Annotated in this window: 57 protein-coding genes and 1 pseudogene (1 of these 58 running past the window's edge); 20 read left to right on the top strand and 38 right to left on the bottom strand. The window is 48.4% G+C overall.

Translation table 11 applies throughout. The features are described 5' to 3' along the window. The 13 genes from AB1552_09705 to AB1552_09645 all read left to right on the top strand — a co-directional run. A protein-coding gene (locus AB1552_09705) for a PAS domain S-box protein (protein MEW6054045.1) crosses the window boundary here: on the top strand, positions 1 to 1,542 show its 3' portion. 948 nt of this gene lie to the left of the window's left edge; only the last 1,542 of its 2,490 coding nucleotides appear in the window; its start codon lies beyond the left edge, outside the window; it ends in the stop codon at positions 1,540 to 1,542. A gap of 11 nt (positions 1,543 to 1,553) precedes the next feature. Further along, positions 1,554 to 2,870 carry a sigma-54 dependent transcriptional regulator gene (locus AB1552_09700; GenBank protein MEW6054044.1) on the top strand — a complete coding sequence of 439 codons (1,317 nt, stop codon included), beginning with the start codon at positions 1,554 to 1,556 and terminating at the stop codon, positions 2,868 to 2,870. A gap of 259 nt (positions 2,871 to 3,129) precedes the next feature. Then, on the top strand, positions 3,130 to 3,519 hold the full coding sequence (locus AB1552_09695; GenBank protein MEW6054043.1) for a response regulator: 390 nt from the start codon (positions 3,130 to 3,132) through the stop codon (positions 3,517 to 3,519). An 83-nt stretch (positions 3,520 to 3,602) separates the two neighbouring features. Continuing rightward, complete coding sequence (locus AB1552_09690; protein MEW6054042.1) at positions 3,603 to 5,429, top strand: HEAT repeat domain-containing protein; 1,827 nt, start codon at positions 3,603 to 3,605, stop codon at positions 5,427 to 5,429. Position 5,430: 1 nt separating this feature from the next. Further along, the gene (locus AB1552_09685) at positions 5,431 to 5,835 is read left to right on the top strand and encodes a four helix bundle protein (GenBank protein MEW6054041.1); all 405 of its coding nucleotides are present in this window, start codon (positions 5,431 to 5,433) and stop codon (positions 5,833 to 5,835) included. A 373-nt stretch (positions 5,836 to 6,208) separates the two neighbouring features. After that, a complete protein-coding gene (locus tag AB1552_09680) occupies positions 6,209 to 6,751 on the top strand; it encodes an HAD-IIIA family hydrolase (protein MEW6054040.1) in 543 nt (180 codons plus the stop codon). Further along, complete coding sequence (pgsA, locus tag AB1552_09675) at positions 6,732 to 7,265, top strand: CDP-diacylglycerol--glycerol-3-phosphate 3-phosphatidyltransferase (protein MEW6054039.1); 534 nt, start codon at positions 6,732 to 6,734, stop codon at positions 7,263 to 7,265. The genes AB1552_09680 and pgsA overlap by 20 nt, the downstream gene beginning before the upstream one ends. Before the next feature lie 10 nt (positions 7,266 to 7,275). Further along, the gene (gene plsY, locus AB1552_09670) at positions 7,276 to 7,869 is read left to right on the top strand and encodes a glycerol-3-phosphate 1-O-acyltransferase PlsY (GenBank protein ID MEW6054038.1); all 594 of its coding nucleotides are present in this window, start codon (positions 7,276 to 7,278) and stop codon (positions 7,867 to 7,869) included. After that, on the top strand, positions 7,866 to 9,545 hold the full coding sequence (locus AB1552_09665; GenBank protein MEW6054037.1) for a tetratricopeptide repeat protein: 1,680 nt from the start codon (positions 7,866 to 7,868) through the stop codon (positions 9,543 to 9,545). The genes plsY and AB1552_09665 overlap by 4 nt, the downstream gene beginning before the upstream one ends. After that, positions 9,536 to 10,585, top strand: a complete 1,050-nt coding sequence (locus AB1552_09660) for a DUF4388 domain-containing protein (protein MEW6054036.1) — start codon at positions 9,536 to 9,538, stop codon at positions 10,583 to 10,585. The genes AB1552_09665 and AB1552_09660 overlap by 10 nt, the downstream gene beginning before the upstream one ends. 122 nt (positions 10,586 to 10,707) lie before the next feature. Then, the gene (gene queC / locus AB1552_09655) at positions 10,708 to 11,463 is read left to right on the top strand and encodes a 7-cyano-7-deazaguanine synthase QueC (GenBank protein MEW6054035.1); all 756 of its coding nucleotides are present in this window, start codon (positions 10,708 to 10,710) and stop codon (positions 11,461 to 11,463) included. Between the two features lie 4 nt (positions 11,464 to 11,467). After that, complete coding sequence (locus AB1552_09650; protein ID MEW6054034.1) at positions 11,468 to 11,899, top strand: DUF1284 domain-containing protein; 432 nt, start codon at positions 11,468 to 11,470, stop codon at positions 11,897 to 11,899. Further along, a complete protein-coding gene (locus AB1552_09645) occupies positions 11,836 to 12,444 on the top strand; it encodes a UPF0158 family protein (GenBank protein MEW6054033.1) in 609 nt (202 codons plus the stop codon). The genes AB1552_09650 and AB1552_09645 overlap by 64 nt, the downstream gene beginning before the upstream one ends. 496 nt (positions 12,445 to 12,940) lie before the next feature. On the opposite strand, the gene AB1552_09640 is transcribed toward AB1552_09645, so the two are convergent. The 26 genes from AB1552_09640 to AB1552_09515 all read right to left on the bottom strand — a co-directional run bounded on the left by AB1552_09640 (position 12,941) and on the right by AB1552_09515 (position 38,300). Continuing rightward, positions 12,941 to 13,903: a methyltransferase gene (locus tag AB1552_09640; GenBank protein MEW6054032.1), complete on the bottom strand. Its 963-nt coding sequence runs from the start codon at positions 13,901 to 13,903 to the stop codon at positions 12,941 to 12,943. Beyond that, a complete protein-coding gene (locus AB1552_09635) occupies positions 13,900 to 14,181 on the bottom strand; it encodes a hypothetical protein (protein ID MEW6054031.1) in 282 nt (93 codons plus the stop codon). The genes AB1552_09640 and AB1552_09635 overlap by 4 nt, the downstream gene beginning before the upstream one ends. Positions 14,182 to 14,286: 105 nt before the next feature. Next, positions 14,287 to 15,663, bottom strand: a complete 1,377-nt coding sequence (gene rmuC / locus AB1552_09630) for a DNA recombination protein RmuC (GenBank protein MEW6054030.1) — start codon at positions 15,661 to 15,663, stop codon at positions 14,287 to 14,289. A gap of 148 nt (positions 15,664 to 15,811) precedes the next feature. Continuing rightward, the gene (locus AB1552_09625; protein ID MEW6054029.1) at positions 15,812 to 16,372 is read right to left on the bottom strand and encodes a DUF4325 domain-containing protein; all 561 of its coding nucleotides are present in this window, start codon (positions 16,370 to 16,372) and stop codon (positions 15,812 to 15,814) included. Positions 16,373 to 16,430: 58 nt separating this feature from the next. After that, positions 16,431 to 17,165 (bottom strand): hypothetical protein, encoded by a 735-nt coding sequence (locus AB1552_09620; protein ID MEW6054028.1) that lies wholly within the window; start codon positions 17,163 to 17,165, stop codon positions 16,431 to 16,433. Between the two features lie 13 nt (positions 17,166 to 17,178). Then, positions 17,179 to 17,922 (bottom strand): PmeII family type II restriction endonuclease, encoded by a 744-nt coding sequence (locus AB1552_09615; GenBank protein MEW6054027.1) that lies wholly within the window; start codon positions 17,920 to 17,922, stop codon positions 17,179 to 17,181. Further along, positions 17,882 to 18,766: a site-specific DNA-methyltransferase gene (locus AB1552_09610; protein ID MEW6054026.1), complete on the bottom strand. Its 885-nt coding sequence runs from the start codon at positions 18,764 to 18,766 to the stop codon at positions 17,882 to 17,884. Before AB1552_09610 ends, AB1552_09615 begins: the two co-directional genes overlap by 41 nt. 176 nt (positions 18,767 to 18,942) lie before the next feature. Then, positions 18,943 to 19,353, bottom strand: a complete 411-nt coding sequence (locus tag AB1552_09605) for a co-chaperone GroES family protein (protein MEW6054025.1) — start codon at positions 19,351 to 19,353, stop codon at positions 18,943 to 18,945. Between the two features lie 169 nt (positions 19,354 to 19,522). Beyond that, positions 19,523 to 20,368 carry an ATP-binding protein gene (locus AB1552_09600; protein MEW6054024.1) on the bottom strand — a complete coding sequence of 282 codons (846 nt, stop codon included), beginning with the start codon at positions 20,366 to 20,368 and terminating at the stop codon, positions 19,523 to 19,525. Positions 20,369 to 20,454: 86 nt separating this feature from the next. Continuing rightward, the gene (locus AB1552_09595; protein MEW6054023.1) at positions 20,455 to 21,837 is read right to left on the bottom strand and encodes an MBL fold metallo-hydrolase; all 1,383 of its coding nucleotides are present in this window, start codon (positions 21,835 to 21,837) and stop codon (positions 20,455 to 20,457) included. Continuing rightward, positions 21,838 to 22,338 (bottom strand): phosphohistidine phosphatase SixA, encoded by a 501-nt coding sequence (gene sixA, locus AB1552_09590; GenBank protein ID MEW6054022.1) that lies wholly within the window; start codon positions 22,336 to 22,338, stop codon positions 21,838 to 21,840. 14 nt (positions 22,339 to 22,352) lie between these two features. Beyond that, complete coding sequence (locus AB1552_09585; protein ID MEW6054021.1) at positions 22,353 to 23,282, bottom strand: lysylphosphatidylglycerol synthase transmembrane domain-containing protein; 930 nt, start codon at positions 23,280 to 23,282, stop codon at positions 22,353 to 22,355. Continuing rightward, positions 23,263 to 24,210, bottom strand: coding sequence for a glycosyltransferase family 2 protein (locus tag AB1552_09580; protein MEW6054020.1), 948 nt, complete (start codon positions 24,208 to 24,210; stop codon positions 23,263 to 23,265). The genes AB1552_09585 and AB1552_09580 overlap by 20 nt, the downstream gene beginning before the upstream one ends. Beyond that, entirely contained in the window at positions 24,210 to 26,285 is a 2,076-nt protein-coding gene (locus AB1552_09575; GenBank protein MEW6054019.1) for a glycosyltransferase family 39 protein, read from the bottom strand. The genes AB1552_09580 and AB1552_09575 overlap by 1 nt, the downstream gene beginning before the upstream one ends. A gap of 21 nt (positions 26,286 to 26,306) precedes the next feature. Then, positions 26,307 to 27,857, bottom strand: coding sequence for a uroporphyrinogen-III C-methyltransferase (cobA, locus tag AB1552_09570; protein ID MEW6054018.1), 1,551 nt, complete (start codon positions 27,855 to 27,857; stop codon positions 26,307 to 26,309). A 452-nt stretch (positions 27,858 to 28,309) separates the two neighbouring features. After that, on the bottom strand, positions 28,310 to 28,591 hold the full coding sequence (locus tag AB1552_09565; GenBank protein MEW6054017.1) for an HU family DNA-binding protein: 282 nt from the start codon (positions 28,589 to 28,591) through the stop codon (positions 28,310 to 28,312). Positions 28,592 to 28,606: 15 nt separating this feature from the next. After that, positions 28,607 to 29,455 (bottom strand): signal peptide peptidase SppA, encoded by an 849-nt coding sequence (sppA, locus tag AB1552_09560; GenBank protein ID MEW6054016.1) that lies wholly within the window; start codon positions 29,453 to 29,455, stop codon positions 28,607 to 28,609. Next, the gene (locus tag AB1552_09555; GenBank protein ID MEW6054015.1) at positions 29,452 to 31,038 is read right to left on the bottom strand and encodes a 30S ribosomal protein S1; all 1,587 of its coding nucleotides are present in this window, start codon (positions 31,036 to 31,038) and stop codon (positions 29,452 to 29,454) included. The genes sppA and AB1552_09555 overlap by 4 nt, the downstream gene beginning before the upstream one ends. Before the next feature lie 7 nt (positions 31,039 to 31,045). Next, complete coding sequence (gene ispH, locus AB1552_09550; protein MEW6054014.1) at positions 31,046 to 31,882, bottom strand: 4-hydroxy-3-methylbut-2-enyl diphosphate reductase; 837 nt, start codon at positions 31,880 to 31,882, stop codon at positions 31,046 to 31,048. Position 31,883: 1 nt separating this feature from the next. After that, a complete protein-coding gene (cmk, locus tag AB1552_09545; protein MEW6054013.1) occupies positions 31,884 to 32,546 on the bottom strand; it encodes a (d)CMP kinase in 663 nt (220 codons plus the stop codon). Then, positions 32,543 to 33,832 carry a 3-phosphoshikimate 1-carboxyvinyltransferase gene (aroA, locus tag AB1552_09540; GenBank protein ID MEW6054012.1) on the bottom strand — a complete coding sequence of 430 codons (1,290 nt, stop codon included), beginning with the start codon at positions 33,830 to 33,832 and terminating at the stop codon, positions 32,543 to 32,545. Before aroA ends, cmk begins: the two co-directional genes overlap by 4 nt. Next, on the bottom strand, positions 33,819 to 34,700 hold the full coding sequence (locus tag AB1552_09535) for a prephenate dehydrogenase/arogenate dehydrogenase family protein (GenBank protein ID MEW6054011.1): 882 nt from the start codon (positions 34,698 to 34,700) through the stop codon (positions 33,819 to 33,821). The genes aroA and AB1552_09535 overlap by 14 nt, the downstream gene beginning before the upstream one ends. Continuing rightward, positions 34,700 to 35,725, bottom strand: coding sequence for a 3-deoxy-7-phosphoheptulonate synthase (aroF, locus tag AB1552_09530; protein MEW6054010.1), 1,026 nt, complete (start codon positions 35,723 to 35,725; stop codon positions 34,700 to 34,702). Before aroF ends, AB1552_09535 begins: the two co-directional genes overlap by 1 nt. Before the next feature lie 59 nt (positions 35,726 to 35,784). After that, positions 35,785 to 36,879 carry a histidinol-phosphate transaminase gene (gene hisC, locus AB1552_09525; protein MEW6054009.1) on the bottom strand — a complete coding sequence of 365 codons (1,095 nt, stop codon included), beginning with the start codon at positions 36,877 to 36,879 and terminating at the stop codon, positions 35,785 to 35,787. Continuing rightward, positions 36,879 to 37,949, bottom strand: a complete 1,071-nt coding sequence (gene pheA / locus AB1552_09520; GenBank protein MEW6054008.1) for a prephenate dehydratase — start codon at positions 37,947 to 37,949, stop codon at positions 36,879 to 36,881. The genes hisC and pheA overlap by 1 nt, the downstream gene beginning before the upstream one ends. A gap of 192 nt (positions 37,950 to 38,141) precedes the next feature. Beyond that, positions 38,142 to 38,300 carry a hypothetical protein gene (locus AB1552_09515; GenBank protein ID MEW6054007.1) on the bottom strand — a complete coding sequence of 53 codons (159 nt, stop codon included), beginning with the start codon at positions 38,298 to 38,300 and terminating at the stop codon, positions 38,142 to 38,144. Between the two features lie 176 nt (positions 38,301 to 38,476). Between AB1552_09515 and AB1552_09510 the strand changes: the two genes are divergently transcribed. Together AB1552_09510 and AB1552_09505 are read left to right on the top strand one after the other, a co-directional pair. Then, positions 38,477 to 39,823: a deoxyribodipyrimidine photo-lyase gene (locus AB1552_09510; protein MEW6054006.1), complete on the top strand. Its 1,347-nt coding sequence runs from the start codon at positions 38,477 to 38,479 to the stop codon at positions 39,821 to 39,823. Beyond that, entirely contained in the window at positions 39,820 to 40,314 is a 495-nt protein-coding gene (locus AB1552_09505; GenBank protein MEW6054005.1) for a pyridoxamine 5'-phosphate oxidase family protein, read from the top strand. The genes AB1552_09510 and AB1552_09505 overlap by 4 nt, the downstream gene beginning before the upstream one ends. On the opposite strand, the gene sbtM is transcribed toward AB1552_09505, so the two are convergent. The 3 genes from sbtM to AB1552_09490 form a co-directional block, all read right to left on the bottom strand. Continuing rightward, on the bottom strand, positions 40,286 to 41,899 hold the full coding sequence (gene sbtM / locus AB1552_09500) for a thio(seleno)oxazole modification radical SAM maturase SbtM (GenBank protein MEW6054004.1): 1,614 nt from the start codon (positions 41,897 to 41,899) through the stop codon (positions 40,286 to 40,288). The genes AB1552_09505 and sbtM overlap by 29 nt on opposite strands. Positions 41,900 to 42,009: 110 nt before the next feature. Continuing rightward, a complete protein-coding gene (gene sbtA, locus AB1552_09495) occupies positions 42,010 to 42,195 on the bottom strand; it encodes an SbtA family thio(seleno)oxazole RiPP natural product precursor (protein MEW6054003.1) in 186 nt (61 codons plus the stop codon). A gap of 206 nt (positions 42,196 to 42,401) precedes the next feature. After that, entirely contained in the window at positions 42,402 to 43,310 is a 909-nt protein-coding gene (locus AB1552_09490; GenBank protein ID MEW6054002.1) for an NAD(P)H-binding protein, read from the bottom strand. A gap of 91 nt (positions 43,311 to 43,401) precedes the next feature. Here AB1552_09490 and AB1552_09485 point away from each other — a divergent pair, with 91 nt between their 5' ends. Continuing rightward, on the top strand, positions 43,402 to 44,523 hold the full coding sequence (locus AB1552_09485; protein ID MEW6054001.1) for a radical SAM protein: 1,122 nt from the start codon (positions 43,402 to 43,404) through the stop codon (positions 44,521 to 44,523). 216 nt (positions 44,524 to 44,739) lie between these two features. Then, positions 44,740 to 48,456, top strand: coding sequence for a PAS domain S-box protein (locus tag AB1552_09480; protein ID MEW6054000.1), 3,717 nt, complete (start codon positions 44,740 to 44,742; stop codon positions 48,454 to 48,456). 48 nt (positions 48,457 to 48,504) lie between these two features. On the opposite strand, the gene AB1552_09475 is transcribed toward AB1552_09480, so the two are convergent. Further along, complete coding sequence (locus AB1552_09475) at positions 48,505 to 49,167, bottom strand: nitroreductase (GenBank protein ID MEW6053999.1); 663 nt, start codon at positions 49,165 to 49,167, stop codon at positions 48,505 to 48,507. Positions 49,168 to 49,256: 89 nt separating this feature from the next. On the opposite strand from AB1552_09475, the gene AB1552_09470 reads away from it, so the two are divergent. Further along, positions 49,257 to 50,168 carry a phosphorylase gene (locus tag AB1552_09470; protein MEW6053998.1) on the top strand — a complete coding sequence of 304 codons (912 nt, stop codon included), beginning with the start codon at positions 49,257 to 49,259 and terminating at the stop codon, positions 50,166 to 50,168. Between the two features lie 84 nt (positions 50,169 to 50,252). On the opposite strand, the gene AB1552_09465 is transcribed toward AB1552_09470, so the two are convergent. Beyond that, positions 50,253 to 50,552, bottom strand: a complete 300-nt coding sequence (locus AB1552_09465) for a Smr/MutS family protein (protein ID MEW6053997.1) — start codon at positions 50,550 to 50,552, stop codon at positions 50,253 to 50,255. Between the two features lie 89 nt (positions 50,553 to 50,641). Between AB1552_09465 and AB1552_09460 the strand changes: the two genes are divergently transcribed. Then, positions 50,642 to 51,433, top strand: coding sequence for a hypothetical protein (locus AB1552_09460; protein MEW6053996.1), 792 nt, complete (start codon positions 50,642 to 50,644; stop codon positions 51,431 to 51,433). Between the two features lie 16 nt (positions 51,434 to 51,449). On the opposite strand, the gene phoU is transcribed toward AB1552_09460, so the two are convergent. The 5 genes from phoU to AB1552_09435 are packed head-to-tail and all read right to left on the bottom strand — an operon-like array spanning position 51,450 to position 55,627. Continuing rightward, a complete protein-coding gene (phoU, locus tag AB1552_09455) occupies positions 51,450 to 52,112 on the bottom strand; it encodes a phosphate signaling complex protein PhoU (GenBank protein MEW6053995.1) in 663 nt (220 codons plus the stop codon). Further along, positions 52,112 to 52,876: a phosphate ABC transporter ATP-binding protein PstB gene (gene pstB / locus AB1552_09450; GenBank protein ID MEW6053994.1), complete on the bottom strand. Its 765-nt coding sequence runs from the start codon at positions 52,874 to 52,876 to the stop codon at positions 52,112 to 52,114. Before pstB ends, phoU begins: the two co-directional genes overlap by 1 nt. Next, positions 52,870 to 53,772, bottom strand: coding sequence for a phosphate ABC transporter permease PstA (pstA, locus tag AB1552_09445; GenBank protein MEW6053993.1), 903 nt, complete (start codon positions 53,770 to 53,772; stop codon positions 52,870 to 52,872). The genes pstB and pstA overlap by 7 nt, the downstream gene beginning before the upstream one ends. Beyond that, complete coding sequence (gene pstC / locus AB1552_09440; GenBank protein ID MEW6053992.1) at positions 53,769 to 54,755, bottom strand: phosphate ABC transporter permease subunit PstC; 987 nt, start codon at positions 54,753 to 54,755, stop codon at positions 53,769 to 53,771. Before pstC ends, pstA begins: the two co-directional genes overlap by 4 nt. Before the next feature lie 59 nt (positions 54,756 to 54,814). After that, positions 54,815 to 55,627 (bottom strand): phosphate ABC transporter substrate-binding protein, encoded by an 813-nt coding sequence (locus AB1552_09435; protein ID MEW6053991.1) that lies wholly within the window; start codon positions 55,625 to 55,627, stop codon positions 54,815 to 54,817. 293 nt (positions 55,628 to 55,920) lie between these two features. Between AB1552_09435 and AB1552_09430 the strand changes: the two genes are divergently transcribed. Continuing rightward, positions 55,921 to 56,337 carry a secondary thiamine-phosphate synthase enzyme YjbQ gene (locus AB1552_09430; protein ID MEW6053990.1) on the top strand — a complete coding sequence of 139 codons (417 nt, stop codon included), beginning with the start codon at positions 55,921 to 55,923 and terminating at the stop codon, positions 56,335 to 56,337. Between the two features lie 123 nt (positions 56,338 to 56,460). Here the strand turns inward: AB1552_09430 and AB1552_09425 are convergent, their stop codons facing one another. Both AB1552_09425 and AB1552_09420 read right to left on the bottom strand, forming a co-directional pair. Further along, positions 56,461 to 56,607 carry a hypothetical protein gene (locus AB1552_09425; GenBank protein MEW6053989.1) on the bottom strand — a complete coding sequence of 49 codons (147 nt, stop codon included), beginning with the start codon at positions 56,605 to 56,607 and terminating at the stop codon, positions 56,461 to 56,463. 85 nt (positions 56,608 to 56,692) lie between these two features. Next, positions 56,693 to 57,532: pseudogene (locus AB1552_09420) on the bottom strand (IS256 family transposase). Positions 57,533 to 57,671: the final 139 nt, after the last annotated feature.

The following is a 57,671-nucleotide window of genomic DNA, read 5'->3' as shown; positions in this document are numbered from 1 at the left end:
GAATCCCAGGACTTGTACAGGACGATTTTTGAAACTACAGGCACCACAACAATTATTGTGGATGAAGACATGTCGATACCGATGGTGAACATGGAATGTGAGAAAGTGCTCGGATATTCCAGGGAGGAGATCATCGGCAGGAAAAAATGGGATGAGTTCATCGCAGAGGAAGACCTGGAAAGATTAAGGAGTTATCACCGCATCAGAAGAATCAGTCCTGATGCGGTTCCAAGGACATACGAAGCGAGGCTGATCGGCAAACAGGGAACTGTCAAAAAAGTCTCGATTACCGCGGACCTGATTCCGGGGACAAAACAAAGTATCATATCCATCCTCGACATGACAAAGCGCAAGGTGGCTGAAGAGAAACTGGTACAGAGTCTTGAAACGCTGCAGTCAGTATACAACATCGCCACAACTGTCCGCGGTTCCTACGAAGCAGTCTGCGAACAGGTGGTGTTCAATCTCTCCAAACTCCTGAAAACCCCATATGCCGCGGTTGAACACATCGAGGAAGACCAGGTGAGGATCATCGCGCGCATCACCGGCGGCAATTTTATCCATAACGAAAGAATCCCTCTTGAGTATTCTCCCTGCAGCCGGGCATACGAGCAGAATGCGCCGTGCCAGATAAAAGGCCCTCTGCACCAGCTGTTTCCGGAAAACATGCTGCTTTCTCAATACGGGTTCAGGTCTTCCATTGCAGTCCCCATACGAAATATCAGCGGCAAGCCGGTTGGGGCATTCTCTGCCATGGATTATGAAGAACGGACTTTCAGCGAGGATGAAATCCGCCTGATAGAGATTTTTACACGATATATCGCCTATGAGTTTGAACGGAATGTCATGGAGACGCAGTTGCGGCAGCTGGACAGAATCAAGCTCCTCGGTCAGATGGCTGCGGGCGTAGCCCATGAAGTCCGAAACCCCCTGAATGCCATCCTGGCAATTACCGAAGCGCTCTTTCAGGACATCGGGAACAATCCTGAATACAAGCCATATCTGGAACATATCCGGACACAGGTTGACAGGCTTTCACGGTTGATGGGAGATCTCCTCGACCTCGGGAAACCGATACAGCCGTCAAACCTGCACAGGGATTCTCTGATTTCCCTATGTGCCTCGACTGTTGATTTATGGAAGCAGTCGCCCTTGTCGCGGACGCATAAGGTGAGTTTAATTCTGCCTGATCAAGCCGACAGTTTCCAGGTAATGGCAGATAGGTCCAGGCTTCAGCAGGTTTTTCTTAATCTGCTGGAGAATGCCGCCCAGCACAGTCCGGAGGGAAGCGAAATACGTTTCATGGTCTCGCAGACGAAGGGAAAAAACGCGAGGATATGCGTGGCAGATGAAGGGCATGGAATTCCTCAGGAAAATTTTCTGAAGGTATTTGAACCGTTTTTTACCACACGGAAGAGGGGAAACGGCCTGGGACTGAGCATAGTGAAAAACACTATCCAGGCTCATGGCGGAGATGTCATAATACGCAATAACAGTCCGCTGCGGGGGTGTACAGTGGAAATCATTCTCCCGATTCTGTAGAAAGGCAGGGTATGAAACCGAAAATCCTCTTAATTGATGATGACGAAGGAACACAGTTCGGCTTCAGGAAATATCTGACAAAGTCAGGGTATGCAGTGCATGGAGCCTCTCTCCTTGCGGAAGCAAAGGAGGCAATAATAACCCAGCGTTTTGATGCAATCCTGCTTGATATGTACCTGCCTGACGGCAGTGGTCTGGACTGGATACTTGAGTTGAGGGAAGGACATCCTGACATACCGATAATAATAATCACCGGATTCGGGGATATCCCTGTGGCAGTAGAAGCCGTGAAACGCGGTGCTGACAACTTTCTGACCAAGCCGGTCAATATGGAAGATCTCGATGTTTTCCTGCGAAAAAGTCTCGAACTCGGTACGCTCAGAAGAAAGCATCTCACGAACCAGAAACTCGAGAGGAAAGAGCAGGCGTATTTCGGTGAAAGTTCCGAAATGAAAAAGGTGCTTGATCTTGCCTCGCTTGCGTCGAAAAATGATTCCCCTGTGCTGCTGCTCGGCGAAACCGGCTCAGGCAAGGGTGTACTGGCGAGATGGCTCCATGAAAACAGCGCCAGGAATCCCGCGCCCTTTGTTGAACTGAACTGTTCAAACCTCAAAGGTGACCTGCTTGCCAGCGAGCTCTTCGGTCACGCAAGAGGTGCGTTCACTTCCGCAGTGCAGGAAAGACAGGGCCTTATCGAGGTCGCTGATGGGGGCACTCTATTTCTTGACGAGATCAGCGACATGGATATCGGGGTGCAGGCGCAATTTCTGAAGGTTATCGAGGAAAAACAGTACCGGAGGCTGGGGGAAGTAAAAATGCGGAAAAGCGACTTCAGGCTCATCTGTGCAACAAACCGTGACCTCCTGGAAGAGACGCATCAGGGCAGATTTCGGAAGGATCTGTATTTCCGCATCAATGTCATTCCGATCGTCATTCCTCCTCTGCGGCAGCGCAGAGAGGACATTACCGGACTTATCCGGCACCTTTTAAGCGCAATGGGATCGGCCAACACTGACATCTCTCCGGATGCAATGCAACTGCTGAAAAACTACTCATGGCCCGGCAATATCCGGGAACTGAGAAATGTACTCGAAAGGGCGCAGCTGCTTGCGCATGGCAACGCCATGACTGCCGAGCACTTTTCCGGCCTCGATTTCCCGTCTGTCCACGCCGAAAGTATTCCGCAAGTGAACAATCTGGAAAACATCGAAGAGGAACATATCAAAACAGTAATTAAGCGGTTCAGCGGCGATACACGCAAAGCGGCAGAAGCGCTGGGAATTTCAAGGGCCACGCTTTACAGGAAACTGAAAAAATTCCATCCATAAAATTCTGTCGCGATTATCCCGGCAGGAAGACAGTCCCGGATGCCGATGAAATGCACCGGGTTTCGTGTTTTCCCACGGGACAATTCTCACTTTGAGAATCGCTTGCCGGGAATGAGAATCTTCCCTTCGGGTTCTGCATAAAATATCATTATTTCCCAGCCGGTTAAGCGCTCGCCCCCTCTGGCATTCATCTTGCTTTTATCATGTCCATACAGGGAAAAGATACAATCTGGTGACTGCTCATTGAATAGGGGAACAAATGAATAGGCGCGTACTTATCGTTGACGACGAAACAACCATTCTCATGGCCTTTAAAAAGCTTCTCCAGTGTCCGGACATTGAAGTCGATACGGCTGAAACAGTAGAGGAAGCGTTTTCCCTGCTCGACAGACAAGAGTATGCTGCCGTTATTGCAGACCTCAGGCTTTCAGGGTTTTCCGGTGAGGAAGGTCTGGACATAATCAGTTATGTGAAGGGGCAATATCCCGAAACCCATGCAATCCTCATTACTGCGTACGGCAATCAGGATGTCATGAAAAAAGCCTACAATCTCGGAGCCTCATACTATTTTGAAAAACCTGTTTCAACCAGCATCATTAAAGATGCCCTGAAAAGCTTGGGGGTCTTATTATGCGCTTTAAAGGCATGAAAAAATTTCGCGTTTCAGAAAATTTCCGGCCCGGGGAAAGCCGGCACGATATCTTTTTTAAGGAAAAAGCAAAGGGGAAAAACATGGCAACCAGTATTTTCACGGATTATGAACACGTCAGTCATCACGAGAATGACAGGCACTCATTCTCTTTCGTCTCCGGTCTCTTACAGGACAATGATCCGGACACCGTACTTCAGGCAATTCAGGTCCTTGATCACCTGAAAGATCCGAGGGCGCTGACAATGCTTCGCGCGCTGCTTCACTATCCTGATGCCGATATAGTACAAGCGGCGATCATCACCATCAGCCATCTGGGCAATGACAGTGTGCTGTCAGATATCACACCTTTCCTGAAATCAGATTCACCGTTGAAAAAGGCTGCCATTCAGGCATTGGGAGACCTGCGCTCCTCTCAGGCCGTTCGTCCTCTTGCGCATCTGCTGTCAGACCCGGCCGTAGGACTATCGGCTGCAGAAGCACTCGCCCGCATCGGCGGGATAACAGCCTTTCGGGCATTGTCGAGGCACTGGGTGAAATTTCATGGCCAGCCTGATACCGAAACAATACTCGGGCTTATGGCCCATGTCATCGAAGGCCTTGCAAAAAAACCTTCCGGGACGCAGGGCCTTCGGACATCAATCATCCAGCACCTGAATGGTTCGTCCGTCACAATGCGCCTCTCTGCGGCACAGTGCATCCTTGCGCTGGGACCAGGCCCGGACGATAAAAAAGCACTTGCGACTCTTGAATCTTCCCTGACTGCCAAGGAGATGCTCCCCCCCTGTCTGAAAAACCGCCATGATCTTATCCCTTATTTACTGAACGCACGCGGGATGCAGCGCATATGGGGGTTTCAACTTGTCTCCCGCTTTCCGAAAGACGCTCCGGTGGCCTGTCTTAAAACCGCTTTGGAGAAGCATGACCATATCGACCATCTGGAGTGCATCGTACATGCGCTTCTCAAAATCAAGGATCCCGGGATCGTTCCTGCTGTCCTTGACCTGTATATCAGGATACCGGTTTCGTACCGATATGTATTGAATCCTTTGCTCCGCGTGCACAAAAAATTATTGCGTTCCCTTCTGATTGACACCGATGTCGATGATGAGACAAGGCTGGTTATCTCATCGTTCCTGGGGATTTCACCCATCTGCATTGCCCTGGAGATTCTGGATCTTCCACCCGGCAGCCGCATTCATGTCTTATCCCAGATTACAGATTCCAGGTCGATACTGAAAGCGCTGCCGTGGCTCCAATGGATAGAGGAGAATCCCGGCATCTATGCGCCTGTTGCAGCAGAGGTAGCTGTGAAGGCAAATCTCAGGGAACTGATGCCGGCGCTAAGGAGAATCCTCGCTGTGTACCCGGCCGAGCCGCTTATCAGGGCAGCCGGGGAATTCAGGGACGAGGAAAGCATCCCTTCCCTCGTCGTACACCTGCAGAAAACCTCATCGCATATCAGATGCTGCATACTCGAGGCTCTTGGCCGCATAGGCGGAACTGAAGCACGGAAAGCCCTGCGCAACTGTGCGGTCACCATGCAGCCGGAGGAGTCCGGGCTTGCATATAAGGCTTTGACAAAATGCGCCACAGAAGAGGACAGCGCCTTTTTCAGAAACGCTGTTTCCCTCAGTAACTGGCGTATCCGGGCTTCCTGTGCTGATTTCTTCTCCCGTTATCCGCTCCCTGAAAATATGGAATCCATTGCAGAACTTGCCAATGACCCGTTGCCAATCGTGGCTCAGCGGTCCCTGTTCCTGCTCAAATCCAGGCTGAGTGGGCTTGAGAAAATTCATCGGAATATCAGAACGGACAGAGAAGGCCGGAAATACGGCATCACCCAGGCAAGATTTTCGGATATCGCCACAGTGAACGAATATTGCACGGTAAAAGGAGGAACAGAATAAAATGCGTCAGGTGAGAAAGAGAGTAAATGGAGAGCCGGATTTCGAGGTCTACCATTTTGTATTTGACACGGCGAGAGAAATATTTGAGGAGATCTTCGAGGCATCAAAAAATTTCCCGAAAGAAAAACTCTACTTAACAGATCAGATCCGGAGAAATTCACTATCCGTCTGCACGAGTCTTGCTGAGGCCTGGCGCATGAAAGACAACAGGACGATATTTCTCAGCAAGCTGTCAGATGCCGCACAGGCAGCGTCTAAAGCCCAGAACTGCCTTGAACTTGCCTCGAAGTATAATTTCATCAGGCGGGAAACCTTCCAGAGGCTGGATACAAAATATGATGACATATTCGATCTGCTCTGTGACGGGACGAAAAAACTTGTCGATCAGATGGTAAGCCATAACTGAGAAAATGCGGGATGGAATTAGTACAGAAATCTTTGTACACACAATGCGCCACCCCTTTTTTTTAAGACCCTGCAGGCAGTGCACAGCGGCATTCGCTGAAAATCCCCGCGCACGACATGTCCTTCTGTTTCTGACCATTTAACCCCCGTTTTACACAAGATACAAACACAAAAGAACATGGGAGCAGCAGTGCGATTTCGTGCATATACACCTGTTGACTCTGAACTCGTTCAGATACATATGAGACGAAAATGACTTTTCTTCCTTTCTTTGATATACTTTTTGTGTTGCGCATCATACTCTCGAATACAGAATTCCCCCTCGCCGGCTGCAGGGGATATGAAGTCCGGCACTTTTTATACATAGACGAAAAATGGCATATATCTCAGAGAAGGAGCTCATCGAAACCGCAGTAAAAATCAGATTACTCATCCTGGATGTGGATGGTGTGCTCACTGACGGAAGCATTATCCTTGACAACAGCGACAACGAGTATAAAGCATTCTATGTACGCGACGGGCATGGAATAAGGATGCTCCAGAAAGCCGGCGTGAAAGTGGCATTGATAACCGGCAGATACTCAACCGTCGTTGAACGAAGGGCAGCGGAACTCGGCGTGCAGGACGTTTTCCAGAGATCTTTCGACAAGAGAGTTGCGTACCGAATAATCGCCGAAAAATATTCCGTCAGAGACAGCGAGATAGCATATATCGGGGATGATATTGTCGACATCCCTGTATTGAAACTGAGCGGACTTCCTATTGCTGTTGCAGATGCCGACGTTGAGGTAAAGCCCTTCGTAAAGATGGTAACCAGGAACCGGGGCGGCAGGGGTGCTGTCAGAGAGGTATGCGATTTACTCATCAAAGCAAAAGGACTATGGAAGGATATTTTTGATGAGTACTCTCAGACTTAATCTCCCGACCTTACTCACACTCAGCAGGATTGTCCTTATTCCGGTTTTCGTATTCACCGTTTACCCGCATCCTGTGTTCGGAGCATTCATTTTTGGCATCGCCTCGTTGACAGACTTTCTTGACGGGTATCTTGCAAGACGTTCCGGCGATATCACGAAATTCGGCATTATTCTGGATCCTATTGCAGATAAATTCCTGGTGATATCTGCGCTTATCGTTCTGGTCGACATGGAGAGACTGCCTGCATGGATAGCGATCATAATCATAGTGAGAGAATTTCTTGTTACAGGACTCAGGGCGGTTGCTCTTTCAAAGGATATAGTAATCCCCGCAGAGGTCGGGGGGAAAATAAAGACAACCCTGCAGATCATTGCCATACTCTGCCTCATACTGAAGAATAGTCTCTTTGGGATAGACCTCTATGATATCGGGATCGTCCTGATCTGGGCAGCGCTGATTCTGTCAATAATTTCGGGAATCCGCTACACAATATCTTTCGGGAAAAAGATATGAGGCCCCCTCTGTGTTGAAGATTTTTCTCCTGTTAATCGCCGGTTTCCTCCTCGGCTCTATCCCCTTTGGTATAATAATAGCAAAGCTGAAAGGAGTTAATCTCAAGAAGGTCGGGAGCGGCAATATCGGTGCGACAAATGTATTGAGGTCGCTCGGAAAATGGCCTGCTGCCCTGACCCTGATTGGAGACATCCTTAAGGGAACCATGGCGGTCGTAATCGGAAGGCTTTTTGAGGTTGAGTCAGGCATTGAAGGCCTCATCGGCATCTCTGCAATCCTGGGACATAATTTCTCGGTTTTTCTGGGATTCAGGGGAGGCAAGGGAGTGGCCACAAGCATCGGAGTTCTGCTTGTATATGCTCCGGTCGCTGCGCTCCTGACTCTCGTATTATGGCTTACGGTCGTATTTCTGACAAAGTATTCGTCCTTGGGGGCAATCGTTTCTCTAGGAATTCTGCCTTTCACTTTCCTGCTTATGTACCCGGGAGAAAGAGAAAAACTCATCATCGCGATATCCATTGCAGTGATTATCCTCGTCCGGCACAGGGATAATCTGCAGCGGCTCATGAAAGGCACGGAACGGAAAGTTGGACAGCGGGAATGAGAAAATTCATCCTGTGTTTTTTCTTCCAGCTTGTTCTCTGTCTTCCCCTTGTCTGCACCGCAGAAGACATCCCCGAAACCTATGAACAGCAGCTTGACAACGGAATAATCAATTCAGAGCCTCTCTCTTATCTCCTCATCAGGGAATCAAGGGAAACCCCGCCCGAAAGAAAAAACATTCTGAAAGACGCCCTGCGCTATTCACCTGATCTTCCTGCTGTGTACTTTGAACTGGCAAAGGCAAGTCTGAGTTACAGGCCCCGGAGTCTGTTCAAGTCCGTCGATTATACATTACAGGGTATCGCAGCGTATGAGCGCAATTTCTGGTGGACATTCATGCTGGCGTCTTCACTTCTTATGAGCCTTATCCTCTCCTTCGTGATCGCTGTTTTCATCATTGCAATCATAAGAACAATCAGGGATATCCCCCTGCTTTCCCATGAGATAAAGGAGGACCGCGCAAAACTTCTGCTTCTGCTGGTATTCGTATTCTCAATATTCGGACCCCTCTATCTGCTTGGCAGCCTGCTCATTCTGATCAGCTTTTACCGGCGAAAGTGGGACCGGATCGTTCTCTATCTCTACCTCATATTTCTTCTCTGTGCCCCGCTGGTCTTCAAGGCTGTCTCCACAATTATCAGTGCGCCGACTTCCGCCGCGTTACGGGCTGTCATAGAGGTCAATGAGTCAAGAGGAAACAAATACGCACTCTCGCTCCTCAAAGACAGCAAGGACCGCACTGAACTTTTCTCGTACGCCCTTGCGCTGAAGCGGGAGGGCAGATACCATGATGCCATAGTTGCGTACCGGGACCTGATTACCTCAAATCCGGACTCAATCATTTACAACAATCTCGCAAACTGCTATGTCGCAATCAACGATATCGAAGGGGCGAAAGAACTCTATGCAAAAGCAGTCGGCAGCAAACAGCTGCCGTCTTCCCTGTACAATCTCAGCCAGGTTTACAGAGAGACGCTCGATTTCGACAAAGGAGATGAATTTTTTCTGGCTGCCCAGAGACTTGACAGCAGGGCTGTTTCAACATACCGTGCAATCGCCAGCCGTCACCCGAACAGGTTCGTCGTTGACGAGAGCATTCCCCGGGACACTCTGTGGCGGTATTCTCTCAATAAGGCACCATCGACAACCACCATGGGGTTGTCCATAGTACCATTACTCTTCATGCCCGGTGTCGCGCTCGTTATGATAGCATTGTTCTTTATCCTCGACAGACAGCTAAAAAACAGGGCTTACAGATGTAACAGGTGCGGTAAAATTCTATGCAACAGGTGCGAGAAACATATTCTGTGGGGACGCATGTGCCTGCAGTGCTACCGGTCACTGGTGAAACTCGATGAGCTTGATGCAAAGGAAAGAATTTCAAGAATTCTTACTGTCTACGATCACAGAAAAAAGAAGAGAAATACTATCAAGCTGCTCTCCCTGATACTCCCCGGCGCAGGTCAGATATACTCGGGAAGCATTTTTTCCGGCCTCCTGTTCCTGTGGCCTTTTCTGTTTCTGCTCCTGACCCCGGTAATGAATTCCATATTCATGATTGAGATGTCGGCATTCTCGCATATATGGGTAAACGTTTTGGCGGTATTGCTGATCATTTTCGTGTATTTTATCTCGAATGTTGTAACACGAAGGAGGATTGCAAAAGGGTGGCTTTAGAAGGTTCCCTGAGAGATTTTGGTCTTGCTGACATTCTGCAGCTGATTTTCTTTCAGCGCAAGACCGGTGTTCTGACCCTCGAAGGAAAAGTGGACAAGGTAAGGCTTCTGTTCATCGATGGCAACATCACAGGGGCCGAATCCAAGAGGAGAATAGAGGCGAACAGACTCGGGAAAGTGCTTGTAAAAAAAGGCCTTCTGCGGGAAGAAGACCTTCGGACAGTACTTGACGAACAGCGGAGCTCACATACGAGGATGGGAAACATCCTTGTGAAAAGGGGGATTGTCAGGAAAGAAGACATCGAAGAAATACTGGTCGGCCAGATCAAGGAAACGGTCATCCAGATATTTAACTGGAAAGAAGGCACCTATGAATTTAATCCCCAGGCTGTCCCGGTCGACAGGGACATCCCGATATCCATTGACACCCAGCATCTGCTTATGGAGGGGCTGCGGATAATTGATGAATGGGCTGTTATCGAGGGGAAAATAACTCTCGACACAATATTCATACAGACTGCGGCAAGCGCCGCAGAACTCCCTGAAGAGGAAAGCGATATTCTCTCTCTGGTCGATGGAGAGAATGATGTCAGCACCATTATCGACATATCGGGCAAGGATGATTTCTCTGTCTCGAAAACTCTTCTCACACTTCTTGAAAAAGGATTCATAGAACAGAAAGAGGTTTTACCGGTTGTGAAGGAAACTCTTCTGAAAGAAGAAAAAAAACCGGTAATACCATACCGCATTCTTCCTGTCGCAGTCATTTTCATTGCCTTTCTGCTTTCCTTTGCCTCTTTCTTCCTGGATCCTGGCCACATCTTCAAGAGGTTCCGTGCCTCTGAGACAATTGACAATCTCAGATTCATGACAGAAGTCTATAAATTCGAACACGGCGTGTATCCCGAAACAATCGATGCAGTGTCCACAATACGTGACCCCTGGGGGAATCCATTCATCTATACACATAACGATTATACGTTCATTATCATGAGTGCCGGCAACGATGGAGCAGAAGGCACATCAGACGACATTTACTAGTCATGCTGCTGGATGCAATTATGAATCGTCATTTTAAATCCGGGATTCTCTCCGTACGAAGCATTCCGCAATTCTCAGTTCGTACTGAGTCCGATATGCCATGATGCCTCTTGATAAAGATCATGATTGACAGGAGCGCCGTTGTCCTCCTGAGCGGAGGGATAGATTCCTCAACAACACTCGCCATCGCAAAATCTGAAGGTTTTGCAGTCCATGCCCTCAGCTTCGATTATCATCAGAGACACAAAAGGGAACTCCATTCGGCGGGACTGGTTGCCTCTGCCCTCGGGGTAACACAGCATCTTACCATACAGTGCGACCTGAGAGACATCGGAGGCTCTGCCCTGACATCCGACATAGAAGTGCCAAAGAACGCGGAAAGGATAGTGTCCTCAAGCAGCATCATCCCTGCGACCTATGTTCCTGCCCGTAACACGATCTTTCTGTCGTTTGCCCTCGCATGGGCAGAGGTGCTGAAGGCAGAGCACATTTTTATCGGGGCAAATGCCGTAGACTACAGCGGCTACCCTGATTGCAGGCCAGAATATCTCAGTGCTTTCGAGAAAATGGCAAATCTGGCCACGAAGGCCTCTGCCGAGGGAAGCTTGATGTTTACCGTCAGAGCGCCTCTTCTTTCCATGAAGAAGGGAGAAATAATAACAACAGGGCTTGCATTGGGGCTCGACTATTCCCTGACATGGAGTTGTTATGATCCGCAGCCCGGCCCAGACCGACTTCACGAGTCAATGAAAGATTTGTTTCCTGATCGTGACCCTTCGCTTTCTGCGCTGTCACCCTGCAGAAAATGTGACAGCTGTATCTTCAGAGAAAAAGGTTTTCAGGAAGCAAGTGCAGAAGATCCTCTCATTACGGACTGAACCCATGAACTCATCCTCCGGGAAAATCATCCGACTCAGGGGGCATCATCTCATATGTCTTCATTTTTTCAGCGGAGAGGGATATAATGCTGAATTTATCGCAAACCTCCGTGCGCTTCTCGACCACGCAAAGTCCGGCATCGAGATACACGTATCGCCGGGTGCTGATGATGTCTGCAGAGCATGTCCTTCGCTCCGAAATGAAGCCTGTTTCCATGAGGCTGATGCTGAATCTCTCATTCGCGAGATGGATGCGACTGCACTGCGCCTCATGGGTCTGAGCTGTCAAAGCCGTATCACGTGGCAGGAAACAGAAAAGATGCTGCCAGAGATATTGCGACACTGGGCAGGAAAATATTGCATGGAGTGCTCATGGAAACGCATATGCGAAAGGAACCGCAAATTCTCTCTCATGCTGCACCCGGAGCAATCCTAAGTGCCTATGCGATGAAACCGCTGAAAATAAACTTCGATGAGATACAGAAGGCAATGGAGGATGTCTCAAGGGATTCTTTCGAGTATTTTCTTGATCTGGAGACAGGTGAAGTGCTGTCGTTTTCGGAGGAAATCCTTTCAGAAGTCAGGTCGCGGTTATATGACGGCGATTATGAAGACATTGAAGAAGATATAGAATATATCGAATTTGATGAAGAGCCCGAAATACCTGAATGGATGGAAGATGAAGTGGAACTGGCACTGGAGATCCTTCTTGATGAAGAGGAGAGATATGTCCGCATACCGGAAAGAGATTCTTTATCGGCGCATACAGACATGACCAGCTTCACAGAGACCGTCGAAGACCCTCTGCTGAGGAATCAGCTCACTGAAGCCCTGAACGGGAAGGGGGCCTTCCGCAAGTTCAAGGATATCCTGATCAGACATCCGAAGGAAAGAAAACGATGGCACAGGTTCAACGCAAAGGCAATGCAGCGGGAAATCCTTCAATGGCTGCATTCAGTGGGAGTCATTCCTGAATCATAGTCCGGGGGATTGTGCAACGGCTCCCCTGCAAGATGTCTGAGATGCGCATCTCCGGATTCTGGCATATGCCGGCTGCATATTCTCTCACTGTCCAGCCTGCGGAAGAGATGGCTTCTCAATTCCTCTTTGCACGAAAAAAAAAGCTGGAGAATTTCTTCTCCAGCTCCTTAAAAAACATGCATACGCGTGTAAAGGAAACTTATTTCTTCTTTGCGGTCTTCTTTGCGGTTTTCTTTGCAGTCTTCTTTGCGGCCGGTTTTTTTGCAGCTGCTTTCTTAACTGCCACTCTCTATGCACCTCCTTTCTTCACTCTCAACAAAGAGAATATTTTTTACCTTATCTAATTTATATAAAATAAATTACTTTTTGTCAACACAAATATCACTTTATGGAACAAATAATGCTTTTTTGTAAACAATCCGCAAATGTCTGAAATTGGCAATTCCGGAGCATCCGGTCAGAATACTCCGGCGCCCTGTGCGACAAAACCCGCCGATCACTTCCGTGTTGCGGAAATCAGCACTGAATCGTCACAGAATCTCTCGCGAATGTCTTCAAGCTTTGCTTTTGAAAGCCAGCTTTTTATCTCCTCAGGAGAATAGCACCTTCCGCTCTCCGTATTCACCAGCATATTCACGGAGAAGAGAGCGCCCTGCAGGGGATGTGTTCTTTCCCTGTGAATATAAAACTCCTGGACAGCTACTCTTCCGCCTTTGCTCAGTGACTGTCTGCACTTTCTCAGCAGCTTCTGATTTTCCGCAACCGAGTAAGCATGCAATATCTGGCTGACAAAAACAAGGTCATAGCCTTTGCCGATATCATCAACCATGAAGTCACCTCCTACCAACCTGATACCTAGTTTCCCGTGATTCCCGATAATTTTTTCTGCAACATCAATCGTCTCCGGAGAATCAAAAAGAGTTACGTTCACCCCTCTCTTTGCCATTTCGATTGCATAGGTTCCGGGGCCTCCTCCCAGGTCGAGCGCATTTCTCACTCCCGTCAATCCGACCAGCCGCAGAATTTTCCCGGCTTTCATCGATGCGAGGTTATGCATCCCCATGATAAACGCTTCATGGTCGCGTTCCCTGCGGCAGGGCTTACCGGTTTTCACCACCTGATCGAGCCCTGACCAGTTTTTCCAAAGGGCATCTGCATGGCTGATGATATCACCCTGATAATAGGGCTTTCCCTTCACCAGGAATTGCATAGCCATATCCGAATTGCTGTATCTGCCATGCTTTTTTACCAGAAGGCCGAGTCCGGTAACGGCATCAAGGAGGATTTCCGTTGCCCTCGGATCGGTTTGAAGGATCTCCGCAAGATTCTTCGCGGACCGCGGCGTCGAAAGATGATCAAATAGCCGGTAATGATTTGCGGTCATAAGCACCCGTGATGCCCTGAACGCACCCCAGATTTTTCTTAGCTCCCCTGCGTTCTCCGGAACTCCTGATCTCATTCAAGTCCCATCTTTTTTAATGCCTCATCCGCTGCATCCTTAGTTGCCGGCGCTTCCTCCGGGAGGTAAAGCATTACTCCTCCTTTTACCGGCCTGACAACGATCTTTCCTTCCTGGGCAAGCCTGTTGGTGACCTCTACAGGGCTTTCTCCCTCAAAATATTTCTTGAACGCGTTGTTAAACCCCGAATATACCGTATGAATGCCCTTATACCCTTCTTTCCTCAGACTCATGATCGCCTTCTTCACAAACTCTTCGTGACTAAGTTTCTCTGACATGGAGACTCCCTCCTTTTTTTGATCCTTATGTTTTTCCCATATAAAGGAAACGCGCTATATCCCGGCACCTTCTCAGGTTCCCGCTATACGCCATATCCTATGACATCATTCCAGCAGGGCTGTTTCATCAATTATTCTCTCATCATACTCTGCAGTTTTCTGCTTCCGTATCTCATCTATCTTCTTCAGAGGCCTTTCGAGCATATTGCTCCGGGTTGTTATGAGCATATCATATTCTTTTTTTGCTGCATCCAGCCGTTCGCCCATAATCCTGAATTTGTCCTTGTAGGACTGCCATTGTTTCGAAAACTCGCTGAGGAGTCTGAGTATTTCTGAAGCGGTGCGTTCCAGGTTGAAGTTCTCCGCTGCCTGTCTGATAACCGCAAGCACGGCATAAAGGGTAAATGGTGAACAGAGAATGACCTTCTGCTTCAGCGCATCATCAATGAGCGTGGTGTCAGCTTCATTGATAAAGCTGTAGACCTGTTCATTCGGGATGAAAACAATGACATAGTCAACCGTATTTTCAGAAGGGTTAATGTAATCCCGGGTTGTCACGTGTTTTATCATGATTCTGGCATTCCGCAGGAGTTCTTCCCTGTAACGCTTTCTTTCATGCTCTGTTTCCGCATTGAGGTAGTGGACATAATTATCAATCGGAAATTTTACATCCATATTGATCTTCAGGTTGTTCGGCAGAAGGAATGTATAGTCAGGCCTTCCTGCAGAGGTATCAAGGGTCTTCTGTTTCATATAGTTTATCCCCTCTGCCATTCCGACAAGCCTGATGATATCCTCTGCCATCCGCTCTCCCCATTCCCCTCTTTTCTTGGAACTTGCAAGAGTATGGCCGAGCCGGTCAGTCGTATCCTTCAGTTTTAAGGTGACTTCTTCATGTTTCTTGATGAGGGTGGAAACCTCCACAAATTTCTCTCCGCTTATTTTCCCCACGTCCTCAATCCTTCTCTGAACCTCGGACAGCGTCTTGCCGATCGCCTCGATATTCTGGTCTATAAGCTCTTTTTTGCCCTCAAGCTCTTTTTTCCCTTCCGCGGCTTTGGTCTCCAGAGCTTTTTCGGCAAGTCTCAGGAACTCTTCCGAGTTCCTGGAGAGCGCATCCAGGGAGAGGGCCTTGAATGTCTCGCCGAGTCTGCTCTCCATTTCCCTGAATCGTGCGATCTCCTCATGGAGATGCTGCTGGGATTCTTCGTATTTCGCTTTCAGTTCTCTCTCTTCATCAAGTTCCTCCTGCATCAGGGCGATCTGCGTATCCTTCTGCTGGACCTGCTGCCTCAGCTCTTCAATCCTTGCCTCCGCTCCGCTTGCCCTCTCTTTAAGGTCGGCAATCTCGCTGGTATGGGATAATCTGATGCCCGCGATCTGCTCCATATATTTTTTCTGCTGGCGGGATGAGGCAATAAGCCATATACCGATTCCCCCGATTACCAACCCCAGAACAGATAACACGATGGTTAAGTTCATTGTCTCACCTCAGACAACCGCCACACATGCTTGAAGCAGTGTCGGGGAAAATTCAGCTTTTTCTGAGGAGAAAATCTGCCAATTCCTGACGGGACAACCACGCATGTCAGTAAATGCCATGCTCTGCCTTATTCCCCTTCTTGCAAGATCATATCTTTTCATATATCCACACCCGTCCGCCGTTCCTGATTTCATCTCCTCTTTTGACAAGACGCTTTTTATGGAGATTCAGCAACCGTGTGCCGCTTGTATTCATTTCGAGCTTCATTGTCTCTGACAGCTCTTTGGCGGTCATCGTGCCTTTCTTCAGGATCAGCATCAATGTCTGACTGAGGTAGTTATTCAGGCTTCCCAGCAGCAGCTTCCTGCCATCCCGCATGTACCCGATAACTGCAAGGGCCTTGCGTTCCATGGCGACCTCGATATTTTCCTTTTGATTGTCATTGAGTCCTGTGAGAACGATATATCTGTCACCGTACTCATCGCTGAGGAGTCTGGATATGAGTTTTGCGACTATCTCGTCAGCACACGAATAATCGATGATGCCGATCTTCGAAAAATCGAGCGCGATAACCGCCCCGTCATTTTCCTTCAGAATACTTTTTTCAATACGATCCCGTATGATCTTTCCCGAGTGCCGTGTGACAAGATCTGAGGAACCGTTTTTTAATTCTTCCTTCAGAAAGTCATAAAGGTTATAGTCAATCATATGACATTTGTCAACTTTTTCAATATTTCTCTAAAAAGCAGATTAAAAAATGCCATAATTATTTATGAAAAAACCAATTTGAAGCGTCATCCATGTCTTCATCAGTTGGTGTCCCATAAGGCATTAGTAACCTTTCCGGGTGTTGCAAGTAACCAATATTTTTTAATTTTTTTTGAACATTGTTGATCTGTATAATTTTTTTCTGGGCACTTTTAGCATTTTTTGCCACCTCTTTAAGGTGCTGCCATGATCTCTTCGTGCTTATGTAAAGCAGGATTAACCAGTAATCACTCATTGTGAATAATTCTTCTACTCTGCCTTGTTTAATAGGGATACTCATAGATGTCCATAATTCTTTCCCTGTATAAGGTATCCGCTGAACGAGATTTAACTTTTTTCCTCCACATATATCAGCATAGGCCTTTTCAAGCTCAATATAGTTATTTATATAGCGTTTTTCAGTGAGAAATTTATAAAAATCGTGGAGGTTGCCAAGAAATCGTTTAGCGTTTGGTAGATTCAGATTATATTCTTTGCTTAAAACATGACTATCTATCCATTCAAGGCAAACACTATATTCCCAGTATAGAAGCTTTGAAAGATCATGATGCTCTGACCTGTCCTGATAAAAGGAAAATGCCTTGATATCGCTCCATATTTCCAGCAGATCATTAGAAGATTTCCCCAGAGATTCAATGTGTTTAAAATATTCTTCAACCCAAACTTGTTTTATATCAGATTCACGGGCAAGTGATTGCTTATAATATCTTCTTATTTCCTTAAAAACATTCACATCAAACCCTAATTCAATGTTGTATCAAAGTCTTGCCTGAATTGAAATTCACCAATTTTTCCCAATCAACCTTCCCATCGATACAAAAAACATTCATAAAATCCAAAGTGAATTTATTGACAATTTGTGCATATGCGATCAAGAATTCTTCATTTCGTTCTTTTGCCTTATGTCCGAGAGGTTCGATAATCTCAGTATATAAATTTTCATTGCCAGAAATAAGCTCCCAGAATCGTTGGCCACAATACTTAAAATAATCACCTTTGTCAGGCCTATTATCACGACCGTAACAACAACCATTAATTGACTGAACATTTATTGTCGAATTACTTGTGCGAAGAATCTTTTTTGCTTTTCTAAAATTATCCTTCAGTTTAATTACTTGCTGACTATTACCCCAGTTTGGCCCTGACTTAATTGCAACAATATAGTGGAATTTATTCTTAGAGAATTCCAAATCAATTCCTTCAGCAGATGACTTCTTGCCTCCATATACTTTTTCACAAATGAATATTGCAAGTCCCTCTAAAAAATCACCGAAGATTGTTTCTTCCTGAGAAGAAAGATGGGCATCAAGAAGTGGTTTAACTAAGTCTTGAGCTGTATGAATATTTTTAGCCTTAAATAAATAGGGATTTTTCTTTTTTAGAATCGTTGATAGTTTTAACTCTTCAAGGTTTTGCAACCTTTTCGCATGAAAAGTACTTATATTTTTCTCAATGTATGCGATTACTTCTCTTTTTTCGATTCTTCCCATACTTTGCCTGCCTTTCAAAAAGTAACATGCTTTTATAATTATTGACTTCATTGCTAACCATTTCGTAATAATCTTTTGATATGTCAATTCCGATAGAATTACGTTTCAGTCTATTAGCAACTCTTGTCGTTGTACCTGATCCAACAAATGGGTCCAAGACCCAATCACCTTCTTTTGTAAACAGTTTTATAAACCATTCTGGTAAGGTTTCAGGAAAAACCGCACTATGATTTCTATTAGAGCATTCAGTTGACATGTGAAGCACATTCGTTGGATAGACATTCTCCTTATTCAACCAATTTGCGATTTTTTTCCCGAAACCGCTACCGACTTTTGAGTTGTCTCTAACCATATCAGTCTCACTTAAGTTCCTTAATCTTGATTTGGCCCATTCACCCATTGGTATCATGACTTCTTCCTGATACATATTAAATTTTCTGCTTTTGTTAAACTGTAACAGCCTTTCCCAAGAATCCCTAAATCTATTAGGCCACTTGCCAGGATAACAATTTTTTTTATGCCATATAAACTCCTCAGTCCATAACCAACCTTGTTTCCTCATTTCGAGAATAATTTCAATCACGTATGTATGCCTCTCACCATTAACAACTTTTTCTTTAATATTCAAAATAAAAGTGCCATCTGGTTTTAAAACTCTTAAAAGTTCTTTACTTATTGGCAAAAACCACTCTACATAATGATCAGGTTTTATCCCCCCATATGTCTCGTTTCTGCTATCTGCATATGGTGGCGAAGTAACAATCAAGTCTATAGAATTTTCATGCATTTCTTTTAAAATTTCTCTACTATCACCTAAGATTATTTTCGTGTCTATTATTTTCATAAATCGTACCTTTTTTAGAATTATGATTCAATTGATTCAATTGAATCATAATTAATTATATTTGTCAAGACGAAAAATTATAATGATATTGTTTCAACCGGGAAAGAATGTCTGGACAAAAAGAACTGCTTTATACCCTCCTCAACTACTCCTTGCAAAGGAGGTATAAGGAGGGATCACCCCTCTGTCTCAGCTTCCCCTTCTGTGATCTCAACCCTCACGAGGGCAAGGATTGCCGTATGAGGCACGATCAGGTATTTTTTCCCCTCGAATTCAATCTCGACCGCCGAATCCTTCAGGAAGATTGCATAGTCACCTTCGTGTGCCTGGAGCGGAATATACTTCACTTCTTTTTTCGCGCCGGCAGCCCATGGCTCTTCCGAACCTCCCGGCTCATGCACGGCATACCCGGGCCCTGTCTTTACCACATATCCGCCGACCACTTTCTCTTTTTCCTTCACTGTGGCCGGGAGGTAAAGTCCTGAACTGGTCTTGTCCGTTCCCTCATCCGGTTCTACAAGGACTCTGTCGCCGACAATGATCAGGTTTTTCTTTGCTTTCATAATATACCTTTCGCGTTTTCGCATCCTGTCTTTCCTGCATATTGACACAGATTGCAACTTTTTGTGCATTACCGACTCTCGCGGCGTAATCAGAGAAGATTTGCGACACACCGTGAAGACAGGATGTCCATATATCGGACATTTGTGATATAGGTATATTGTAAACCATGCTCTTCAAAAATCGCCCTATTATTTATACTTCAGGCAACATGATGCTTATCTGCGCGCCGGGCAGGAATGCAAGGTTTGCTTCGCGCGCCTTTCCGCGTGCCCAATCGGGGACAATGGAAAGCTTTGCCGTTCCTGAGCGGATGGAGAGTTTTCCATTCCACTGGGTCACAAAACGCCTGACCGCAGATAAACCATGTCCCCTGCCCTTATCAGCGAACCGGGAAGCACCGTGGAGAAGTCCTTTCTCTATGGATGCAAGATCATTCTTAAGTGAAAAACGCTCTGACAGCGATTTTCTGAACCCTATTCCGGTGTCCATAACCGCAATCTTCACCACGTTTCTGCTGAGGTTATGGAAATGATATTTCTGTATGCCCACAAAACCTTTGTATCCGCTGTGTTCGATAATATTCTGGCAGACTTCTGAGAGGGCAACAATAAAACCATTGATTGCATACTCATCATAATTGAGGTGTCTGGCAAGGATTGAACGGCTGCGTTCTTTCACCCTCCCCACAATGAAATGGATGTCATCTGACTTTTCTATCGGGGTAATCTCAAGCAGAACATCGGTATAGGAACTCCTGAGATATTTTCCTGCAAACGCAGGACATGCCGGTTCAAGGGTGAAATATCGTGCTGCGAGCCGAAAGAAATTCATCCTTTCCAGATATTTGAGCACTTCCTCTGAATCCGGAAGGCAAACGGTCTTTTGAATATGCGCAGATTTGAACAATTCCCCCAGTTCAAGAAGCCCTATCATTCCATAAGGATCAATGAATGCAGCCGTGCGAATATCAATGACTGGTGATTTCTTAAAATTGTTCATGACCTGTTCGAAGGTGTCTTCTGTTATTTGGGTCGCCATTCCTTAATGGATGATTCAGCGCAGCGCAAGCGAAACAAGTTTTTCAGGCACTCTCTGCCCTATTGAGATATGCTACCACACACCCCTTACAGCTCATATCCCTCGCCTTTTTCGGGGATATGCGTTTTGAACCTGAATTTCTCCTGTACCAGTTCCCCGAAGGAAATCGCCACATCTTCTTCACCGTGCACGACAAAAACCTCCGGCGAATCATTGAAGCATGAAAGCCACCTGATGAGTTCAGCCTGGTCCGCATGAGCGGAAAATCCGTTTATTGTATAGACAGTTGCCCTTACCGCAATCTCCTCACCGAGTATCTGAACGGTTTTTTCTCTGTCAACAATTCTTCTTCCCAGGGTGCCGGTTCCCTGATAGCCAACGAATATCACACTGCACTCCTGCCTCCAGAGGTTGTGTTTCAGATGATGCCGTATCCTCCCGCCGTCACACATTCCACTTCCGGCGATCACGATGATGCCTGACCGTACCTTATTCAGTGCCATCGAATGCTGGACGCTCTGCACAAAATGCAGTTTCAGGGAATCACCGAATTTTTCTTCCGTAAAACGGTTCATTGCCTCTTCATCAAAAACTTCAGGATGTGCCAGATATACCCTGGTCACCTCTTCCGCAAGAGGGCTGTCCAGATAGACATCGATTTTGTACAGTCTTTTCTCCCTTACCAGGCCGTTTAAGATATAAAGCAGGTCCTGCGTCCGTCCTACGGCAAATGAGGGGATGTAGACATTCCCGCCTTTTTTGAACGTCCTCTTAATGGCTTCGACCAGTTCGTCGATACTGTCCTTCAGAGGCTTGTGCAGCCTATTCCCGTATGTCGATTCCATAATGATATAATCTGCCTGGACCGGGGTCACAGGATCCCTGATAATCGGATTCCCTCTCTTTCCGATATCGCCGGAAAAGATTATCTTTTTTTCTTTTTCACCGTCCCGGAACCAGATTTCCAGGGTACCGGAGCCAAGAATATGCCCCGCGTCCAGAAATCTGTACCGTATGCCGTTCCCCAGATGAAAGATCTTCTCATAGGGTTTCACGTCAAAAAGCGGGATCACCTCTTTTACATCCTCTGCAGTATACAGAGGCTCCCGAGGCGTTTTTCCCGCTCTCATGCTTTTTCGCGCAAGCCATTCTGTATCGTTTTTCTGCACATTCGCTGAATCGTAAAGCATCAGTTCGAGGAGGTCTCTTGTGGCAGGGGTTGCAAGAATTCTGCCTCTGAATCCTTCCTTCACAACCCTTGGAATCATCCCGGAATGGTCCATGTGCGCGTGTGTCACAAAAATATAATCGAGCTCCCCGGGCTGAAATCCGAAGGCAGCCCTGTTCACTTCCTCGTCCCCTTCGCCCTGATACAGACCGCAATCAACAAGAAACCTGAGATCATTGCACTCAAGAAAAAAACATGAACCGGTTACTGTTCTCGCACCGCCAAGGAATTTGATCTTCATTTACAGTCCGTCACAGATCGTGTCAGGCCCTTTTTCCCCGAGCACTGTTTCAGGGGTCAGCATCCACTGCAAGGCCCATGTGTTGTTCCCGGCCCTCTCAAGACACACCATGCCTGCCATCCTGAAAGAGACAGCATTCCTGTCCGGGTTTCCGCAGATGAGCAAAGAAGCAAGCCGTGCAAGATGCGGCAGATGCCCGACAAGAATAACGCTGTCAGAATATTTCGCAAGACGTTCTGCCCAAACCCGGGGGTCGTCAAGAGGCGAAAGGCTGTCCGTCTCAGAAATACCTTTCAGGGGCTTCAGATGCGCAAAAAGGATTTCTGCTGTCTGCCGTGCACGCAGCTTTGTGCTGTGGAGTATCGCATCAACCCCGATGCTGAGACGTGAGACAGAGGAGGCGACCTTTTGGATATCCTGCAGTCCTTTTTCTGACAGCGGCCGTGAAGGGTCCTGATCCTCCCCTTTGGCTTCTGCGTGCTGCACAAGATAAATATTCATGTTCCCCTCCATTTCTATTGCACTTCTCCGCTGAAATCAATCCTTTCCTTCTTATACCTTATATACTCGACCAGGCCGACAAGACTGCCCGCTGCAGCAGTGACAAACCAGGACAACGAGATAGCTGCTGCTGCTTCCGGCCTCACCCCGATCAGGCCGAGAAGTACCACAAACGCCCCTTCCCTTACCCCGAGACCAGAAATGGATATGGGGAGCGTCGAAACCAGGATAATAATCGGCAGAAAAACGAGAAAAGCAAGGACCGGGACACGCTGGCCTATCCCGAGTGAAAGAATATAGACCGCCAATATGCCGGAAAACTGCACGAAAAAAGACCACAACACGGTTTTCCTGATAACCCCCTTCTGGTTCCGGTACAGAGAGAAATAGCTATAGAATTCCGACAAAAACTTTATCCTGTGGCCGATTCGCAAACCGAAGAACAAAACACTCCCGATGACGAAAGACAGGATCGTAACAGGAAGAATCCAGACAACGGGCGATCCTTTCACGTAAACGTATCCGAAAGGAAAGGCTGCGGCACATATGGTAATCAGCACGACAAACCCGATATACCTGTCCATGAAAATGGAAGCAAGGGCAAGGCTTCCCCTGCCGGTTGCCCTGAAGAGATAAAATCCCTTCACTGCGTCACCGCCGATGATACCCGGAAGGAACGTGTTGAAAAACGATCCGATCATGTACAGGGAAAAAAGCTTCCCCAGTCCGATTCCCCCGGGCAGAAGCAGCCTCCACCGCAGGGTCGAAAACCACTGGGCCAGTATATAGAGAAATATCGCAGCGACAAAAGCAGCAGGCTTCATGCTGGTCAAAGTCTCAAGCACCTGTTTCAGCCCTGTTTTTGCTATTACTATATACAGCAATACAGAGCTTACGGCAAGCTTGAGAAAGACGAATGCTATTTTATTTGCTTTCGGGGCCAAGGATCTTCTTAATCACATAGATTGGTTTTCTCTGGCTTTCATGATATACCCGCACAAGCATCTCTCCCAGCAGCCCCATGCCGATGAGCTGGATTCCCACGATAACCAAAAGCGCACCGAGCAGAAGAAGTGGCCTTCCCCCGATATCATGATGAAAGAGAATTTTATCCACTGAAAGATAGAGCAAAATCAGAAATCCGAGAAAACCGCTTGCAACCCCCACAGGGCCAAAAAACTGGATCGGCTTGGTGGAAAAACTCTGAAGAAATTTTACTGTGATCAGATCCAAAACGACTTTCACTGTCCTGGATATGCCGTATTTTGATTTCCCGTGTATCCTGGGATAATGAACGGTTTCAACCTCCGCTACCCTCACTCCGTACCAGCTGGCAACTGCCGGAATAAACCTGTGCATTTCCCCGTAGAGTTTGAGATTCTTGATCACTTCCCGCTTGTATGCCTTCAGCGAACATCCGTAATCATGGAGTTTCACGCCCGTTACGTTGCTTATCAGCCAGTTCGCAATTATCGAAGGGAGTCTCCTGGAAAAAAACGGGTCTTTCCTCTTTTTTCTCCAGCCGCTGACAAGGTCGTGGTCCTTAATGAGTTCGAGCAGTTTGGGGATATCCGCAGGGTCGTTCTGCAGATCGCCGTCCATGGTCACCACGACATCTCCGCGCGCGAAATCAAACCCGGCGGCAAACGCCGCGGTCTGTCCGAAATTGCGCCTCATGCTCAGGACCATGACATTCTTATCCCCCGACTGAATCTCTTCCAGCAGAGGGAGCGTACGGTCTGTGCTGCCGTCATCCACAAAAATCATTTCGTATTCTCTTTGCAGGGGATCAAGCGCTCTCTTCAGCCCGTCGTGAAGCAGCCGGATATTCTCCTCCTCATTGTAGACCGGTATTACCACTGAAAGTGTCATTAGTATGTCTCCGGGTTTTCCTGCTTCAGCCCCTTGAATGCATAACATATGAACAGGGAATAATCCCTGATTTTATCACGCTTTTTAGTATAAGCGGTAAACACCTTTTTCTCAACTTTTTCAAATGCTCCAGCAACTTTCTCCGGCATTCCGGTATCCCCCGTCCTGACAAAGATCGCATCCTGGTGACGTTTTTCCTCCAATCCCGGCCAGAGGTCATACTGGTTCATCCTCCGGTCAAGATTAATACAATATGTCACCGGATTCCCTTTCACATAAAACGCAAGTTCGCTGGCAACCTGGTATTTGTCGGAAAATATGAAGACTTTATTGTTCGTGGACATCTTTTCATATATTCCTGTAACCTCGTCACCAAGCTGCTCCCATCCCCTGAGCCTCTCTGTCGGATCAAGCCTCCCGGGAATGCCGAGCATCGACGGGTAATGGGCTACAGCGGTTACGGTCAGGCTGAGGACAATCGCCGTTGCCAGAAGAATTTTTCCCGCGTTTCCTCTCCGGAATAACACCGCCGAAAATGCACAGAATGCAATCACGCCTGTGATATAGCCTGGCAGTGCCCAGTTCGCCTGGACCTTTGCCTGCAGGCTTTTCAGCAGAAAGAACAGAATCACAGGGAAGGAAAACCAGAAGAGAAAAGAGCCTTCCTTTTTGCTTTTCGTTCGCCACAATGAGATTCCCATTATGATCAGGATGAGTGGGGTGAGTACCCCAAGCTGCGATCCCAGGAACTCGAAAAAACTCCTGAGGGATAACTGCATGCCTTCCGCAATATGCGCCTGCCCGGCAGTATGCCTGAATGTGACCCAATCATTCCCTGCGTTCCAGAGTATCACCGGACTGAAAACCGCCAGGCTGATGATAAAAGCTGTATAGGGCCCCTTTGACAGGAAAAGCGTCCTCTTGTCCTGATTCAGCAGGAGGAAGAGAAAAGCGCAGAGATAAAAGAACGCCATGGTGTATTTCGTCAGCATCCCAAGCCCTACAGAAAGACCGAGGAGACACCAGTACAGCATTGAGAGATCAGAATTCCTTTTCCCTATGAGAGGGGACAAGAGGGAATGGGATTCCACACCGCTGTGCTGTGCCCGCATTCCCGGCAGAGCCTGCCAGAATAAATACAGGGAGAGTATCCAGAAAAAAATAAACGGGGAATCAATCGTAAATATAACGCCATAGGCCGAGAAAAGGGGGATGATCTGGAAGAGAATGGCTGAAAAAAGACCGACATCAGGATTATAGACATGCCTGCCGAGACTGTAAAGCAGAAGGCTGCTGAGACCGGAAAAGACGACAGCCATAATCCTTACCCCAAACACGGTATCTCCGAAAATGCCGGTCCCGAGATGGATAAGATAGGCGATCATCGGCCCTTTTGAGTAATAACTCATATCGAGCCTTCGCGACCATTCCCAGTAATGGGCTTCATCAGGGCTCAGATCCAGTGGTCCATGCAGAATGTAATAGATCCTGAACAGGCTCATACACAGCAGAAACAGGAGCAGGACGGTGGTATGCGGTTTTTCCAGAAACCTCTGGGAAGACCAGTGATATATCTTAATCGAGGCAATCGCAAAAAGTATCCCGATGATTGATCCTGTAAAGATATCCGAGGGATAATGCACACCGACATATACTCTCGAAAATGCCACAAGACATGCGAGGATAACAAAGGCAATCCGGAGTCTGCTCCTGAGCAGCACATAGAATGGCGTCGCAAAGGCAAACGCATTGACCGCATGGTTTGACGGCATCGAAAACGATTTGGAGCAGTTAATGAGCAATCTCACCCCGTAAAGATCATTGCACGGCCTGATGCGCTCGATAGCATATTTCAGGGTATTTGAAAGCCAGTCAGCGATAAGCAGTGACGCAAATGCAAGCACAAACGCGATGATCGCATGTTTTCTCTCTTTCAGAAGGAACACAAAAAAAAGCGGCAGGAAAATAAGATACGACTTATTCGTGAGAAACGGCATAAGGATATCGAGGAAATGATTCTGGAGGTCTTTATTGACAAAGAAAAAGAGAAGCCTGTCTGCTTCAGCAAGATTCATGAGGCCTTTGTCCGGCGTGCATCATTTGGGGGTTACCGTCTTTTCTGTCCATTGAATGATCTTTTCCACCATAGCCTCTATGGTTGCCTCTTCCGGCATGATGTGGACCCGGAGTCCGGCTTTCTCAACAGCACCCGCGGTAACCGGACCAATGACCGCGATAGCCACCCCCTTCAGCAGCTCTTCAGCGTCTTTCCCCATGATTTCCCTGAAGTTGTCAAACGTTGCTGCACTCGTGAATGTGGCAACCGAAATTCTTCCTTCACGCAAAAATCTCCTCAGCCTTTTCCCGTGAGCTTCGGGTTTAACGGTTCTGTACGCTGCAGGCACATCGATTGTTCCGCCCAGTTCCCTCACTTTATCCGGAAATATTTCCCTCGCTTTCTCTGCGCGGGGGAGAAGAAACCGCATATCTTGCAGAAGTTGTCCCCTGCTCTGGTTCTTTGCGCCCTTCTCTTCCAGGAATGCGTCTATAAGACCTTCTGCGCGGTATTCGTGTGGGATCAGGTCCAGCCTGATGCCGTATTTTCTGACTTCCTCAGCAGTCTTTGTCCCGATGGCACATATCCTGACTCCATGGAGGTCTCTGATATCCCTGTCTCTCTCGAAATACCTCCTGAAAAAGAATTTGACACCATTCCTGCTCGTAAATACCAGCCAGTCATATGCGGGGATCCTGTCGATAGCAGCATCAAGTTCGTCGTATCTTTCCGGGGGCACAATCTCTATGGTGGGGAATTCGAGAATTTCGGCGCCGAGTTCTTCAAGACGTTCAAATCCTTCGGCGTGCTCCCTCGTCACCAGTATCCTGTGGCCGAACATCGGTTTTTTTTCATACCACTGCAGTGTCTTTCTGAGCTTTACCACATCACCGACAACCATTACTGCAGGAGGTTTTATCTCCTTTGCCTTAATGATCTCCGATATGTTATGCAGCGTCCCGGTAACCGTTGTTTGGTCAGGCCTCGTGCCCCATCTGATTACCGCGACCGGGGTATCCGGCGAGCGCCCGTTCTCAGTCAATTTCTGAGCGATAAGGTCAATGTTTTTCACCGCCATGAGAAAGACAAGCGTGCCGACGCCCGTTGCAAGCTTTCCCCAGTCTATGGCACTCTCTTTTTTTGTTACGTCTTCGTACCCGGGAATGACCGCAAAGGATGAAGAGAAAAGCCTGTGGGTTAACGGAATTCCCGCATATGCAGGTGCAGCAACAGATGAACTTACGCCCGGGACAATCTCGAAATCGATTCCCTCCTTTGCCAGCTCTTCAGCCTCTTCACCTCCGCGTCCGAACACGAAGGGGTCTCCGCCCTTCAGCCTGCAGATAACCTTCCCTTCCTTTGCCTTACTGACAAGGATATCGTTGATTGCTTCCTGTGTCATGGTATGATGCCCGCCGCGTTTCCCCGCATATATGAATTCTGCATTATGATTGATGTAATTCAGAACCTGCGCATTCAGGTGGAAATCGTACACCACAACATCGGCCTTCTTGAGACACCGCAGGCCTTTCACCGTCAGAAGTCCGATATCACCGGGTCCTGCACCGACTAAAAATACTTTTCCTTTCACACTGTTTCCTCCTGATTGGACATGTAACATATTATCATACCATACCGCCACATATGCCTCACCCGCACAATTGATAAGTCTTTAGCCATATTATTCATAAAAATGGCAATAGCGGCTGAGGACAGAGTATTTGCAATGAGAAAAAATACTCTGTCCTCAGCAGAATCAGAAAAATTCATGACTAATAAGGGCTAGATATGGACAGGACATGAAACAGGAGCCGGTTTTCAGCTGATATTCATGTTGCTGGTCCCTGCTGGTTTTATTCCATAAAATCAACGGACACTCAGACTGACAGAATCTTCCGCGGAGTCACATTCCGGGGGGATTTCACGTATCTTACGCTTAAGGCACAGAATAGTTGCTGCCATATTATGGCCGCTCTGAGGAGAAAGGGGATTCCTTTGCTGTCTGACGGAACAATAAAATGGTAATGCGCCTGTTCCCTGCGTCTATTTTGGATTCATTGCTTCTCTGAGGGCCTTGCCGACCTTGAAATGCAGAACCCTTTTCTCGGGGACATCAACCTTCTCTCCGGTTTTCGGATTTCTGGCCCTTCTGGGCTTTCTGCTCTTCGGCTTGAAGTTACCAAATCCTCTTATTTCAATTTTTTCGCCTCTGATCAATGCATCCTTTATGCTGTCAAACACGGTATCGACAACAATCTCCGTCTGTTTTCTTGTCAAACTGCCGATTCTTTCTGAAACCTTTTCGATGAGTACGGACTTAGTCATATTCCCTCCTAATCATTAAGGTGTGAATAAATATTTAATTTTCACAGACGGAAAGATATCCGCCAATTCTTCAGGCACTGTTTCCCGCAACAGATTTATGAGAGACAATTTTTCTTTTTTCGTGACGACAACAGGTTCTCCCTTAATGCCGGAAAGCTTTGCCGCAGCTTTTACCGCATCCTCAAGGTTTCCCAGTTCGTCAACCAGTCCTGCTGCCAGAGCCTGCTCACCGGTATAGATACGTCCGTCAGCAATCTTTTTGACATCTTCACGGAGCATCTTCCTTCCTTCCGCAACCGCGACAATAAACTGATCGTGCACATTATCCATCACTCCCTGAAGAATCGCTCTTTCTTCTTTTCCTATCCCGCGAAACGCTGATGCGATATCCTTGTGCCGGCCGCTTTTCACTACCTCTGTCTTGATGCCGAGTTTATTCATAAGCCCCTGAAAATTGGGTATTTCCATGATGACGCCGATAGACCCCGTAAGTGTGCCGGGATTCGCGAGAATTCTTGTTGCAGGCGATGCGATATAATAGCCTCCCGAAGCAGCGATAGATCCCATGGATACTACCACCTTCTTTTTCACAACCGCCTTTCTCACCTCTTCATATATCTCCTGCGAAGGCGCTACCGCGCCTCCGGGGCTGTCAATACGCAGCACAACCGCTTTTACCGAAGGATCTTTCACATACTCTTTCAACTCTTCGATCGTATTCTTGGAATCGAGGATGGGGCCCTCAACGCGAATGACCGCTATCCGCTCGCCGATAGGCAGATTCTTCTGCAGCATAACAAACAGCAGGCTGATAAAAATCATTACGATGAATAAGATAAGAAAGACCAGAAGGACTTTTTTCACTCTTCAGCTCTTTTAATATGTTTCATGCTCAATCCGATTTTTCTCTCTTCGCAATCTATTTTTATTATCCTCACAAGGATATCATCGTTCGTTTTTATGCTCTCCTCGATCTTTCCGGATGCAGGCCTGATTATCTCGGAAGAGTAAATCAGGCCTTCAACACCGCTCTCAAGTTCAACAAAGATCCCGAAATCGGTAATTGTCAGCACTTTGCCTTTCATCTCGGCGCCGAGCTTGAATCTCTCGGGGATGTCATATACCCACGGGTCGGCTTCCGTCTGTTTCAGGCCGAGCGCCATTTTCTCCGATTCAGGCTCCAGACTCAGGATAACCGCCTCGACTTTTTGTCCCTTTCTGAGCACTTCAGAGGGATGCTTAATATGTTTAGTCCATGACAGGTCGGAGATGTGAATAAGGCCATCGACACCCTCGGGAAGGCCCACAAACACCCCGAAATCAGTGATCGTTTTCACTTTCCCGGCGATCTTCTGCCCTGTGATGTAACGTTGTGCGACTATTTCCCACGGGCTCGGTTTTATCTGCTTGATGCTGAGAGAAAGGCGCCTCTCATCCTTATCGACCTTGAGCACAATGGCCTCGACAGTCTCGCCGACTGACAGGTATTTTGAAGGATGCTTTGGCCGTGAAAGCCAGTCGATTTCGGATATGTGCACAAGTCCTTCAAGGCCCTCCTCGAGCTCAACAAACGCGCCGTAATCGGTGATGCTTACTACCCTGCCATTCACCCGTTTGCCAACCGGATATTTTTCATCAACAACAGACCACGGGTCGGGCTTTTTCTGCTTGTATCCCAGGGTGACCTTTTCATGTTCCTCATCGTATTTCAGGACAAGAACCTCGATATCCTCTCCGACTGTAAAAAACTCGGACGGATGGTTTATCCTGCCCCATGAGATATCGGATATATGCAGAAGGCCGTCGATTCCTCCAAGGTCGACAAACACCCCGTAATCGGTGATATTTTTTACGGTGCCGTGCATGAGCTGCCCTTCCTTGAGCCTTTCAAGGGTCTTTACCTTTTTCTTCTGTATTTCTTCTTCGAGAATCGTTCTCCGTGACACAATCACATTCGAAAGCTTGTTGTTCAGCTTCAGCACCTTGAATACTGTTTTCTTTCCGATCAGATTGTCAATGTCCTTCACAGGCTTCACATCGACCTGGGAACCGGGAAGAAATGCGTTTACTCCGGAGATATTGACGGTAAATCCACCTTTCGTTTTTCCAGTTATTTTTCCTTCAACAGGGGCACCTTCGCGGAGGGCATTTTCGAGGTTTTCCCATACCTTTATTTTTGTTGCGCGCTCCTTGGACAGTCGTATCATCCCCTCGGCATCTTCAAGTTTTTCGACATACACATCAATGCTTTTCCCTGTTTCCAGAGTCTCGATATCTTCCTGGGAAAATTCCTCAATCGGAATAAACCCCTCTGATTTATACCCGATATCAACAATAACCCCGTCCTGCCTCAATGCCAGTATTTTTCCTTTTAAGATCGTCCCTTCCTCGATGCTGTGAAAGGTCTCAGCATAAAGCTTTTCCATTTCCTCGTTTCTAAGTTCCACGAAACCGTTACCCTCCTATATCCCTAATTCTTTTTTCCACCTCTTTTATAATCCACCTTGGGGTTGATGCCCCGGCTGTGATTCCGACTTTTTTTGCATTCCTCAGGTACTCTGTCTGTATTTCGGATGAGGTTTCGATATGATACGTCGGGACTGAAAGAGATTCACAGAGTTTTGTCAGCTGAGTTGTATTTGCACTGTTTTTGCCGCCAACCACAAACATCACATCAACCTTGCTGGCCATGCTTTCTGTTTCCTTCAACCTCAGGGCTGTAGAATTACATATTGTATTATATACTTTAACCTCTTTTGCATGTTCAATGGCAACGGACAGAACTCTCTTTAATGCTTCAAGAGGCTGAGTTGTCTGAACTACTATCCCTACCTTATTTTTCAGTTTTGGCAACGGCGATTTGCTGTCAACAACAAGGGTATCGCCCTTTGCATAGCTCATAAGGCTTATTACTTCCGGATGGTTTTTCTCTCCCAGAATAACCACCTGGTAGCCTTCTTCATTAAGGAGTTTAGCATAATACTGTGCCTTTTTTACAAATGGACATGTCGCATCGATCATCTCAACCCCTCTGGAAGCTATCATCTCTGACAGTTCAAGCGGGACCCCGTGTGTTCTGATAATCAATGCCTGTATATTTTTTTTGGCTCTGATACTGCTAATCGGGATAATTCCCTCGCTCCGCAACTGTTCCACAACCTGCGGGTTATGAATTATCGGGCCGAGGGTATACACCCCCTTCCGTTTTTCCCTCGCAAGCCTGAAGGCAATATCAATTGCCCTTTTCACACCAAAACAAAAGCCGGCCGTCTTTGCAACAAGTACTTTCATATCAGGATTTATGCCCTTCTCTGACAAAGTCGAGTATTGTATCCTTCACCTGTTCCACAGAAATACCCGATGAATCTACCAGCAGGGCGTCCCCCGCCCTTTGCAGGGGGGCCAGGTCCCGGCTCTCATCCCTCCTGTCCCTTTCGATGATTTGCATTTTTGCTTCTTCCATGCTTAAGTCGCTATTCTTCTCTTTATACTGGAGATAGCGTCTTTCTGCCCTTTCCTCGACAGACGCATCCAGAAAAATTTTTTTTTGCGCATCCGGGAATATGACTGTGGTAGTGTCTCTCCCTTCAACAACAAGGTCATGCCGGAGCGCAGCATCCCTCTGGATGTGGAAAAGGAAATCCCTCACGATTTTCCTCCCTGAAAACACCGAAGAATAATGATCGATCTCTTTCGATCTGATGCTGTCCGAGACATCATTTCCGTTCAGGAAAACCCTCCCATTGCTAAACGTTACCATGGTTCTGCCAAGGACTTCCTGCAGCGCATCATCCGGATCGTCAGGTTCGACCATGCTGTCTCTGAATGCCAGGGCAATCGCCCGGTAGAGCGCACCCGTGTCAAGGTAATGAAATCCGAGTTCTTCTGCGATAAGTTTTGCAATGGTAGTCTTGCCTGATCCGGATGGACCGTCTATTGCGACAACCCGCTTCACAGAGTAAGCCTCCGGATTATCTGGAAAAATCCGGGAAACGAAATATTCACTGACGATATGCCGTGTATCGTTGTTATGCCATCTGCAATAAGCCCGGCCATGGTCATAGCCATCGCAATCCTGTGGTCTCCGTAACTTTCAATATCAGCCCCCCGCAGGCTGCATCTTCCTCCGATACTCAACCCGTCTTCATATTCTTCTATTTCTGCACCCATCTTCCTCAGTTCGGTCGCCATGCTCCTTATCCTGTCAGACTCCTTCACACGGAGTTCCTCTGCGCCCCGGATAACTGTTGTACCCGTGGCCTGAGTAGCAGCTACGCAGAGTATGGGAAATTCATCGATAAGCGCCGGAATCTGTTTCTTTGTGATTGTTACTGCCTTCAATTCCGCACTACCCCTGCAGTGGATATCTGCAACCGGTTCTCCGGATATAACCCTTTCACTGGATATCCCGAGTTCTGCTCCCATTTCCTTCAGTATTCCGAGTAATCCGGTCCTCGTGGGATTGACGCATACGTCAGTTATGGCTATATCAGATTCCTTAACAAGCAGCGCCCCGACAAGAAAAAACGCAGCCGACGAGAAGTCTCCCGGTACATATACTTCGGCAGGCATGAGTTCTGTTCCTCCCCTGATACGCACCTGAAGGCCGTCGATGAGTATTTCTGCACCGAAGGCAGGCAGCATTCTTTCCGTATGATCTCTCGATTTCGCAGGTTCCTCAATTCCGGTTTCTCCGTCTGCATACAGGCCGGCCAGAAGTATCGCAGACTTCACCTGCGCACTGGCAACGGGCATCTGATAGGTAATGGGCTTCAGTTTCTTCCCCTTAATCGCCACAGGCGGATATTTGTCTCCGGCCCGCGCCAATATTTCAGCTCCCATCTGGCGTAACGGGGCAATTACCCGGGCCATGGGACGGGTCCTCAGCGATGCATCTCCGGTCAGAACCGAAAAAAAAGGGTTGCCCGAGAGAACCCCGGACAGCAGCCGTATCGTCGTGCCGGAATTTCCGCAATCGATAACGCCATGGGGCTCTTTCAGTCCGTGGATTCCGTTGCCGTTGACAATCAGGTCATCCCCTGTCGTATCGATATCGATACCCAGAGCCCTGAATGAATTGACCGTACTGAAGGGATCCTCTGCTTTAAGGAAGTTCTTTATGACGCTCTTCCCCTTTGAGAGGGAAGAAAAGATTACCGCCCTGTGGGATATGGACTTGTCAGGCGGCGGAGAAAATTCACCTTTGAACCTCTTTGCGGTATGAATCTCAATTCTGTCCAATACCTTCCCTCAGTGTCCGGGCCTTTTTGAAATCCTTTTCAAGGGACTCAAAATCGTAATCCCTGAGATACTGACTTAGCCTGTCCAGGTTGCGTCTGAACATCCCGACATATTCCAGGAGATTTTCCCTGTTCAGGGAACAGATGTCGCGCCACAGTTCAGGATGACTGGAGGCGATCCGTGTGGAATCCTTGAACCCCTGTCCTGAAAATGCAAGGAAAGAACTGTCTATGTCTGCCACGGTATTGACGAGTTCGTACGCAATGAGATGCGGAAGATGACTGACTGCTGCATAAATCCTGTCATGTGTATCAGGAGTGATAACGGTTACCAGAGAGCCGAAAGCTTCCCAGAGCGCAGCGACCTTATCAAAGGCGTTCTTGTCAGTATGCGCTGTTGGCGTAAGGATACACCTTGCACCTCTGAATATCTCTGCTGATGCGGTATCAATCCCTGAACGCTCACTCCCGGCTATCGGATGTCCGCCGACGAAGAAAACCCCCTCCGGCATCAACTCCTCCATGTCATACACAAGTTTCCCTTTCACACTGCCGACATCTGTGACTATGGCATTTTTCTTGAAAGAATCACGTATCTTCTGCGCAACATCCTTGAAAATACCTACAGGGGTAGCGAACACTATCAGGTCTGCGCCCTCACATACCTTCTCCGGGTCACAGGCAAAAACATCGATCATGCCTTTTTCTTCTGCCCTTCTGAGATTCTCCTCTGTTCTTCCATATCCGGCAACTTTGTTGCAGAGTCCTGTCTTTTTCAGGGCAAGGGCAAAAGACGCACCGATCAGACCAATGCCGAGTATGGCGACCTTGTCGAAAAAGAGAGGACTTGTTCTGTCTCTGTCCGCCATCAAATCTCTCTTCCGACAGCATTGGCTATCGCCTTCAGATCTTTCATCAGCCTCTTGAAATCACCTGGTTTCAGGGACTGTTCACCATCAGAAAGGGCCTCTTCAGGATTCGTATGCACCTCGATGATGAGTCCGTCAGCCCCTGCTGCCACCGCAGCCTTTGCCATAGGAGGAACAAGATCCCATCTTCCCACACCATGGCTCGGATCAACAACTATGGGAAGATGCGTGAGTTTTTTCAGAACAGGCACGGCGCTCAGATCAAGCGTATTCCTGGTCGCGGTTTCGAATGTCCTTATTCCCCTTTCGCAGAGGATTACCTGATGGTTCCCCTTTGACATGATATATTCTGCTGCCATAAGCCATTCCTTGATCGTTGCCGACAGACCCCTCTTGAGCAAAACAGGTTTCTTGGAAGTGCCCGCCTCAAGGAGCAGTCTGAAATTCTGCATGTTCCTTGCCCCTATCTGTATAATGTCAGCATATTTTGCGATGACCTCCATATCCCGGGGGTCCATCAATTCCGTCACGACAGGAAGGCCCCATTTTTTTCTCACATCTGCGAGATACTTCAATCCTTCTTCACCGAGGCCCTGGAAAGAATACGGGGAGGTACGCGGTTTGAATGCTCCACCCCGGATAAATGATGCCCCTGCATCGCTTACCTTCTCCGCAATGCTCATAAGTATCGTTTTGTTCTCGACCGCGCAGGGGCCTGCAATCACCTGTATTTTCTTTCCCCCGATGCTGTGTCCCCTCACATTTATTACTGTATCCTTCGGCCTGAAATCCCTGCTTGCAAGCTTGTAGGGCTTCAGGATTCTCATTACATCCTCTACCCCGGCCATCACCCTTATGGCATTCTCTTCCTCCTCGGTTATCTTGGAGGTATCCCCTATGACCCCGATGATGGTCCGCTCGGTACCTTTTGATATGTTCGTCTGAAGGCCCCGGCTTTCAAGCTTTTTTACGATATGTTTGAGTTCTTTTTCTGTTGCGCCCGGATTTAAGACAATAATGTCCATTTATTCCTCCATATCATGAGTTCGCAGTCATTCACGAAGTGGGCACTCCAATAAAATGACTATTGACTGATGACTTCCCTTAACGCCTCAACAAATCTTCTGTTTTCTTCAGGCATCCCAATTGTTACCCTTATCGCCTGCGGCCCCATCGGCCTGATAATGACGCCCAATCGCAATAATTTATCATTCAGAACAGTCGCATCCTGTTCCAGAGGCATAAATATAAAATTTGCTTCCGTAGAAACATACTTCATTCCGAGCAAATCAAGCTCCCTGTAAAGGTATTTCTTGCCCTGCTCGTTTATTTCCCTTGTGGCATTGACATGATCGTCATCTTTCAGCGCCGCCAGCGCCGCCTTCTGTGCAAGAGAGCTTGTATTGAAAGGCGGCCTGAGCTTGTTGATTTCGGTGATAATATCCTTTCTTGCTATCCCATACCCTATCCTGAGACCTGCGAGCCCATACATCTTTGAAAAAGTCCTGAGTATCAGCATATCTCTGCCGTCTCTGAAATGCTTCATGCTGTCAGCGTAATCACGGTCAGCGACATATTCATAGTACGCTTCATCCACCACAACCAGTATCCCGTCAGGCACCCGCTTCATCAGACGGTCAAATTCTGCCTGTGTGTTGATCGTCCCGGTCGGGTTATTCGGATTCGCGATGAACAGCATTTTTGTCCGAGGGGTAATCGCATCCCCCATGGCAGCCAGGTCATGGGTGAAATTTATCAGGGGTACCTGGACAGATTTTGCGCCTATTGCCTGTGTTGACATCGGATAGACAACAAAGGATGGATGGGCCATGACAGCCTCATCTCCGGGCTTCAGAAACGTCCTTGCGGCGATATCGATCAGCTCATTTGAGCCGTTCCCCAGAATAATCTCATCTTCATCAACAGACAGCTTTGCCGCTAATGCTTTCTTAAGATAATATCCGCTTCCATCCGGATACCTGTTTATGCTGTTTGAATGTTGCGTATGTGCCAGATCGTCCTGTATCGCTGCCAATGCCATGGGTGACGGACCCAGGGGGTTCTCATTGGATGCAAGCTTAACGGAATCACTGATTCCCAGTTCACGTTCCAGTTCTTCGACCGGTTTTCCGGGAACATAGGGTTTTATCTCTGCAATATACGAGGGTGGCTTAATCATTAAAAACCTCCGTGAGGATATGATCCGAGGATCTTGAGATAAAGGCAATTGTCTCTTACCATTTCGATCGCTTTGTTCAGTTTGCTGTCCTCAATATGTCCCTCCATGTCCGCAAAAAAAATGTATTCCCATGCCTTTCTCCTGGAGGGTCTCGATTCAATTTTGGTCAGATTGATTTTTGCCTTCTTGAATGGTTCTAGGATATCGTAGAGCGCACCCGGTTTATTTTTCACAGAGAACATGATCGAGGTTTTGTCTTTCCCGGATTTCTTCGGGAAATCCTTCGAGATCACCAGGAACCTTGTATAATTATCCTTATTGTCTTCGATACTTCTCTCCACAAACTGAAGGCTGTATATCTCGGAGGCAAGTTCGCTCGCGATAGCCGCCGCTTTTTCATCCCTTGATGCGAGGTCTGCTGCATTCGCAGTGCTTGTAGCCTCAATTATAGGTACGCCTGGCATATTGGCCGCAAGCCACTTTCTGCATTGTGTCGTTGCCGGGGTAAAGGAATAGATCTTCCTGATCCTGTTCCTCAAACCGCTTTTGGAAAGGAGGTTATGGTTAATCCTGAGCATGACCTCTGCTGAAACTTTCAGATCATAGTCATAAAACAGATCAAGCGTATAGCTGATAACGCCCTCATTGGAGTTCTCGATAGGCACAACCCCGAAATCCGCTTTATCGGTTGCGACTGCATCAAACACATCCTTGATACTTGCGACCGGCACAAATGAGGCAGACGCCCCGAAATGACGCAGGGCTGCGAGATGCGTAAAGGTCGCAAGCGGTCCCAGACATGCCACCTTTAAAGGCTCTTCGAGGGACAGAGAGGCTGAGAGGATTTCACGGTATATCACCTTCAGGGCTTCACTCGGAAACGGCCCCTTATTGAGGGTGGCAAGACGTTCCAATATTTGTCTCTCACGTTCAGGGGAATAAAATTTTGCATGTCTGTTCCGTTTAATGTGTGCGATATTAAGGACAATATTTGATCTTTCGTTCAGAAGACGTAAAACATTGGTGTCGATCCGGTCGATTTCTTTTCGTAGTTTCTCCAGTTCTTTCATGTTTCCCCTCGGAAATAGTTACCTGTGAATCTCTGAGAAGCAATCACGCGCAAGTTGCCGCATTTTTATTCAGAGATTAATATTACTCATTTTTGCTTATTTTTTCAATTGTTTCGAGCAAGTCCCGGCAACCGCGCCGAAAGTGCCGGATATTGCTCGTGCAGCGCCGGACCGGTGCTGATGCTATTTTTTTCAGCAGCCGGGCTCTCCGGGATGTCCGCAGCAGCTCTGCAGCCTGATGATCTTTCTGAAAAAATTCTTTACTACCAGCGCAAGCTTTTTCCGGAGCGGCATCTGCCGTTTCAGGTTGTCCAGGACCGCATGCACGTCCGGACGTTCATGCTCAGACATTTTAATACTCCTTTGAAGTGAAATTTCCTGCGTGCAGATATTCCTTCTGTTTTTTCATCTTTATGAGTGCCCGCATCATGTGCCTGCCAAATGCCGGCCGTTTGCCTCAATGTGTATTTCATTATAGAATATTGTGGAGGTGTGTAGTCAGCTGTGAGCTTTTTTCTTCTTATGCCATGAACCAGAAGCGCATCAGAACGCTCAAAGAGGGGACGATAAGGCCGGGGCCGGTCGTGTTCTGGATGAGCCGCGATCAGCGGGTCAGAGACAACTGGGCGCTGCTTTTCGCTCAGGAACTCGCACGTACACATAAAAAGCCCCTTGTGGTCGTCTTCTGTTTAGCAGCAGAATTCCTGGACGCCACCACACGACAATATCGCTTCATGCTGAAAGGGCTGCAGGAAGTCGAAAAACGCCTTAAAGAAAAAAATGTTCCCTTTATTCTTCTCACAGGATCACCGGAAGAGAAGATCCCCCGGTTTATCAGGCAGTGCAATGCGGGGGTACTGGTCAGGGATTTCGACCCTCTGAAGATCAAGAGGAGATGGGCAGATGCAGTATCCCGGAAAATAGCAATCCCCTTCTATGAAGTGGATGCCCATAATATTGTCCCCTGCTGGGTCGCCTCGCCAAAACAGGAATACGGCGCCTACACGATACGTCCGAAGATAAAGCGGGCATTGCAGGAATTTCTCAGTGCATTCCCCCGGTTCATGAAACACCCTTTCACATGGAAAAACAACACCACCTTAACAGACTGGCCGGAAATCATTGAGAAATTGCGTGTTGACAACATTCCTGAGGTCGACTGGATAAACCCCGGCGAAAAGGCCGCATCCCGGATGCTCAGGAACTTTATCAAAAACAGATTACCCTCCTACGCAACCCGGAGAAATGATCCTGCGCTTGATGCCCAGTCAAACCTTTCCCCGTATCTGCATTTTGGACATATCTCGGCCCAGAGGGTTGCCCTCGAGGTAATGAATTCGGGTGCGGGCAAGACCACAAGGGAGGCTTTTCTGGAGGAACTCATTGTCCGGAGAGAGCTTTCGGACAATTTCTGCTTCTATACTCCTCATTATGACACATGTGAAGGGTTCCCTCAGTGGGCGAAAAAGACGCTGCAGGAGCACAGAAAGGACCGGCGTCCGTACCTGTATCGCCTCGCACAATTCGAGAACGCAGAGACCCATGACGACCTCTGGAATGCAGCACAGACAGAGATGGTCTTCAAAGGGAAGATGCACGTCTACATGAGGATGTACTGGGCAAAAAAGATCCTTGAATGGACTAAGTCTCCAGAGGAGGCTATGGAAATAGCCATTTATTTAAATGACCGGTATGAACTCGACGGCAGAGATCCAAACGGGTACACCGGGATCGCATGGAGTATTGGCGGGGTTCATGACAGGGCATGGAACGAGCGTCCTGTCTTTGGAAAAATCCGGTACATGAGCTATAATGGATGCAGAGCAAAGTTCAATATAAAGAAATATATTCAGCAAGTCCGTTCTCTCATATGAAACCTTCTGGCAAAAAAATACCTGACAGAATCAGCAGGGGCAGTGCAAACATCCCCGAACGCCTGAAACGTATCGACAAAACCCAGCCTCATGCGGTCCTTGCAACCGACGCTGACGGACAGCCGTATGCTTCCCTGATCGCCTATGCACTCACCCCCGATGTGAAAGGGATCCTGTTTGCCACACCGAAATCCACGCGCAAATACCGGAACATCCTCAGGAACAGGAAGGTAGCCCTCCTGATCGATACCCGAACCAATACCGAAGGGGACTACATGCATGCTGAAGCGGTGACGATTCTTGGGAGTGCGCATCTGTTGAGGCGTGGCACAAAAAGGGAATCATTTGCGAAAATCTTTCTCAGAAAGCACCCGATGCTGAAGGATATCCTGAAATCACCCGGGACCGCACTTGTGCACATTGCAATTGAGCAGTGCATCCACGCAACAAGGTTTCAGAGCGTCACTGTCTGGCTCCCGCAGGGGGCATAAAGCAGAAGGGGTCTTTTTCTTCGATTATATTCAGGCCATGGCTGTAGGCAACCGCAAGGCATCCCCCGCAGACCGCACGGACAGCGCATCCCCTGCAGGCTGCACACCCTGACCGGTAACGGCCGGCCTCTGCTGAATCATATATTTCTGCAATTCCCTTATTGAAGATGTTGCCGAGATATGACGGGAGTTTCCGGCAGGCATGCACTTCCCCGTCCGGAAGAAGCGCAAGAAAGTTAAAGGCAGCCCCACACCCGTATCCTGCGCAGCCGCCGAAAAGTTCAGTGTTGCGTTCGTGCCTCAGGATATTGAACATATTGTCCTTAAGGCCGAGCACAGGATTGCCTTGCACTGCGCGTTCATATTCTTCCAGAAAAGCCCTGTACGCATCCCTCCCGGGCAAAACCAGGTTTGCTCCCTCGCCGACCATCGAAAGCCTGTTGAAATGGAACCTGTCTGTGTGGTCACGGAGAAGTTCAGCGAGCGGAATGATCTGATGCATATTGTCTTGTGTGAGGGTAAGCATTACCATCGAAAATATGCCGAGTTCACGGAGCAGCCGGAGGAATTCCATTACACGGTCAAAATGCCCCCTGCCCCGGATGTAATCATTATGTTCCGGCAGACCCTCGAGGCTCACCTGAATATGGGTAGGCATCTGTATGGAGAGCAGTTCCTCGAGTATTTCACGCCGAGCCGGATTGCCCAGAATCGCGAGTGAGAACCCGCGTTCGGAGGCCGCGCGGTAAAGTTCAATGAAACCGGGATACAGAAACGGGTTCCCGCCGGTAAAAGAGACAGCGCCGATGACATGCCTTGACCTGCAGAATACGCGGAGGTCGTCCAGCACCTTCACAGCCTGGTCCAATTGCATATGGGACCGGTCGCTGCGGTCGTAACAGTGCCGGCATTGCAGATCACAGGCCTGGGTAATATGCCACTGGAGCGTGAAACTGAAGGATTCAAGGAACTCTTCTCCGATGCCATCTTCTGCCCTGAATATGCGCGGATCACGTCGTATCCCCGAAGGAGGTGCGTTCAGAATCCCTTCCCGAACAGCCCCGTCGATTAAGGTATCAACTGCGCCTACCGGCAGTTTTCCTTCCGCAGCAACCTGTTCAGCGGAAATCGCCTCTGAAATCATCTTGAGAGACAGCAGGTCTTCGCTGGTTGCCGGCCGGAAACGGACTGCTCCGGTGCGTGCGACCTTCCAGAGAAGAATCATCTCTCTTCCTGATTCCGGTCTCCTGCATGATGCGGGTTTGGCAGGATTACATAACTCCGTCAGGTTCTGCCATGATACCTCCAGGATCCTGAGTGACGGATTGAGAGAGATTGCATCCGTATCTTTCCGGGAAGCCGGAGAAGTCATCTCAACTTCATGGATAGCCCATTCGAGGCGGGCGAGATCAGGGAGAAATTCAGGGATACCCTGCCCGCCCATCCTCTCTAGGCCGATGATTAACTGTTCGGGTTCCGGAGTGAATTCCTGTCCGTTCATGAGGCGCTGCCAGACTGCAGAACCTGCAATCTCGCGGCATGTCCTGTAGATATCATGAGTTTTTCTGTGAGAAGTGGTATTCATCTTGCTGTGCGATTATAGTGCACACTGCACTATTTTTTGCTTCCCGCTCAACTGCTTTGTCCAGGAGCTTTTTCTGTTTTGGTGCCACCTGCACCTTCTTTGGTACCTGCTCAGCTGCTTGGAGCAGGTGCCTGCTGAGCCGGAGCGGGAGCTTCCTGAGCAGTGGCAGGAGCCTCTTTTGCCGGAACAGGGGGTTCCTGAGGTTTCTGGGCACAACCGCCAATCAAGCTTGTTCCGGCCAGAAGCCCGGCGATACTCAGTCCTGCAAGGATTTTTTTGACATCCTTCCTGTCCATGTTCACCTCCTTTTCCCACAGGATTTGTGCTCTCTGTCAAAGACAGAGTCAATGCGCATTTTTCAAAAAAACACGACTATATTGGCAATATCTATGACAGTCGTGTCTTTTATAGAAAAATCTTATCAACCGCGGGGGGTACTGTCAAGTCAGCAGGTGTGCACGAAATTCCTGAAGTATGCTGCGTTGATACAGGAAGCCTGATCTCAGCCCGGCGTGGCGCGCATCTTTTCCGCAAGCTGTGCGAGCACATCCTCAAGTGGAACCGGGTCTCTTCCGGTAACCTCTTTGAATCTGTTCCTTTCCGGAACGGTATTGGTCCTCAGCCCCTCTGCAAGCGCAATAGCCACACTGTTGGGCACTCCGGTAATTAATTCCACCCAGAGCGTGGACAGGTATATTGCGAAAAAAGGGACAGGGAGAATAATGTTGCGCATCCCCCGTATTGCCTTGCCGCAGAGCGCAAGGAGATCCTTATATCGCACAATGTCAGATCCTATTTCGAAAATCTCATGCCCTTTTGCCTCTCTTGAAACGAGTGCCGCGAGACAGCTTGCCGCATCCTGCAGTGCAATGGGCGCACAGAGCGAATTGAGCCAGCGCGGGGTTATCATGACCGGCAGACGCTTCGCAAGGTAATACACAATGAGAAAAGATATGCTGCAGGTCTCAAGCAGAATACTCGCCCGTACTTCTGCAACCGGGATGCGGTAGGAGGCAAGTGCCTTTCCGGTCTCCATCCTGCTCGTGAGGTGCGGTGATACTGTTTTGCCCTCAGGAACAATTCCTCCCAGATAAATGATCTTTTTCACCCCCGCCTTCTCTGCCGCAGCACCTGTTGCGTGTGCAAGCCGGATATCGAGCTCTTCAAAATTCTTCGCTCCGAGTGAATGGATAAGGTAGATCAGTACCTCTGTGCCACCGAGGAAATGCTGCGCACTTGAAGGGTCAAGAAGGTTGACCTGCTTCCAGGCAACTCTTTTCTGTCTGAGATTCTGCGGGACTTCTGTTTCAGTCCGAAAAGAGGCGACAATGCCATGCTCCGGCGTCGTCAGAAGCTTTCTGATAAGGCTTTGCCCAACACAACCCGGCGCTCCCAGAACCGCTATATGCATATCTCCTCCTTTTTGCCTGTTTTATTACACTATATCAAATAGGAAGGTTGCGTGCCATATGCAGACCCTGTGATATAATGCATGGAGGGTCATGGATACGGTCGAAAAACTCCAGGTACTGTCCGGGGATTCCCGGTATGACCTTGCCTGCGCATGCGGTACCCGCAGGGATGAGCACCGGAGGAGGGGACCTGCAGGCAACTGGCTTTATCCTGTTACCCTTCCGCAGGGCGGGTATACCTTCCTGCTGAAAACCCTTCTTTCGAACGCCTGCACAAACGACTGCAGATACTGCCCTCTCCGTGCGGAAACCAATGTCCGGCGCTGCACCATGAAGCCGGAGGAGATTGCCCGCATATTCATGGAATATTATCAGAAAAGAAAGGTCTCCGGGCTTTTCCTGAGCTCCGCGGTCATAAGGAACGCTGATTACACGATGGACAGGATCAATGCCGTTGCGCAACTCCTCAGATACCGGCATAATTTCAGAGGATATATCCATCTGAAGATCATCCCGGGGGCATCTGATGCCGCGATCGAAGATTCCTTTTCGCTTGCGACTGCAGTATCGCTCAATATCGAAACCCCGGGGAAAAAGCATTTCGGGGCGCTCACGGACACCAAGGACTTTGACAGGGACATTCTCCGTCCGCTCAAACTGATGGGAAAGCTGTCCGGCAAAGGCATGAGATTTTCGAACGTCAAATGCACCACCCAGTTCATCGTCGGCGCATCCGATGAAACAGACTCCGAGATCATACACTACATGTTCGGCCTCTACAAGCGGCTGAATTTCAGGCGCATCTACTTTTCAGCCTACCAAAAAGGTCTCGGGCATCACGGGATTCCCGGAGAACGGCATCTGCCCGGAAACCCTGAAGTACCCTTCGTGCGGGAACATCGCCTTTATCAGACCGACTTTCTCATCAGGAAATACGGTTTTGCCAAAGAGGACATCCTGTTCGATATGACCGGGAACCTCCGTTTGGACAAGGACCCGAAACAGGTCTGGGCCGACAGCCATCCGGAATACTATCCGGTGAGGATAAATACCTCTGACAGAAAGGCCCTGCTCAGGGTTCCCGGATTCGGGCCGGAAACCGTCAGGAAAATTCTCGAGATGCGCAAAGAGAGAAAGATCACCTGCCTTGAAGCACTGGGAATCAGAGGCAGGAGAATCGGAAAAACAAAAGGGTATGTGATCCTTGAGTGAAGCAGCCTGTTCTGTTGCATTCAGGAACTGATGATAACAAAAGACTTTCCCGTCAAACTGCATCCTCCCTGCGCGTGAATAATCTTTCTGCAGATAAACAAATGCAGTATTATGAATTTTTGCTATGATAAAGCATAATGGCATTTATACGAGCAACAGACTGCACCACGAATTTCAGTGCATATAAACGGTGATATTCTGTGTGTAGAGAGGAATATGGAAAAACTCCGCATACTCATTCTTGAAGACAATCCCAACGATGCTGAACTGATACAGTACGAACTGCGCAGGGGGAGACTGTCATTTGCTGCGGAGAAAGTTGAAACACGGAAAGACTTTCAAAAAGCTCTGGAAGAGTTCATGCCGGATATAATCCTCGCTGATTATACCCTTCCTCAGTTCGATGGACTGTCCGCCCTCGCAATCTCCAAGGAACGCTCACCGGATGTGCCGGTTGTTTTTGTGACCGGCACCATGGGCGAAGAAGTGGCAGTTAATGCATTAAAAAAGGGGGCCACAGATTATGTACTCAAGGAACGTCTGTCACAGCTTGTGCCTGCGGTAACCCGCGCGTTGCGCGAAGCCATCGGGAAAGCCGAAAGAAAACGGGCGGAAGAACTCCTCCGTGAATCGGAGGAGCGCTATCGCTCATTGATCGAAAATGCCTATGACATGGTGCAAAGCGTTGCCCCGGATGGCCGGTTCAAGTATGTAAATTCAGCATGGCGAAAGGTTACAGGGTATACATGGGACGAACTGCAGCACATTACCATCTTTGATATTCTGCATCCGAGTTGCATTCCCCATTGCATGCAGGACTTTCAGAGGGTAATGTCAGGAGAATCCCTGAACAATGTCGAAGCCGTCTTTGTTGCAAAAGACGGGCGGAACATCGACGTCAGGGGAAGCGTAACCCCGCGAATTATCGGCGATACGATAATTGGCTCCCAGGGGATATTTCGTGATATCACCGAACGGAAGCGTGCCGAAGAAGCAATAAAGAAGAATGAGGAAAAATACCGGAATATCTTCCAGAGCATACAGGATGTATATTATGAAACAGACCTGGACGGCACAATACTGGAAGCCAGTCCTTCAATCGAGGCAGTTACAAGAGGACAATATGCGCGGGATGATGTGCTCGGGAAGTCAATACTCGATTTTTATGCAGACCCGAAGGTGAGAAATGCCCTTCTCAAGATTTTGTTGGAACATGGGAAGGCACATGATTACGAAATAACTCTCAGAAACCGTGACGGTTCTCTGATCCCGTGTTCAATTTCTGCAATGATACAACGCGATGCTGAGGGAAGGCCGGTAAAGGTTGTGGGCAGTCTGCACGATATTTCCGAGCGCAAGCAGGCCGAACAAAAGCTGTCTGAAAACAGGGAACAATTGAAGGCAATTCTGGACAATATCCCTGATATCGCCTGGCTGAAAGATGAGGAAAGCAGGTTTATTGCGGTGAACAGACCTTTCGGCGATGCATGCGGAGTAAGCCCTGACGAACTGTACGGTAAAACGGATCTGGATATCTGGACAAAGGAACTTGCCGAACGGTACAGAGCCGACGATAAGGAGGTCATGGCAACACGGAGACGGAAACAGGTCGAAGAGCCGCTGATCGACAAAAAGGGCAACAAGACGTGGATAGAGACGATTAAAACGCCTATTTTCAATGCGATGGGTGAAGTGATCGGCACGACCGGAATTGCCCGCGACATCACGGAACGCAAACGATCAGAAGATGAACTTTATAACAATTACTATACTCAGTCAGCGATCAGCATGATGCTCAGTTTATCGCTCGAAAAAATTACGCTCGAACTGTTCCTGCAAAAAACCCTCAACACGCTGCTTTCGCTTCCATGGCTTTCGTCAGAAACACGCGGCAGCATCCATCTTGTTGAAGATGCCTCTGAGGTGCTTGTGCTGAAAGCCCACTATAACCTCCCTGCACAGCTCATTCAATCATGCTCTCGCGTGCCTTTCGGCAAATGCCTTTGCGGAATGTCTGCACAGACCGGGGAAATCCTCTTTGCCGACCATATTGACGAGCGCCATGAAATCTGCCGGGAGGAAATGCTGCCGCACGGTCATTATATTGTTCCTATCCTGTACATGGGAAAAACATTGGGGATAATAAACCTGTATCTGAATGCAGGCCATAGCAGAAACCAGAGAGAAGAAGAATTCCTGCGTGCCGTTGCCGACACCCTTTCCGGTGTTCTTGTCCGGAAACAGGCGGAAATACAGTTGCAGGAAAGCAGCAGGAAGCTCAGCACGCTAATCAATAACCTTCCGGGGATCGTTTACCGCTGCGCAAACGATCCCCAGTGGACAATGGAATATCTGAGCGAGGGGGTTTTTGATCTGACCGGATATCCAGCCGAAGAGTTCATCGGCAATCGCGTCAGAACATTCGCGTCCCTTATTGATCCGGAAGATCGTCAGAAAATTGCCGAATCAGTCCGGAAGGCCCTGCATGAGAAAAAGCCCTATACTCTTGAGTACAGGATTACCACCGCATCAGGCAGCCAGAAATGGGTCTGGGGAAGAGGTTCCGGGGTATTTGCCGGAGATGCCCTGCAGGCACTCGAAGGGATTATCACTGATGTAACCGAGCGAAAAACAATGGAAGACAGAATTGAATACCTCGCGTACTATGACAGCCTGACAGGACTTCCGAACAGAAACCTTTTTCTTGACAGGCTGACACAGGGGATCGCAAGGGCTGAATACAGCAGGAGGCTTGTTGCAGTCCTCATGATCGATATCGACAGGTTTAAATCCATAAATGATACCTATGGCCTTGATACCGGGGATGCGGTATTGAGAGAGACGGGGGTACGGTTTCAGGAATCTGTCCGCGAGGGAGACACCGTTGCACGTCTCGGAAATGACGATTTCGGGATTTTGCTGATCGATATTGCCCAGCCTGAAGATATTATCATCGTTGTCGAAAAAATCATGAGAAACGCCTCTCACCCCATCCTTCACAACGGGAATGAACTTGTGATCACACTCTGTGTCGGGATATCGGTATATCCCGATGACGGAGAAGACGCTTCCTTCCTCGTAAAAAATGCGGACCTCGCCTTTGTAAAGGCAAAACAGCAGGGAAGGAAGAACTATCAGTTTTACACTGAAGGCATGGATGTGAAGGCATCAGAGTTCGTGCTCATGGAAAAGAACCTCTTCAGTGCAATGAAAAATGAAGAGTTCATCCTGCATTATCAGCCATACTGGGATATCAGCACAAAAAAGATTACCGGCATGGAAGCCCTGTTGCGCTGGCAAAGTCCGGAATCAGGACTGGTATCTCCCGGAAAATTTATCCCGGTTCTTGAAGACACGCGAATGATCATCGAGGTCGGCGAATGGATTCTCAGAACAGCGATCAGGCAGGTGAAGGAATGGCAGGACAGGGGTCGTTCCATTGTTCCTGTATCGGTAAATCTCTCGCTGATTCAATTCAGACAGAAAGACCTGTCTCAGATGATAGAGAAGATAATCAGGGCATCAGGCTTTTATCCTTCGCTTCTCACCCTGGAAATAACCGAGAGCGCCTTCATGCAGGATATAGACTTCACCTTTTCAGTGCTTGAAAATCTCAAGAGAATCGGGGTTTCTGTCTCGATTGACGACTTTGGCACAGGGTATTCATCGCTGGCGCACCTGAAAAGATTCCCGATCGACAATCTGAAGATCGATATGTCCTTCATACGGGAAATGACCATAGACCCCGATACCGCATCGATCATCATGGCCATCATTTCGATGGCACATACGCTGCAGCTGAAGACCATTGCTGAAGGCATCGAAACAGAGGAGCAATGGAAATTCCTGCGGCTTCTCAGATGCGACATGGGACAGGGGTTTTATTTCAGCAGACCTCTTCCTGCAGAAGAAGCAGAGAAACTCCTCACATAGAGTGAGAGAGTCGTATGCGCACTGTCTGCGCTTATCGGGCCCAGGGGATTATCCGATGAATCGTGCTATCTCATCAGTGCTCACCCTGTCCGTCCTGGAACTGTTCACCGGAGATTCCCAATCGGGATAGCCGAGGGATATGCCGAGCACCAGCCTCTTTGCTTCAGGTATCTTCAGGAACTCCTTCACCTGCCGGGCATAATCGGTAAGAAATGCCTGGGGGACTGTCCCGAGGCCATACGCATGTGCTGCCAGCATGATGTTTTGCGCAAAAAGGCCGATATCAAAAAGGGACCAGGGTGTGAGCGAAGAGTCCTGGAAGAGAAACATGCCGTGAGGCGCTCCGTAGAATCTGAAATTTGCAATTTTTGCCTTTCTTCTCACATCAGGGTCGTTCAGATCCTTTCCCGTGAGTTCACTTCTCTTTTTCATGAGCGCATGTATCCTCGCCTCTATGTCAGGGGGCCATGCCTGCGGTTCAGGAAGATCAGGGCATGACGGCGTATCGCTTTCCAGAAGACCCACGAGGTGGCCGGATAACTGCTCTTTTTTCTCTCCCGAAATAATAATGACCTCCCACGGCTGGCTGTTTTTGTATGAAGGACTCCATTTCGCCGTGTCGATGACCTTTTTGATAATCTCCACAGGTATGACGTCAGGCTTGAATTTTCTTATACTCATTCTTGTCATGATGCATTCGATTGCGTCCATGATACCCTCCTTCAGAAAAATGCATTAGGTTTCAGTAAAGCATACCTTATTCTGGTATCATATTACAAAAAATGCTGGATTGACGCCGAATGAATTCTCACATTCTTCTCGCGAGGAACACTCTCTGGAAATCGCTTGTGGAGGCAACAGAGAACGCGCTGCGGACCGGCGCACAGTTGCCTGTTCCCACCGCATGGGACTTTATTGAAGATGGAGGGGTGCGGTTCTTCGTACGGATTATTGATGCCCTGCAGAGGAAGCATCAGGCCAGGCAGAAACAGCATGAGACCGCGGCTGCAGGAAATCATGCAAATCCCTTTCTCCCTTACGACAAAGACCTTTTTGTAGCGGATATTTCTGAAAGCCACGTAGCGCTGCTCAATAAATATAATGTTGTGCACCATCACCTTCTGATCATCACGCGGCATTTCGAAGACCAGGAAACGCTCCTGACACGTGCCGATTTTGAGGCACTCTGGGTCTGTATGGCCGAATACAACGGGCTGGGTTTTTATAACGGGGGAGAAGCTGCGGGAGCCAGTCAGCGGCATAAGCACCTCCAGATGATTCCTCTGCCGGTGGCTCCGGAAGGTCCGGAGACTCCCATTGAGACGCTTTTCCCATCAGCACGCTCCGGAGAACCGGGGTCGATCGCCGCGTTTCCATTCAGAAACGCGTTTGTATGGCTCGAACCTGACATCGTTCATTCACCGTTCAATGCAGCCCGCGAGACTCACAGGCTTTATGCTGCGCTGCTCGCACAGACCGGCCTCGCTCCGCCCGATACGAGATATCTGCGCACACAGTCAGCGCCCTACTGTCTCCTGATTTCCCGCACCTGGATGTTCCTCGTGCCGAGATCACGCGAATTTTTCGGGACGATTTCCATCAACTCGCTCGGGTTTGCAGGAGCACTGCTTGTACGTGATGAGGACCAGATGGAGTTCCTGAAAAGAAACGGTCCGATGAACGCGCTCAGGAGCGTGGCGATCCCCCCTTAACCCTTATTATTCATGAATTTTTCTGATTTTCCTGAAGACAGAGTATTTTTGCTCATTCTCGGTCGTTGATTTCCGGATCGGCTTTTAATCTCTCGGCCTCAGTTTCACGATTGTCGCCCCCCAGCCCCCGGCCTCGTGGCCGGCCAGTCCGAACGAAACGACCCACGGCAAACGTGTGAGGATTGCGTGGACGGTTTCCCTGAGCATGCCAGTGCCTTTACCGTGAATGATACGAACATCGAGGATTCCTTTCTCCCTGCAGGCATTAAGGTAGTCAGGGAGCAGGTCTTTCACCTCGCGGGGGTGAAAGGTGTGGAGGTCCAGCGTCCCGTCGACCGGGAGTTCAACCGGCTCTGCATGCTCGTGTTCAGGGTATTCTTCCATGCGCACGTGTTTACTTTTTTCAGGTCATCTGCCTGTCAGACATGCGAAAAGACAGAAAATCGTTCTGAAACATTATGATATACTTTTTTATGAGAAAAATTCCCCGGAAGGTTATCGCGAATATTCGCTGCATCTTTCAGCTACTCCGCGGTCTGTGTGCCAAAACCCTTGTTATGATGACAATCCTGGGCTTCTGCTGCACAAGTATGCAGGTTCAGGCTGAACCCGTATCTGAGCAGAATGATGCCCCCCTTGCAAAAATCATAGAGGCGTACGGTGGCAGGGAAAAGCTTGCAGGGGTCGTTTCGGTATCGGCGGAAGGCCGAATAAAAAAATATCTGCCTGAGGATGAAGGCGACTATTTCCGGTATATGAAACGAGAGAGAAAACTGCTCGTGGAGATCAGATACAGGCATTCCTCTGAGACGAGAATCCTGAACGGGACAAAAGGCTACCGGGGGGTCGGGGGAAAGACAGAACCGGTGCAAGGCCCCGCGTATATCGCAATGGTGTATCAGTACAACCAGACAGACCTTCCCTTCGGATTTCTCGACGGCTCTTTCAGGGTGCTCAGCCGCGAGAAAGGCAGCCTGGACGGTGCTGAAACTGAGATTTTCATGCTCGAAGACAATTACAGAAACGACCTGGAAGTCCATATTGATTCAAAAAGCTTTCTGATCCTGAAGGTTGTCGGCTATTTTAAGGTCGGCAGGAACAGGACGAGCCTGACAGCTGAATTCTCGGATTTCAGGAAAGTTGAGGGGATTCTTTTCCCGTTCAGGATAGTAAATTTTGCGAGAAACAACAGGCTCAGTGAAACCACAATCACAAAATACAGCTTGAATCCCGTTTTCAATGAATCAAGGTTCAGAACCGATTAACCGGGACAGAGACACTTCAGGGGTCTGAAATCTCCGTATGCCTGATCATCTTCCCCTTGCACATGTAAATGATCATCTCCGCGATATTTGTTGCATGATCGGCAATCCGCTCGAGGTACTTCGCGATATATGTCCTCTTGATTGCCAGGGGAATGATCTTCGGGTCCTGAATCATTAAGGCGAGGAGTTCTTCAAAATTCCTGACGGTGAGATCGTCCACTTCATCGTCCCTCTTGATTACTTCATAGGGCAGACGCGAACACCCTGTCACAAACGAATCGAGCGCATCCCTCACCATCTGCTGGGTAATTTCTGCCATCTTGGGAATGTTGACAAACGGTTTCAGCTGGGGTTCCTGATTCAGTTCGATCGCCCTTTCCGCGATATTTACCGCCATATCCCCCATCCGTTCAAGGTCTGTCGTAATTTTCATGGCAGTGGTGATAAGCCGCAGGTCCCGTGCCATTGGCTGCCTGAGGGCGATCAGGCGCACGCACTCCTCGTCTATTTTGACATCAAGGGCATTGACCAGATGGTCATACTTAATCACCTCCCTGGCGAGTTCACTGTCTCTCTCCACAAGGGCTTTTACAGAATCCCGGATGGCATTCTCGACCATGCATCCGAGCTTCAGGACATTTTCGCGGAGTTCCTTCAACTCATTATCAAAAATAGCCATTATCCGAATCTCCCTGTTATGTATTCTTCAGTGAGTTTGTGCTGGGGGTTCACAAATATGCCATCCGTTTCGCCGAATTCGACCAGTTCTCCCAGATACATGAATGCGGTATAGTTCGATATCCTCGCTGCCTGCTGCATGTTGTGTGTCACTATCACTATGGTAACAGTTTTCTGCAGTTCCTGGAGCAGATTTTCTATATGCGCAGTCGAAATGGGATCAAGTGCAGAGGTGGGCTCATCGAAGAGGATCACCTCAGGCTCCTGCGCCAGGGACCGGGCGATGCAGAGCCGCTGCATCTGGCCTCCGGAAAGGCTGAGCCCTGATTCATTCAGCTTGTCCTTTACCTCTTTCCACAGGTCTGCCCTCACAAGCGCATTCTCGATGATCTCATCGAGCCGTCTTTTCTTTTTTATGCCGCGGATTTTCGGACCATATGCCACATTCTCGTATACAGAGTTGGGAAAGGGATTGGGCTTCTGAAAGACCATGCCGACCCTTCTCCGCAATTCGATCACATCGGTATCCTTATCATAAATATTCACCCCCCGGAAAAACACCGTGCCCTCTACCCTCGAAGTCAGGATAAGGTCATTCATCCTGTTCAGAGACCTGAGCAGTGTCGATTTCCCGCAGCCGGAGGGACCTATCACCGCAGTAATCTTATTCGCCTCGATATTGAGCGTAACGTTCTTTACCGCCATAAAACTGCCGTAAAGGATGCTGAAATCATGCATTGCGAAAATATTTTTTTCTTCTACCATGCCCTCTTCTTTCGCTGTCTCGACCGAAGTATTATGCCCAAAAGGTTCATGCCAAGTACAAGGATGATAAGCGTCAGCGCAGTTCCGTACTGGATCGGTCTTGTCTCCTCTATATGGGTGCCTGCGGTTGCAAGCACATAAATGTGATAGGGCAATGCCATCACAGGCTCGAACAGCGATCTCGGTATCCCGGGGGTAAAGAACGCTGCCGCAGTGAACATGATCGGAGCGGTTTCTCCCGAAACCTTCGCGGTGCCGAGGATTGCGCCGGTCAGGATTCCCGGCATCGCGGTGGGCAGGACGACCTTCCGTATCGTCTGCCATTTCGTGGCGCCGCATGCCAGAGACGCTTCCCTGAAGCTGTAAGGAACCGCCTTAATCGCTTCTTCAGCCGTCGATATGATATAGGGCAATACCATAATTGCAAGGGTCAGCGACCCTGCGATCAGACTCATTCCGAAATTAAATGCAACAACAAAAACCGCCAGCCCGAAGAGGCCGAAAACGACCGACGGAACACCGGCAAGGGTATAAATGGACATCATGATGGTCTTGAGAAGCATACCGGGTTTTGAATATTCCGCAAGGAAAATGGCCGTAATCACCCCGACCGGAATGACCAGAAGCATGCAGAACAATGTCAGCAGGATTGTTCCGACAATGACCGGCATGATCCCCCCCTTTGTCATCGCATCAACAGGCGGCAGGGTAATGAAATCCCAGTTCAGGACAGCAATGCCATTGTATGCAACAAAAAAAAGGATGACAAACAGCGTGAGGGCCCCGGAAAAACCGAACATCCTTATGAGCGAGAGGAAAAACTCCTGTTTCAGATTAAACCGTTTTTTTCTCACTTCTGAAAATGGTTTACGCACAGGGGATGTAATCCGGCTCATACCTTTTCCCCGATTCGCACGGCCCGGTACTTCCTGGAAATGAAATCAGAAATGAGGCTGAGGACAAAAGTGAACAGGAAGAGGAGCGCACCCACCCCGAAAAGCGCATGATAATGGAGACTTTGATACGGTGCCTCGGCCATTTCAGCCGCGATTGCCGAAGGCATCGGCCGGGCAGGGTCAAAAAACCAGTGAGGCACGACCGCCGCTCCACCCGCTACCATCAGTACGATCATGGTCTCGCCAACTATCGTGCCGATGCCAAGAATTACCGCGACGCTCAGTCCCGATACAGAAGCGGGAATGACCACTTTCCAGATGGTTTCCCACTTGTCTGCCCCCAGAGAATAGGAAGCCTCCCTGTAGGTGCGGGGAACCGCGGTCAGAGCATCTTCTGCAATGCTTGCGATAACCGGCACGGCCCTGACCATGAGCATCAGCGCGGCGGTGGAAATATTCAGTCCCGAAGCGATGAACAGCTTGTCATAGCAGAAGTCCGCCAGGGTTGTGGACAGAAAGGGAATACCGGTGCTTCTCAGCAGTTCCGGAAGCGTTTCCGAAAGCATCGGGGAGAGCCAGTTGGAAAGTATCGGAGCGATAATCACCATGCCGAAGAACCCGAGCACCACTGAGGGAAAGCTCGCGAGCATTTCGATAAGGGGTTTCAGAATTTCCTTGACCCGGTGATTGGCCACTTCGGCGATGTAGACCGCCGTCGCCAGTCCCAGAGGAATCGCCATAACCGCGGTAAGCACAGTTACAGTCACAGTTCCCATGATGAGGGGAAACATGCCAAAGCTCGGCGGGTCATAGGTGGGATACCATTCGCTGCCGAATATCACCTTCGCAACGCCTGCTTTATAAAAAATATAAAAGGCCTCCCTGAAGAGGAAGAACCCTATCAGGAGAAGGATGATGACCGAGGCAAGACCGACTGTGCTTACGATCAGCTCAACCGTCTTTTCCTTTGTCTGCCATTTCATAATTGCAATAAAAAGGGGTCAGGGATCATCTCGGACCCTTGCACCCTTGCGCCCTCTCTTTACTTGATACTCACGTACTTCACTTCATTGACCACCTTCTGCCCTTCTTTTGAGAGCATGAAATCAATGAATTTTGCGATTATACCGGCGGGTTTCCCGTTCGTATACATGTAGAGCGGCCGTGCGACCGGCCATGAGCCGTCACGCACACTTGCCGGTGATGCTGCCTTGCCATTGACCTTGAGAACTTTTGCCGTTTTCTCGATATATCCTATGCCGATATACCCGAGGGCATATCTGTTCTTTGCAACCGTCTGCACTGCCTGTCCGTTGGAGGCAACGAGAAGCGCGTCAGGTCTTACCCTGTCGCCCTTCAGGACTTTTTCCTCCCAGACCTCATATGTCCCTGAGCTGGTATCTCTTGAGACCACAGATATCGGTCTGTCCGGGCCGCCAAGTTGCTTCCAGCTTCTGATTTTTCCGTTGTACACATCCCTAAGCTGTTCCAGGGAGATGTCATTAATCTTCATGGAGGGATGCACTATAGGAACTATGCCGTCAAGGGCAACCTCGTGTCCGGTAAGTGTTACTCCCTTTGCTTTGCCGGAGGCTACTTCCTTGTCCTTTGCCTCCCTCGAGCTTGTTGCAATATTTGTGGTTCCGTCAATGAGCGCCTTAATGCCGGTTCCCGAACCGCTGCCTGATACGAACACCCTGATCTTCGGGTTCTTTTTCATGAATACCTCTGCCGCCTTCTGGGCGATCGGCAATACCGTCGTTGAACCATCGATCCTCAGGTCTTCAGCAAAAGAAATGCCGCCAAAGGCAAATGCGAAGAGAAGTGTGAATAGTATCGTCAGATTTTTTTTCATTGCGTTCCTCCTTTAGGGTACATTACCGTTTCAATATTACAGGAATGTTACAGCGCTGTTAAGTTTTCGTTACATTTCTCACCCCAGGGAAATACCTCCAGCAATGTTCTTTCCATTATTACCCAAATCCAGCTATACGCATAGTCATTGCGAGTCCCGAATGCTTTCGGTATTCGCAAGTACCTGTTTGCCAAACATTTGAGTCATTTATCATCGGAGCTGAGATATTACAAGTGATGGTGTTGCATAATAAAGGATTCAAACAATCCCTGCAGGATAAGACAGGAGGCATTATGATTGCCACAGATACGATTTCCTTACAGACAAAAGGCTTCAGTGATATTCTCGATATCAGCGGTCCGGTTACAAAGATCGTTAAACAATCAGATATTCAGAACGGACTGGTTACTGTTTTTTGCACGGGTTCCACGGGAGGCATTACTACTATCGAATATGAATCGGGCGTCATCAACGACCTGAAAAAGGCCATAGAAAAAATAGTGCCCTCCGATATTCCCTATGAACACGACAGAAGATGGGGAGACGGGAATGGGTTCTCCCATGTCAGGGCAGCGCTTATGAAGCCGTCTCTTACAATTCCCCTGGTGGAAGGAAGGCTCGTGTTGGGGACCTGGCAGCAGATTGTCTTTATCGATTTTGACAACCGGGGAAGGGACAGGAATATCGTGGTGCAGATTATGGGGGAATGAACGGTATATCAATCAGTAATGGCTCTTGTGCACTTCCTTCATCAATTACCACCACATACATTTTTCAAAATGAATAAAAAATGGCATATCTCCCTCTGTTCCTCTATTATTCATCAATACAGCTTAATTTACTTCAATAACATCTACTTCAAAATTCAGAATCTTACCTGCAAGCGGATGATTTAAGTCTACAACGATAACATTTTCCTTTACTTCTGTGATCCTGGCTCCAAACGTTTGACCGTCTGGTCTTGTACCATGTAACATCATCCCTACCTCTGGCTTCACGGCACTGTCAAGTCTTTTCTGTAAATTCTGATCAGGGCATTATTCTCAAGGGTTTTCATGAATACCATTATGCCGCAATCCTTTGAAGTTTTGATGCACGTATCTTCGCAAGAATTGCCTTTGCCTCTTTGCTCATACTCACTCCATTCCAGTTAAGCTCATTGAGCTGCCAGTAAACCATGGTGAGTGCTCGCTCTTCATTGTGAAACCTGCCAGCCGTTCTTACTCTGCGCTTCACCTCCTTGAAACTCCGCTCCACAACATTCGTCGTCCGTATTCTAAGCCAGTGCTGATAAGGATATTTATAATAGGTCAAACAGTTCTCTATCCCTTCGGTGAGACACTCTACTGCTGAAGGATATTTCATGCTCCACTTCTTTTTGAACATCTCCACCGCTTCCTTGGCGTGCTCATAGGTCGAGGCGTAGAATACCTTTCGCACCGACTCCTTCACTGAAGCTTTATCCTGTTCAAGCACTTTATCCAGCACGTTTTCAGTCCTGTGCTTGGTGCAGTGCTGTGTATCCGATTCAGGGAAGACTTCATCCACCGCTCTGATGAGTCCGGGACAGCCGTCAATGACTGTGAGCATCGGCTCGCTCAGTCCCCTCTTTCCGAGATCCTCCAGAAATCCCTTCCATGCATTGTATGATTCCCGGTTGCCGAGAGATACGCTTACCAGTTCCCGGCTGCCGTCCTCCAGAAACGCCCAGGCTACCAGTACCGCCTCTTTCTCCCTTGTTTCCGCTCTCACCCCCAGCCGTATTCCGTCAAGGATGAGATATACCGGTTTCAGCGTCGACAGGTCCCTTTTCTTCCAAACATTGAATTCCTCTACGATCCTGCTGCTGATCCGCATAACATTCTGGTGACTTAGCCCTTTCTTCCCTATGAGCTTACCCACTGCTTTCTTTACTTTGGAGTCATGTCAATAGGTGTGTAAAAAGCATTTAGGCGGCCATCCTTTCAAGCACCTTGGTTTCCTGCTTCAATACACCATCGACAAAAGTCCTTCCTTTATAAACATCAGCCAATAACCAGTATCC

This window comes from Nitrospirota bacterium, from assembly GCA_040754395.1.
Lineage (GTDB): Bacteria > Nitrospirota > Thermodesulfovibrionia > Thermodesulfovibrionales > SM23-35 > JBFMCL01.
Note: the sequence above shows the minus strand (reverse complement) of the source record. Positions and strands in the feature narration are given on the sequence as shown.

What these genes read in the sequence shown, in the direction of transcription:
- AB1552_09700 (MEW6054044.1), top strand. Translation starts at nt 1,554, where the DNA reads ATGAAACCGAAAATCCTCTTAATTGATGATGACGAAGGAACACAGTTC.
- AB1552_09695 (MEW6054043.1), top strand. Translation starts at nt 3,130, where the DNA reads ATGAATAGGCGCGTACTTATCGTTGACGACGAAACAACCATTCTCATG.
- AB1552_09690 (MEW6054042.1), top strand. Translation starts at nt 3,603, where the DNA reads ATGGCAACCAGTATTTTCACGGATTATGAACACGTCAGTCATCACGAG.
- AB1552_09685 (MEW6054041.1), top strand. Translation starts at nt 5,431, where the DNA reads ATGCGTCAGGTGAGAAAGAGAGTAAATGGAGAGCCGGATTTCGAGGTC.
- AB1552_09680 (MEW6054040.1), top strand. Translation starts at nt 6,209, where the DNA reads ATGGCATATATCTCAGAGAAGGAGCTCATCGAAACCGCAGTAAAAATC.
- pgsA (MEW6054039.1), top strand. Translation starts at nt 6,732, where the DNA reads ATGAGTACTCTCAGACTTAATCTCCCGACCTTACTCACACTCAGCAGG.
- AB1552_09665 (MEW6054037.1), top strand. Translation starts at nt 7,866, where the DNA reads ATGAGAAAATTCATCCTGTGTTTTTTCTTCCAGCTTGTTCTCTGTCTT.
- queC (MEW6054035.1), top strand. Translation starts at nt 10,708, where the DNA reads ATGATTGACAGGAGCGCCGTTGTCCTCCTGAGCGGAGGGATAGATTCC.
- AB1552_09650 (MEW6054034.1), top strand. Translation starts at nt 11,468, where the DNA reads ATGAACTCATCCTCCGGGAAAATCATCCGACTCAGGGGGCATCATCTC.
- AB1552_09645 (MEW6054033.1), top strand. Translation starts at nt 11,836, where the DNA reads ATGGAAACGCATATGCGAAAGGAACCGCAAATTCTCTCTCATGCTGCA.
- AB1552_09640 (MEW6054032.1), bottom strand. Translation starts at nt 13,903, where the DNA reads ATGAGATCAGGAGTTCCGGAGAACGCAGGGGAGCTAAGAAAAATCTGG.
- AB1552_09635 (MEW6054031.1), bottom strand. Translation starts at nt 14,181, where the DNA reads ATGTCAGAGAAACTTAGTCACGAAGAGTTTGTGAAGAAGGCGATCATG.
- rmuC (MEW6054030.1), bottom strand. Translation starts at nt 15,663, where the DNA reads ATGAACTTAACCATCGTGTTATCTGTTCTGGGGTTGGTAATCGGGGGA.
- AB1552_09625 (MEW6054029.1), bottom strand. Translation starts at nt 16,372, where the DNA reads ATGATTGACTATAACCTTTATGACTTTCTGAAGGAAGAATTAAAAAAC.
- AB1552_09615 (MEW6054027.1), bottom strand. Translation starts at nt 17,922, where the DNA reads ATGGGAAGAATCGAAAAAAGAGAAGTAATCGCATACATTGAGAAAAAT.
- AB1552_09610 (MEW6054026.1), bottom strand. Translation starts at nt 18,766, where the DNA reads ATGAAAATAATAGACACGAAAATAATCTTAGGTGATAGTAGAGAAATT.
- AB1552_09605 (MEW6054025.1), bottom strand. Translation starts at nt 19,353, where the DNA reads ATGCGAAAACGCGAAAGGTATATTATGAAAGCAAAGAAAAACCTGATC.
- AB1552_09600 (MEW6054024.1), bottom strand. Translation starts at nt 20,368, where the DNA reads ATGGCGACCCAAATAACAGAAGACACCTTCGAACAGGTCATGAACAAT.
- AB1552_09595 (MEW6054023.1), bottom strand. Translation starts at nt 21,837, where the DNA reads ATGAAGATCAAATTCCTTGGCGGTGCGAGAACAGTAACCGGTTCATGT.
- sixA (MEW6054022.1), bottom strand. Translation starts at nt 22,338, where the DNA reads ATGAATATTTATCTTGTGCAGCACGCAGAAGCCAAAGGGGAGGATCAG.
- AB1552_09580 (MEW6054020.1), bottom strand. Translation starts at nt 24,210, where the DNA reads ATGACACTTTCAGTGGTAATACCGGTCTACAATGAGGAGGAGAATATC.
- AB1552_09575 (MEW6054019.1), bottom strand. Translation starts at nt 26,285, where the DNA reads ATGAATCTTGCTGAAGCAGACAGGCTTCTCTTTTTCTTTGTCAATAAA.
- AB1552_09565 (MEW6054017.1), bottom strand. Translation starts at nt 28,591, where the DNA reads ATGACTAAGTCCGTACTCATCGAAAAGGTTTCAGAAAGAATCGGCAGT.
- ispH (MEW6054014.1), bottom strand. Translation starts at nt 31,882, where the DNA reads ATGAAAGTACTTGTTGCAAAGACGGCCGGCTTTTGTTTTGGTGTGAAA.
- AB1552_09535 (MEW6054011.1), bottom strand. Translation starts at nt 34,700, where the DNA reads ATGGCGGACAGAGACAGAACAAGTCCTCTCTTTTTCGACAAGGTCGCC.
- aroF (MEW6054010.1), bottom strand. Translation starts at nt 35,725, where the DNA reads ATGGACATTATTGTCTTAAATCCGGGCGCAACAGAAAAAGAACTCAAA.
- hisC (MEW6054009.1), bottom strand. Translation starts at nt 36,879, where the DNA reads ATGATTAAGCCACCCTCGTATATTGCAGAGATAAAACCCTATGTTCCC.
- pheA (MEW6054008.1), bottom strand. Translation starts at nt 37,949, where the DNA reads ATGAAAGAACTGGAGAAACTACGAAAAGAAATCGACCGGATCGACACC.
- AB1552_09515 (MEW6054007.1), bottom strand. Translation starts at nt 38,300, where the DNA reads ATGTCTGAGCATGAACGTCCGGACGTGCATGCGGTCCTGGACAACCTG.
- AB1552_09510 (MEW6054006.1), top strand. Translation starts at nt 38,477, where the DNA reads ATGAACCAGAAGCGCATCAGAACGCTCAAAGAGGGGACGATAAGGCCG.
- AB1552_09505 (MEW6054005.1), top strand. Translation starts at nt 39,820, where the DNA reads ATGAAACCTTCTGGCAAAAAAATACCTGACAGAATCAGCAGGGGCAGT.
- sbtM (MEW6054004.1), bottom strand. Translation starts at nt 41,899, where the DNA reads ATGAATACCACTTCTCACAGAAAAACTCATGATATCTACAGGACATGC.
- sbtA (MEW6054003.1), bottom strand. Translation starts at nt 42,195, where the DNA reads ATGGACAGGAAGGATGTCAAAAAAATCCTTGCAGGACTGAGTATCGCC.
- AB1552_09490 (MEW6054002.1), bottom strand. Translation starts at nt 43,310, where the DNA reads ATGCATATAGCGGTTCTGGGAGCGCCGGGTTGTGTTGGGCAAAGCCTT.
- AB1552_09485 (MEW6054001.1), top strand. Translation starts at nt 43,402, where the DNA reads ATGGATACGGTCGAAAAACTCCAGGTACTGTCCGGGGATTCCCGGTAT.
- AB1552_09480 (MEW6054000.1), top strand. Translation starts at nt 44,740, where the DNA reads ATGGAAAAACTCCGCATACTCATTCTTGAAGACAATCCCAACGATGCT.
- AB1552_09475 (MEW6053999.1), bottom strand. Translation starts at nt 49,167, where the DNA reads ATGGACGCAATCGAATGCATCATGACAAGAATGAGTATAAGAAAATTC.
- AB1552_09470 (MEW6053998.1), top strand. Translation starts at nt 49,257, where the DNA reads ATGAATTCTCACATTCTTCTCGCGAGGAACACTCTCTGGAAATCGCTT.
- AB1552_09465 (MEW6053997.1), bottom strand. Translation starts at nt 50,552, where the DNA reads ATGGAAGAATACCCTGAACACGAGCATGCAGAGCCGGTTGAACTCCCG.
- AB1552_09460 (MEW6053996.1), top strand. Translation starts at nt 50,642, where the DNA reads ATGAGAAAAATTCCCCGGAAGGTTATCGCGAATATTCGCTGCATCTTT.
- phoU (MEW6053995.1), bottom strand. Translation starts at nt 52,112, where the DNA reads ATGGCTATTTTTGATAATGAGTTGAAGGAACTCCGCGAAAATGTCCTG.
- pstB (MEW6053994.1), bottom strand. Translation starts at nt 52,876, where the DNA reads ATGGTAGAAGAAAAAAATATTTTCGCAATGCATGATTTCAGCATCCTT.
- pstA (MEW6053993.1), bottom strand. Translation starts at nt 53,772, where the DNA reads ATGAGCCGGATTACATCCCCTGTGCGTAAACCATTTTCAGAAGTGAGA.
- pstC (MEW6053992.1), bottom strand. Translation starts at nt 54,755, where the DNA reads ATGAAATGGCAGACAAAGGAAAAGACGGTTGAGCTGATCGTAAGCACA.
- AB1552_09435 (MEW6053991.1), bottom strand. Translation starts at nt 55,627, where the DNA reads ATGAAAAAAAATCTGACGATACTATTCACACTTCTCTTCGCATTTGCC.
- AB1552_09430 (MEW6053990.1), top strand. Translation starts at nt 55,921, where the DNA reads ATGATTGCCACAGATACGATTTCCTTACAGACAAAAGGCTTCAGTGAT.
- AB1552_09425 (MEW6053989.1), bottom strand. Translation starts at nt 56,607, where the DNA reads ATGATGTTACATGGTACAAGACCAGACGGTCAAACGTTTGGAGCCAGG.